At 68.0% G+C, this 57,101-nt stretch carries 54 protein-coding genes and 7 pseudogenes (2 of these 61 cut by a window edge); 34 read left to right on the top strand and 27 right to left on the bottom strand.

Annotation, left to right across the window (positions count from 1 at the left end; translation table 11 throughout):
* The 3 genes in view from ACZ6SD_RS17670 to ACZ6SD_RS17660 are tightly spaced (at most 8 nt apart) and all read right to left on the bottom strand, a layout consistent with a single transcriptional unit that may run on beyond the window.
* Positions 1-1,427, bottom strand: the 5' portion of a protein-coding gene (locus ACZ6SD_RS17670) for a WXG100-like domain-containing protein (protein WP_465318000.1). The gene continues 3,631 nt to the left of window position 1, outside the view; 1,427 of the gene's 5,058 nt are visible here — the first part of the coding sequence; its start codon is at positions 1,425-1,427; its stop codon lies off the left edge, out of view.
* 8 nt (positions 1,428-1,435) lie between these two features.
* Complete coding sequence (locus ACZ6SD_RS17665) at positions 1,436-1,753, bottom strand: WXG100 family type VII secretion target (protein WP_465317999.1); 318 nt, start codon at positions 1,751-1,753, stop codon at positions 1,436-1,438.
* The gene (locus tag ACZ6SD_RS17660; protein WP_465317998.1) at positions 1,750-2,247 is read right to left on the bottom strand and encodes a YbaB/EbfC family nucleoid-associated protein; all 498 of its coding nucleotides are present in this window, start codon (positions 2,245-2,247) and stop codon (positions 1,750-1,752) included. The genes ACZ6SD_RS17665 and ACZ6SD_RS17660 overlap by 4 nt, the downstream gene beginning before the upstream one ends.
* Positions 2,248-2,944: 697 nt before the next feature.
* On the opposite strand from ACZ6SD_RS17660, the gene ACZ6SD_RS17655 reads away from it, so the two are divergent.
* The gene (locus ACZ6SD_RS17655) at positions 2,945-3,196 is read left to right on the top strand and encodes a transposase family protein (RefSeq protein ID WP_465317997.1); all 252 of its coding nucleotides are present in this window, start codon (positions 2,945-2,947) and stop codon (positions 3,194-3,196) included.
* Between the two features lie 2 nt (positions 3,197-3,198).
* Positions 3,199-3,672, top strand: a complete 474-nt coding sequence (locus ACZ6SD_RS17650) for a transposase family protein (protein ID WP_465317996.1) — start codon at positions 3,199-3,201, stop codon at positions 3,670-3,672.
* Between the two features lie 371 nt (positions 3,673-4,043).
* Here ACZ6SD_RS17650 and ACZ6SD_RS17645 read toward each other — a convergent pair whose 3' ends face one another.
* Entirely contained in the window at positions 4,044-4,166 is a 123-nt protein-coding gene (locus ACZ6SD_RS17645; protein ID WP_465317995.1) for a hypothetical protein, read from the bottom strand.
* A 630-nt stretch (positions 4,167-4,796) separates the two neighbouring features.
* Here ACZ6SD_RS17645 and ACZ6SD_RS17640 point away from each other — a divergent pair.
* Complete coding sequence (locus ACZ6SD_RS17640; RefSeq protein ID WP_465317994.1) at positions 4,797-5,084, top strand: hypothetical protein; 288 nt, start codon at positions 4,797-4,799, stop codon at positions 5,082-5,084.
* A 146-nt stretch (positions 5,085-5,230) separates the two neighbouring features.
* Here ACZ6SD_RS17640 and ACZ6SD_RS17635 read toward each other — a convergent pair whose 3' ends face one another.
* Positions 5,231-5,560, bottom strand: coding sequence for a hypothetical protein (locus ACZ6SD_RS17635; protein WP_465317993.1), 330 nt, complete (start codon positions 5,558-5,560; stop codon positions 5,231-5,233).
* Positions 5,561-5,563: 3 nt separating this feature from the next.
* Between ACZ6SD_RS17635 and ACZ6SD_RS17630 the strand changes: the two genes are divergently transcribed.
* From ACZ6SD_RS17630 to ACZ6SD_RS17615, 4 genes are all read left to right on the top strand, one after another.
* Positions 5,564-6,235, top strand: a complete 672-nt coding sequence (locus tag ACZ6SD_RS17630; RefSeq protein ID WP_465317992.1) for a hypothetical protein — start codon at positions 5,564-5,566, stop codon at positions 6,233-6,235.
* Positions 6,228-6,773, top strand: a complete 546-nt coding sequence (locus ACZ6SD_RS17625; protein WP_465317991.1) for a hypothetical protein — start codon at positions 6,228-6,230, stop codon at positions 6,771-6,773. Before ACZ6SD_RS17630 ends, ACZ6SD_RS17625 begins: the two co-directional genes overlap by 8 nt.
* A gap of 108 nt (positions 6,774-6,881) precedes the next feature.
* On the top strand, positions 6,882-7,148 hold the full coding sequence (locus ACZ6SD_RS17620; protein WP_465317990.1) for a hypothetical protein: 267 nt from the start codon (positions 6,882-6,884) through the stop codon (positions 7,146-7,148).
* Positions 7,097-8,563 (top strand): CHAT domain-containing protein, encoded by a 1,467-nt coding sequence (locus ACZ6SD_RS17615; RefSeq protein WP_465317989.1) that lies wholly within the window; start codon positions 7,097-7,099, stop codon positions 8,561-8,563. The genes ACZ6SD_RS17620 and ACZ6SD_RS17615 overlap by 52 nt, the downstream gene beginning before the upstream one ends.
* A gap of 3 nt (positions 8,564-8,566) precedes the next feature.
* Here ACZ6SD_RS17615 and ACZ6SD_RS17610 read toward each other — a convergent pair whose 3' ends face one another.
* Positions 8,567-10,600 carry a hypothetical protein gene (locus ACZ6SD_RS17610; protein ID WP_465317988.1) on the bottom strand — a complete coding sequence of 678 codons (2,034 nt, stop codon included), beginning with the start codon at positions 10,598-10,600 and terminating at the stop codon, positions 8,567-8,569.
* A gap of 852 nt (positions 10,601-11,452) precedes the next feature.
* On the opposite strand from ACZ6SD_RS17610, the gene ACZ6SD_RS17605 reads away from it, so the two are divergent.
* The 3 genes from ACZ6SD_RS17605 to ACZ6SD_RS17595 all read left to right on the top strand — a co-directional run bounded on the left by ACZ6SD_RS17605 (position 11,453) and on the right by ACZ6SD_RS17595 (position 13,448).
* Positions 11,453-12,229 (top strand): hypothetical protein, encoded by a 777-nt coding sequence (locus ACZ6SD_RS17605; RefSeq protein WP_465317987.1) that lies wholly within the window; start codon positions 11,453-11,455, stop codon positions 12,227-12,229.
* Between the two features lie 217 nt (positions 12,230-12,446).
* Complete coding sequence (locus tag ACZ6SD_RS17600) at positions 12,447-13,016, top strand: tetratricopeptide repeat protein (protein ID WP_465317986.1); 570 nt, start codon at positions 12,447-12,449, stop codon at positions 13,014-13,016.
* A gap of 42 nt (positions 13,017-13,058) precedes the next feature.
* The gene (locus ACZ6SD_RS17595; RefSeq protein ID WP_465317985.1) at positions 13,059-13,448 is read left to right on the top strand and encodes a hypothetical protein; all 390 of its coding nucleotides are present in this window, start codon (positions 13,059-13,061) and stop codon (positions 13,446-13,448) included.
* A 703-nt stretch (positions 13,449-14,151) separates the two neighbouring features.
* On the opposite strand, the pseudogene ACZ6SD_RS17590 reads toward ACZ6SD_RS17595, so the two are convergent.
* From ACZ6SD_RS17590 to ACZ6SD_RS17570, 5 genes and pseudogenes are all read right to left on the bottom strand, one after another.
* Positions 14,152-14,463, bottom strand: a pseudogene (locus ACZ6SD_RS17590) (C40 family peptidase); the annotation flags it as partial.
* A gap of 352 nt (positions 14,464-14,815) precedes the next feature.
* A complete protein-coding gene (locus ACZ6SD_RS17585) occupies positions 14,816-15,256 on the bottom strand; it encodes a hypothetical protein (protein WP_465317984.1) in 441 nt (146 codons plus the stop codon).
* 62 nt (positions 15,257-15,318) lie between these two features.
* The gene (locus ACZ6SD_RS17580; RefSeq protein WP_465317983.1) at positions 15,319-16,326 is read right to left on the bottom strand and encodes an IS30 family transposase; all 1,008 of its coding nucleotides are present in this window, start codon (positions 16,324-16,326) and stop codon (positions 15,319-15,321) included.
* A gap of 28 nt (positions 16,327-16,354) precedes the next feature.
* Complete coding sequence (locus ACZ6SD_RS17575; RefSeq protein WP_465317982.1) at positions 16,355-16,975, bottom strand: hypothetical protein; 621 nt, start codon at positions 16,973-16,975, stop codon at positions 16,355-16,357.
* A 237-nt stretch (positions 16,976-17,212) separates the two neighbouring features.
* A pseudogene (locus ACZ6SD_RS17570) lies at positions 17,213-17,373 on the bottom strand (C40 family peptidase); the annotation flags it as partial.
* A gap of 670 nt (positions 17,374-18,043) precedes the next feature.
* Between ACZ6SD_RS17570 and ACZ6SD_RS17565 the strand changes: the two are divergent.
* The 4 genes and pseudogenes from ACZ6SD_RS17565 to ACZ6SD_RS17550 all read left to right on the top strand — a co-directional run bounded on the left by ACZ6SD_RS17565 (position 18,044) and on the right by ACZ6SD_RS17550 (position 21,501).
* Positions 18,044-18,649, top strand: a complete 606-nt coding sequence (locus tag ACZ6SD_RS17565; RefSeq protein WP_465317981.1) for a DUF1345 domain-containing protein — start codon at positions 18,044-18,046, stop codon at positions 18,647-18,649.
* 52 nt (positions 18,650-18,701) lie between these two features.
* Positions 18,702-20,336, top strand: coding sequence for an alpha/beta fold hydrolase (locus ACZ6SD_RS17560; RefSeq protein WP_465317980.1), 1,635 nt, complete (start codon positions 18,702-18,704; stop codon positions 20,334-20,336).
* A gap of 524 nt (positions 20,337-20,860) precedes the next feature.
* Positions 20,861-21,181, top strand: a pseudogene (locus tag ACZ6SD_RS17555) (cytochrome P450); the annotation flags it as partial.
* Positions 21,182-21,210: 29 nt separating this feature from the next.
* Positions 21,211-21,501, top strand: a complete 291-nt coding sequence (locus ACZ6SD_RS17550; protein WP_465317979.1) for a cytochrome P450 — start codon at positions 21,211-21,213, stop codon at positions 21,499-21,501.
* Between the two features lie 57 nt (positions 21,502-21,558).
* Here ACZ6SD_RS17550 and ACZ6SD_RS17545 read toward each other — a convergent pair whose 3' ends face one another.
* Complete coding sequence (locus ACZ6SD_RS17545) at positions 21,559-22,665, bottom strand: DUF4436 family protein (protein ID WP_465317978.1); 1,107 nt, start codon at positions 22,663-22,665, stop codon at positions 21,559-21,561.
* A 578-nt stretch (positions 22,666-23,243) separates the two neighbouring features.
* Here ACZ6SD_RS17545 and ACZ6SD_RS17540 point away from each other — a divergent pair.
* From ACZ6SD_RS17540 to ACZ6SD_RS17505, 8 genes are all read left to right on the top strand, one after another.
* Positions 23,244-24,461 (top strand): hypothetical protein, encoded by a 1,218-nt coding sequence (locus tag ACZ6SD_RS17540; RefSeq protein WP_465317977.1) that lies wholly within the window; start codon positions 23,244-23,246, stop codon positions 24,459-24,461.
* Positions 24,461-24,955 (top strand): poly-gamma-glutamate biosynthesis protein PgsC/CapC, encoded by a 495-nt coding sequence (locus ACZ6SD_RS17535; RefSeq protein WP_465317976.1) that lies wholly within the window; start codon positions 24,461-24,463, stop codon positions 24,953-24,955. Before ACZ6SD_RS17540 ends, ACZ6SD_RS17535 begins: the two co-directional genes overlap by 1 nt.
* 11 nt (positions 24,956-24,966) lie before the next feature.
* Positions 24,967-25,980, top strand: coding sequence for an NlpC/P60 family protein (locus ACZ6SD_RS17530; protein ID WP_465317975.1), 1,014 nt, complete (start codon positions 24,967-24,969; stop codon positions 25,978-25,980).
* A 51-nt stretch (positions 25,981-26,031) separates the two neighbouring features.
* Positions 26,032-27,195, top strand: coding sequence for a sensor histidine kinase (locus ACZ6SD_RS17525; RefSeq protein WP_465317974.1), 1,164 nt, complete (start codon positions 26,032-26,034; stop codon positions 27,193-27,195).
* Complete coding sequence (locus ACZ6SD_RS17520; RefSeq protein ID WP_465317973.1) at positions 27,195-27,857, top strand: response regulator; 663 nt, start codon at positions 27,195-27,197, stop codon at positions 27,855-27,857. The genes ACZ6SD_RS17525 and ACZ6SD_RS17520 overlap by 1 nt, the downstream gene beginning before the upstream one ends.
* A 471-nt stretch (positions 27,858-28,328) precedes the next feature.
* Entirely contained in the window at positions 28,329-28,679 is a 351-nt protein-coding gene (locus ACZ6SD_RS17515; RefSeq protein ID WP_465317972.1) for a hypothetical protein, read from the top strand.
* A gap of 70 nt (positions 28,680-28,749) precedes the next feature.
* On the top strand, positions 28,750-28,914 hold the full coding sequence (locus ACZ6SD_RS17510; protein WP_465317971.1) for a hypothetical protein: 165 nt from the start codon (positions 28,750-28,752) through the stop codon (positions 28,912-28,914).
* Positions 28,915-29,002: 88 nt separating this feature from the next.
* Positions 29,003-29,425, top strand: coding sequence for an acyl-CoA carboxylase biotin carboxyl carrier protein subunit (locus ACZ6SD_RS17505; protein WP_465317970.1), 423 nt, complete (start codon positions 29,003-29,005; stop codon positions 29,423-29,425).
* A 219-nt stretch (positions 29,426-29,644) separates the two neighbouring features.
* On the opposite strand, the gene ACZ6SD_RS17500 is transcribed toward ACZ6SD_RS17505, so the two are convergent.
* Both ACZ6SD_RS17500 and ACZ6SD_RS17495 read right to left on the bottom strand, forming a co-directional pair.
* Positions 29,645-30,526 (bottom strand): NAD(P)-dependent oxidoreductase, encoded by an 882-nt coding sequence (locus ACZ6SD_RS17500; protein WP_465317969.1) that lies wholly within the window; start codon positions 30,524-30,526, stop codon positions 29,645-29,647.
* 400 nt (positions 30,527-30,926) lie between these two features.
* The gene (locus ACZ6SD_RS17495) at positions 30,927-31,247 is read right to left on the bottom strand and encodes a hypothetical protein (RefSeq protein ID WP_465317968.1); all 321 of its coding nucleotides are present in this window, start codon (positions 31,245-31,247) and stop codon (positions 30,927-30,929) included.
* Between the two features lie 199 nt (positions 31,248-31,446).
* On the opposite strand from ACZ6SD_RS17495, the gene ACZ6SD_RS17490 reads away from it, so the two are divergent.
* The 5 genes from ACZ6SD_RS17490 (at position 31,447) to ACZ6SD_RS17470 (ending at position 35,144) form a co-directional block, all read left to right on the top strand.
* The gene (locus ACZ6SD_RS17490) at positions 31,447-32,082 is read left to right on the top strand and encodes a hypothetical protein (RefSeq protein ID WP_465317967.1); all 636 of its coding nucleotides are present in this window, start codon (positions 31,447-31,449) and stop codon (positions 32,080-32,082) included.
* Positions 32,079-33,344, top strand: coding sequence for a nucleotidyl cyclase domain-containing protein (locus ACZ6SD_RS17485; RefSeq protein ID WP_465317966.1), 1,266 nt, complete (start codon positions 32,079-32,081; stop codon positions 33,342-33,344). The genes ACZ6SD_RS17490 and ACZ6SD_RS17485 overlap by 4 nt, the downstream gene beginning before the upstream one ends.
* A gap of 100 nt (positions 33,345-33,444) precedes the next feature.
* Positions 33,445-34,104, top strand: coding sequence for a Crp/Fnr family transcriptional regulator (locus tag ACZ6SD_RS17480; RefSeq protein WP_465317965.1), 660 nt, complete (start codon positions 33,445-33,447; stop codon positions 34,102-34,104).
* Between the two features lie 116 nt (positions 34,105-34,220).
* Complete coding sequence (locus ACZ6SD_RS17475; protein ID WP_465317964.1) at positions 34,221-34,526, top strand: hypothetical protein; 306 nt, start codon at positions 34,221-34,223, stop codon at positions 34,524-34,526.
* Positions 34,527-34,913: 387 nt separating this feature from the next.
* Positions 34,914-35,144 (top strand): hypothetical protein, encoded by a 231-nt coding sequence (locus ACZ6SD_RS17470; RefSeq protein ID WP_465317963.1) that lies wholly within the window; start codon positions 34,914-34,916, stop codon positions 35,142-35,144.
* A gap of 251 nt (positions 35,145-35,395) precedes the next feature.
* Here ACZ6SD_RS17470 and ACZ6SD_RS17465 read toward each other — a convergent pair whose 3' ends face one another.
* The 5 genes and pseudogenes from ACZ6SD_RS17465 to ACZ6SD_RS17445 form a co-directional block, all read right to left on the bottom strand.
* Positions 35,396-35,911 carry an ASCH domain-containing protein gene (locus tag ACZ6SD_RS17465; protein WP_465317962.1) on the bottom strand — a complete coding sequence of 172 codons (516 nt, stop codon included), beginning with the start codon at positions 35,909-35,911 and terminating at the stop codon, positions 35,396-35,398.
* Positions 35,912-35,980: 69 nt separating this feature from the next.
* Positions 35,981-38,035: a GNAT family N-acetyltransferase gene (locus ACZ6SD_RS17460; protein ID WP_465317961.1), complete on the bottom strand. Its 2,055-nt coding sequence runs from the start codon at positions 38,033-38,035 to the stop codon at positions 35,981-35,983.
* A gap of 541 nt (positions 38,036-38,576) precedes the next feature.
* The gene (locus ACZ6SD_RS17455; RefSeq protein ID WP_465317960.1) at positions 38,577-39,005 is read right to left on the bottom strand and encodes a hypothetical protein; all 429 of its coding nucleotides are present in this window, start codon (positions 39,003-39,005) and stop codon (positions 38,577-38,579) included.
* Positions 39,006-39,108: 103 nt separating this feature from the next.
* Positions 39,109-39,255, bottom strand: a pseudogene (locus ACZ6SD_RS17450) (integrase); the annotation flags it as partial.
* Between the two features lie 235 nt (positions 39,256-39,490).
* Positions 39,491-39,982 carry a phage integrase N-terminal SAM-like domain-containing protein gene (locus tag ACZ6SD_RS17445; protein WP_465317959.1) on the bottom strand — a complete coding sequence of 164 codons (492 nt, stop codon included), beginning with the start codon at positions 39,980-39,982 and terminating at the stop codon, positions 39,491-39,493.
* A gap of 407 nt (positions 39,983-40,389) precedes the next feature.
* On the opposite strand from ACZ6SD_RS17445, the gene ACZ6SD_RS17440 reads away from it, so the two are divergent.
* The 3 genes and pseudogenes from ACZ6SD_RS17440 to ACZ6SD_RS17430 form a co-directional block, all read left to right on the top strand.
* Entirely contained in the window at positions 40,390-40,914 is a 525-nt protein-coding gene (locus tag ACZ6SD_RS17440; RefSeq protein ID WP_465317958.1) for a hypothetical protein, read from the top strand.
* Positions 40,915-40,985: 71 nt separating this feature from the next.
* Entirely contained in the window at positions 40,986-41,165 is a 180-nt protein-coding gene (locus tag ACZ6SD_RS17435; protein ID WP_465317957.1) for a hypothetical protein, read from the top strand.
* Between the two features lie 28 nt (positions 41,166-41,193).
* Positions 41,194-41,691, top strand: a pseudogene (locus ACZ6SD_RS17430) (ADP-ribosylglycohydrolase family protein); the annotation flags it as partial.
* Between the two features lie 1,531 nt (positions 41,692-43,222).
* Here the strand turns inward: ACZ6SD_RS17430 and ACZ6SD_RS17425 are convergent.
* Both ACZ6SD_RS17425 and ACZ6SD_RS17420 read right to left on the bottom strand, forming a co-directional pair.
* Positions 43,223-45,229, bottom strand: coding sequence for a hypothetical protein (locus tag ACZ6SD_RS17425; protein WP_465317956.1), 2,007 nt, complete (start codon positions 45,227-45,229; stop codon positions 43,223-43,225).
* Between the two features lie 1,230 nt (positions 45,230-46,459).
* Positions 46,460-47,011, bottom strand: coding sequence for a hypothetical protein (locus ACZ6SD_RS17420; protein ID WP_465318010.1), 552 nt, complete (start codon positions 47,009-47,011; stop codon positions 46,460-46,462).
* Positions 47,012-47,191: 180 nt separating this feature from the next.
* On the opposite strand from ACZ6SD_RS17420, the pseudogene ACZ6SD_RS17415 reads away from it, so the two are divergent.
* A pseudogene (locus tag ACZ6SD_RS17415) lies at positions 47,192-47,649 on the top strand (IS5 family transposase); the annotation flags it as partial.
* A gap of 56 nt (positions 47,650-47,705) precedes the next feature.
* On the opposite strand, the gene ACZ6SD_RS17410 reads toward ACZ6SD_RS17415, so the two are convergent.
* Positions 47,706-50,432, bottom strand: coding sequence for an AfsR/SARP family transcriptional regulator (locus ACZ6SD_RS17410; protein ID WP_465317955.1), 2,727 nt, complete (start codon positions 50,430-50,432; stop codon positions 47,706-47,708).
* A 263-nt stretch (positions 50,433-50,695) separates the two neighbouring features.
* Between ACZ6SD_RS17410 and ACZ6SD_RS17405 the strand changes: the two genes are divergently transcribed.
* The 3 genes and pseudogenes from ACZ6SD_RS17405 to ACZ6SD_RS17395 all read left to right on the top strand — a co-directional run.
* On the top strand, positions 50,696-51,778 hold the full coding sequence (locus tag ACZ6SD_RS17405) for a tryptophan dimethylallyltransferase family protein (RefSeq protein ID WP_465317954.1): 1,083 nt from the start codon (positions 50,696-50,698) through the stop codon (positions 51,776-51,778).
* An 8-nt stretch (positions 51,779-51,786) separates the two neighbouring features.
* A complete protein-coding gene (locus ACZ6SD_RS17400; RefSeq protein WP_465317953.1) occupies positions 51,787-53,172 on the top strand; it encodes a tryptophanase in 1,386 nt (461 codons plus the stop codon).
* Between the two features lie 99 nt (positions 53,173-53,271).
* A pseudogene (locus ACZ6SD_RS17395) lies at positions 53,272-54,190 on the top strand (ISL3 family transposase); the annotation flags it as partial.
* 19 nt (positions 54,191-54,209) lie between these two features.
* Here the strand turns inward: ACZ6SD_RS17395 and ACZ6SD_RS17390 are convergent.
* The 5 genes from ACZ6SD_RS17390 to ACZ6SD_RS17370 form a co-directional block, all read right to left on the bottom strand.
* A complete protein-coding gene (locus ACZ6SD_RS17390; protein ID WP_465317952.1) occupies positions 54,210-54,830 on the bottom strand; it encodes a transposase in 621 nt (206 codons plus the stop codon).
* Positions 54,794-55,207 carry a winged helix-turn-helix domain-containing protein gene (locus ACZ6SD_RS17385; RefSeq protein ID WP_465317951.1) on the bottom strand — a complete coding sequence of 138 codons (414 nt, stop codon included), beginning with the start codon at positions 55,205-55,207 and terminating at the stop codon, positions 54,794-54,796. Before ACZ6SD_RS17385 ends, ACZ6SD_RS17390 begins: the two co-directional genes overlap by 37 nt.
* 92 nt (positions 55,208-55,299) lie before the next feature.
* A complete protein-coding gene (locus ACZ6SD_RS17380) occupies positions 55,300-55,548 on the bottom strand; it encodes a hypothetical protein (protein ID WP_465317950.1) in 249 nt (82 codons plus the stop codon).
* 3 nt (positions 55,549-55,551) lie between these two features.
* Positions 55,552-55,728, bottom strand: a complete 177-nt coding sequence (locus ACZ6SD_RS17375) for a hypothetical protein (protein WP_465317949.1) — start codon at positions 55,726-55,728, stop codon at positions 55,552-55,554.
* A 431-nt stretch (positions 55,729-56,159) separates the two neighbouring features.
* Positions 56,160-57,101, bottom strand: the end of a protein-coding gene (locus ACZ6SD_RS17370) for a tetratricopeptide repeat protein (RefSeq protein WP_465317948.1). Its footprint extends 1,908 nt past the window's final position; 942 of the gene's 2,850 nt are visible here — the last part of the coding sequence; the start codon falls outside the window, past its right edge — the gene reads right to left on this strand; the stop codon is at positions 56,160-56,162.

Raw genomic sequence — 57,101 nt, 5'->3', positions numbered from 1 at the left:
GTGTTCTGGGGGTTTCCGACAGGCCCCGGTCCGCCGGTGCCTGTCGTGCCAGGACCGCCTGAGCCAGGAGACCCGCCGCCTGCCCAGTTGGATGATCCTCCGGCGCCGCCAAGGCCAGGGGATCCCGTGCCGCTGGTGCTCGGGCCGCCTGCCGGAGCATGCCTGCCCACGTCTGCCTGCGCGGAACCCGTCGGACCGAACCCGGATGGGCGCGAACCGCCGCCGGGCGCGCTTGCGGACGGGCCGCCACCCGACGGCGCGCCACCCGAAGGCGGGCTTCCGGCGGGCGGGCGTCCACCTGGCGAGCCGCCCGAAGACCCGCCGCCGCTGGGCGCGCCCGCGAACGGCATGGCGCCGCTGGAGGGCGAGGCGCCCGACCCTGGCGATGACAACGGCGGTGCGCTCGGCGTCGGTGGGGCGGTGGTCACTCCGCTGGCCCGAGTGTCCCCGCCCTCGCCCACGGTGGGGATCGTCGGCGTCCTGGACGGCGCCGCCCCCGCCGGAGGCCCGCCGGACGGACCACCCGATGGGGCGCCGGACGGCGGGGACGGCAGGGAGCCGGGACCGTCACCGAGGTTCGGCGACGTCGGGGTGTTGTAGTGCGAGGTCGCCCCGCCGACACCACCGGACACCGCGCCGGAGGAACCGCCCCGGAGGATGTCGCCCGCGGTGATGTCCTCGCCGGTCACCGCCGCGTTCAGCACCGTGGAGGCCGCGCCCTCGGTGGCGCCGCGGACGGCGCCCTCGACGGTGCTGCCGCCGAGGCCGGTGGCCCTGGTCGGGATGAAGTCCATACCGCCGCTGACCAGACCCGAGATAGCGCCGGAGAGGGCGGCGCCGCCCGTCTTGCTCCAGTCCCAGCTCTTGCGGTCGCCCTTGGCGAACTGGATGCCCTGGATGGCCGCGTCGATGGCGACCTCGGTGAGCACCTCGCGCAGGATCGCCGTGATGAGCTTGCGGAAGATCATCTGCACCGTGACGCGGGTGGCCGCCTGGGCGATCGGGATGCCCGCCGTGGACGCGCCGAAGGTGCCGAACGCCGCCGCGACCAGGGCCGCGATCTCGATCGCGAGCATGATCAGCGCGGCGATGATGGCGTACTTGGCGTACTCCACCTCCAGCGCGCAGTTGTCGCACGAGTCGGCGAGACCGTCACAGGATTTCTTCAGCGTGACCAGGTAGGCGTCCGCGCCCTCGACGAACTTGCCCCAGTACTCCTGGAACGCCTGTGCCGCATCGCCTTCCATGCCGCCGAGCGCCTGCGTGGCCGCGTTCCCGGCCTGGGTGATCACTTCATCGATGTCGGCGGACGCCACCCGCCACGCCTCGCCGAGCGCGCGTAACTTGTCCTCGTCACCTTCGGGCCAGCTCTCACCGACGACGATCGGGAACAGCCAGGTGATCTCCGGTGGGATCGTGATCGACACGGCGCCCCTCAGCCCTGCATGGCGGTGAAGCCGCCGCCGCTGTTCTGGTCGGTGTCCTGCTGGCTGGCGGCGGTCTCGTCCAGCGCGGTCTTGATCGCCTGGAGGGCCTCGCTCAACTTGGCGAACGCCGCCACCGTGCTGTCCGCGGCGGGCACGTAATCCTTGGAGAACGTCTGCCCGGACTCGTCGCCGCCCCAGCAGGCGCCTTGCGCGGAAAGCGCGCTGGAGAGCGTGCCGCCCGCCTCGCTGAGCATGTCCCCGGCCACACCGAACCCACCGGCGCCGGAACGCACCTGGTCGAGCCGGATCTGGAAACCGCCGGTCACCGCGAGCCGTCCTCGAACACGCCGCCGAAGCCCTCGTCGTCATCCTCGGCCACGTGCCTGGCCCGCCGAGGCCCCTCGGCACTCGGCGCCGGAGGCGGTCGCAGCAGATCGCTGAACGACGGGGCGCCCTCGACCAGGTCGGCCAAGTCCGTCTGGCCCTGCAGCGGCGCGAGCACACCCTCGACCTGCTCCCGCGCGGACCGGGCAGCGGCCTGCGCGGTCTCGACCACCAGACGAGCCAACTTCTCCGGCGTCGACCGCTGGAACGCCGAAGGGGAGAACCGAACGTCCGTCACCACCCCGGCCGGATTGACCTCGACCTGGACCACCCCATCCGACGAGGTCGCCAACCCGGCCACCGCGGCGGCACGAGCCTGGGCCTCGGCCAAGTCCGCGGTCCGGCGACGCAAATCGGCCATGAGATTCTCGACGTTCTCCCGCATGGCCGCGTTGCGTGCCTCCAACTGCGCCTTGCGCTCAGCAGCGTCGCTCACATGTCCCCCTCCCGGATCGACTGAAGGACACCCCTCCGACGCCCCCAGCCCCGATCCGGATCCCGAAAGTTGCCTCAAATCTAGTACCTGATCATCCGACCGGGTGAAAGGGCCGGATCGACAAGACCGCCCCACACACCGAGACCACGCGCGGCGGCCACAGGCCTCGCAGGCAACCACGAGCAACCTGTTGGGGAGCCTGCCGTATTGAACGGGCTACCGAGCCGACCTGCACCTGCCGTCCGAGTAACGCTCTGACCAGAGGAAACAGAGAATCCCTTGCGTGTGTCGGTGCGGTTGGTGCCGTCGGGCACACTTGGCGTCCGGTCAAGTAAGCACAACTCGCCAGTTTCGCTCCTGCGAGGCGCTGGCAGCTCGTGGCCATCGGGCGTTCAGCTCACGCAGCAGTGCTCTGGCCTCGTCGAGGCAGAGCTCGCTCAACTGGGCGAGCGCTCTGGCGGCCTTGAACCGGATATGAAGGGGGCAGTCCACCCGCCGACGCCACGCCCCCCGTGGCATCACGCCCAAACCGGTCTGCGCCTGCACACACGGAGGGTTATTCAGAAGTCGATCATGCCCTTGAGCAGGGCAACAGCCCCGCCGGTAGGGTCGTGTCCTTCCACAGAAACGATCTTTGGCGGGGCTGTTGCGGTATCAAAGTACTACCGGTCTTGATCACGATCAGATCAGGGATCTGGTGGCCCGGGTTCATGACCGGTTGGGGCCCGGCCCGGTGCGGGGGCGGAAGCCGGTGTTGGGGTTGTTCCGGTCGGTGGTGGCGGTGTTGGTGTTGTTGCGGTCGAACATGTCCCAGACGCTGGCCGGTGATCTGTTGGGAGTCTCGCAGCCCACGGTCTCGCGGGTGTTCCGCCGTCTGGCCCCGGTGATCCGCGCCGTGCTCGATGAGCATGTGCCGGACCTGGGGAGGTGGTGGCGGGCAGGGTGGTGATCGTGGACGGCACCCAGGTGCCCACGTGGGAATGGGCCGCCCAGCAGGGCAACTACTCCGGCAAGCACCACCGCACGGGACTGTCGGTGCAGGTCCTGTCGGACCTGCGGGGAGGGCTGCTCGCGGTCTCGGCCCCGTTGCCGGGGCGCACTCATGACCTGACCGCGTTCGCCGAGACCGGGTGGGATCACGCCCTGGCCGGGGTCGACGTGCTCGGTGACAAGGCCTATCACGCCCCCCACGTGGTGACCCCCGTCCGTAAGGAACGCGGGCGACCGTGGAACCCGGTGCAACGCGAGGCCAACAAGTCCCACTCCCGACTCCGGGTACCGGTGGAACGCTGTATCGCGCACCTGAAGAACTGGAAGATCCTGGCCACCGGCTACCGAGGTCGCCTCGTCGAGCTCCCCGAGGTGATCGCCACCATCACCGCCCTGGAGTTCTACCGCCTGGGCTGGACACCACGTTGTGAATAACCCAAACGGTCTGGAAGAGCACGACCGCGACAGCCAGGAATGCCACGGCCTGATCCTGCACAAGAACGTGCGGTCCGCGAGCGGCTTCCGGCATAGGTGAGCACTGTCGGCGCAGGCATCTTCCGCGATAGTTGTGCATCGGCCCTGGTTCCTCTGGTGCTTGTTGTGGCGAGGTGTTATGGGTTTCGGGTGTGTCGAGTGCTTGGAGCAATGCGGTGCCGCGGTCGGTTGCCGCAGGGGCTGAGCGACGGTCGCGCGGTGATAGAGGGCCTCGCAGAGGTCGGTTTCGAGGCGCCGGAGCTGGGCGCACGATCGTGGCCTGTTGACGCCGAGCTGGTCCGCTGCGGCGTCGATCGTTGGCCAGCGAGCCGTCAGCGAGTACCGCCCGTTCCGCCGATTTCCCGGCGCGCCTCGTCGATCAGCCAGCTCGCCTCGATGTCGTGGCCGAACGACACCATCTCGTCCAGTTTACGCCAGTCGGCGTCCAGGAACACCCGAAGCGAACAGCGGCGCGGGTCGTAGAGCAGGACGCGGAGGGTCTCGCACGGCCGCGACGCGGCTGGCCACCACTGGGGACGGTGCCACCACGTGATAAGCGTTCAACGCTTCCAGCACGTGCAGTGGGTGTTCATCGTGGCCTCGGCCAGGTGCGCGCCGCCTAGATAGGCGTTGGGCCTGGGCACCCAGGCCTGGTCGAACTGCTCTCGGTACGTATCCCTGGCAGGGCGAACCCAACACCGGTCACGACATCGTGCACCTCCGCCGCCCTGGCCGGGCCCCGGTGGCGCGGTGGTACTCGTTGAACGCTTAGAGCGCGAATGCCTGGGCGTAGACGTGCTTGTCGGTGGTAAATGGTTTCCGTTGCCGTCAGCCGAAGTACTCGTCACGCTCGTGAAAGTCGATCGGATAGCCTTCTGCGGTGAGGAAGCTGAAGCTCTGCGGCGAACACCTCTCTCGCCCCACAGACCTCCAGCCACGTGGTCATCGACGCCGAACCACCACAGCCGAACCGGCATTGCCTGATTTGCAACAGTGCAGTCCCGGTCCGCCGAAAAGGCGCACCGCCTACCTTGCCAGTGGACTATCATGGAGCGGTTTCCGGGAGGTGGCCGTTGCTCCAGAACATGCTCGCGGTCGGGGTCTTCGTCGTCGGTGTGGTTATCGGCGGCGTGACGAACGTGTTGACCGGCCGGTGGAACTGGTGGCTGTTCGCGCTCGGGCTGGTCTTGGTGCTGCTTGGTGTGGTGCTGGTGTGGCGGCAGGCGTCCGGTGGACGTGCGGGCGTCCGGCAGCGGGCGTCCGGCAGCGGGCGCATCGCGCGCAGCCCGATCCGCGTCCCGCGCGGCGCGGACGTCGAGCAGTCTGCGCGCGGCAAGTCCGTGATCGACTCCAGCGGTATCACTATCGAATGAGACGCGCGCCGGGCATCGCGTCCCTGCTCGACCGGTTTGACGGCGGTAGCGGCCGTCGGCGATCCCGTGCTGCTGCTCGACCCCGTGCTCTACACCGACGTCGTCCACACGGTGCGCAAGGCCAAAACCCGTGAATCGGCCGTGCGTTACGCGCGTGACCACTGGGACGACGGCCGCCACGTGTTGATCTCGGTGGACCCGGCCGCGTTCGTCGCGGGAATGCGATCCAACCCACCGGGGTTCACCCGTTGGGTCGCCGTGCCCGGTCCGACGTCCGCGCCAGCCGACCCGGCGCTCGCCGCGTTGCACTTCGCGGGCTGGCTGTCGTGGTACCGGTTCCTCGCGCTGCGCGGGGAAACCCGTCTGCCCGACTTGGACTCGGCGTTGACTGCGTTGCGCCCGTTGCCGCCAGCGGCGGCGCCCCGAGCCAGCTGCGACACCTGCTCGCGGGCGCCGACCGATCCGCGCTGCTGCACGAGGTGGACGCTGGCGCCTTCGACGGTGACCCGCCGATCGTCGTCCAGCACGGCGACGGAATGCCGGAGGAGGCCAAGCTCGCCTTGGCGATCTCGCTGTCGCAGCAGGCGTTCGTGCTGATGAACCGCTACAAGCTCGCACACGACCCGGCCGAGCGCGACGAGGCCCAGCGGCTGCTGCGCTCCGCCGAGCGGTTCTTCCCACCCGACGACCACGGGCTGGCGATCGTACTGCTCAACAGCTCGCTGCTCGCCCTCACCGAGAGCCGGTCGACCGGGCGTCCGCTCCGCCCCACGGCCGTGCGCGACCGGGCCGCGCTGGTCCTCGGCTTGGTCCTGGCGGAGGTCGCCGCGTGGGCGGGTGATGTCGACCAAGGCCGCGAGGCGGTCGCGCTGCTGCGGTCGGTGCGGCCGTCGGCGGCAGTCGAGCCGCTGCTGCCCTCGGTCGCCGCCGCCTTGGCGGACCTGCGCGGGCTGCTTAGGGACGAGGCAAGCCCCGACACCGCGTGGATCGAAGGGGCGGACCGGGAGGTCGAGCGGCCCCATCGGGTGCGCGAGGCGGTGTCGGCCTACGGGTTGGCGCTGCGCGAGCACACCGCCGAACGGGTCACCGCGGCCGTCGCCGCGCTCCGGGTCGGCGCTCCTCGACCCGGGTCCGGACTGGGAAATGCGTGAGGAGCTGGAGCGGATGCTGGCCGATGCCCTCATATACCGCCACCGGCTGACCTCGGACCTGGACGCGCTGTACGAGTCCGTGGCGTTGCGCCGCTCCCGCGTGCTCGCCCGCGGCCCTAGTGTGGACGAGGTGCTGCGCGCGGTCGAGCTCGCCCAGGGCTTGGCCATCCTGCACGACGCGACGGGTGACCCGGCCCCGCTGGACGAGGCCATCGACCTCATGCGCGAGAGCGCCGACCAAGCCCTCGGACCGCGGGAACACGCGTTGTGGCGCCTCGACCTGGGAATGGCGCTGACCACGCGGGCCGAGCGCACCGCCGACCTCGCCGAGTTGACTGAGGCAGTGGACCTGCTGCGCGAGGCGGCCGCGGCCGTCGCTCCGCGCGCACCCGTGGCGCCCTGGCCGAGGCGTTGGGCAAGCGGTACCTGCTCGACCACGACACCGATGCGCTCGACGCCGCTCTCGCCGCGGCCCGGGCGGCGCTCGACGCCGCCGACCCGACCGACGCCGAGTACCCGACGTACGAGAGCGACCTAGGCGTGCTGCTGGTGTGGCGCGCCCGCGCAGGCGGGTCGACCACACTCGCCGCGGAGGCAGTCCGGTTGCACCGCGGCCGTCGCCGCCACCCCACCCGGACACCGGGCGTTGACGCGCAGGCTCTACCACCTGGTGGACGCGCTGGACCTGACCGGTGGGCCCGGCATCGTCGAGACCGCCCGACGGGCGGTGGCCGCTGGCACGCCGGGCGACCCGGCGTGGGCGGCCGCGGTGCTGCACCTCGGTGAGCACCATGCCACCCGCGCGAGATCTACCGGCGGGCGCTGCGCGACCTGGATCCCGACGACCCGAATCGCGCCGCAGTGTTGGTCCGACTGGCCGAGGCCGAGCCGGGACACGCCGTCGAACTCCTGAGCGAGGCCGTCGCCCTGCCCGGTGCACCAGCGGCCAACCGCACGTTGGCAGCGAGCAGGCTGGGCGCGGCGGCCGCAGCCGCGGGCGACACCGTTCGTGCCCTGGACGCGTTCGCCGCCGCGCTGGACGCCGTGCCGCCTTCGCGTGCTCGCTCCTGGCGAGACTCCCTGGTCACCTCGCGGGCGCTGGCGGCCATCCCGGCCGATGCGGCCGCATGCGCACTCGCAGCGGGCAGGCCGCAGACCGCCGTGGAGTTCTTGGAGCACGGCCGGAACCTGGTGCTGGGTCGGGAGCTGGAGTCCGCTGCGGACACCGCGCTGATCGAGCAGCACGACCCGGACCTGGCCACCCGGTTCACCACGACGAGCGCCGAGCTCGGCCGCCTCCGCGGCCCCGGCGGCGACCCGGCCCGCCGGGCGCGGCTAGCCTTCGAGGTCGACCGGCTGGTGGCACGCGTGCGCACCGAAGTTCCGGGGTTGGAGAGCTTCCTCGAACCACCGCGCTTCCCCGACATCGCCGCGCAAGCGGCGGAAGGGCCGCTGGTGTACCTGACCGCGAACGCCGACCGGTGCGCCGCCATCGCCGTCACCACCGCAGGCACCGAGGTCATCCCGCTGTCCACGGACGAGCCCGAGGTAGTGGGTCGGGCGTCGTCGAGCGACGTCGGCGCGGTCCTAGACTGGCTGTGGGACACGGTGGTGAGCCCGGTGCTCGACGGCCCGGCCCGGGTGTGGTGGCTGCCCGGCGGCGACTTCGCGCGCCTGCCGCTGCACGCGGCGGGCCCCGCCCTCGACCTGGTGGTGTCGTCCTACGCGACCACCGCGCGCACCTTGGCCACCGCCCGCCGCACGCGCCCCACCGCCGATCCGCGCATGCTCCTGGTCGCCTTGCCGCGCACCCGTACGCGACGGACCTGCCGGGTGCGGCGCGCGATGTCGAGCACTTTGCCCGCAGACCGGGCACCCGCACGCTGGCCGGTGCCGCCGCGACCCGGGCCGCTGTGCTGGCCGCTGGCCGATGTCGATCAGGTGCACTTCTCGTGCCACGGCGAGGTCGGCGCGCTCGACCCGGCCGACAGCAGGTTGCTGCTGCACGACCGGCCGCTGACCGTCGCCGACATCGCCGGGGCCAAGCCGCCGACGGCGCACCTAGCCTACGTCGCCGCCTGCTGGTCCGCCGCCCGCGCCGACGAGGCCACCCTGACGGTGGCGTTCCATATGGCAGGTTACGCCCATGTGATCGGTGCTCTGTGGCCGGTCGACGACCCCACCGCCAGCGACCTCGCCGGCGACTTCCACGACGCGGTGCGGTTCGTGGGACCGGCACAGGCGCTACACGACGCGGTGAACGGGCTGCGGGTCGCGTACCCGGACCAACCGCGCTTGTGGGCGGGGTACGTGCACGCCGGCCCGTGAACGTCAGAGACGGGCGAGGTCCAGCACGGCCGATCTGGAGATCACGCCCGGTCGCGCGCCCAGTTCGGTCTGGAGATCGCCCGCCACGCGCAGCAGATGGTCGCTCTCGGCGCGGTCGCCCGACCGCAGCGCCCACCCGAGCAGCGCCGACGCGCGCATCCGCGCCCAGCTGCTGTGGGAGCGCGCCGCGTCGTAGGCGGCCCACAGGACGCCAGGGTCGCCACCGTCGAGCACCTCCATGGTGGCCTGGATGAGCCGCACGGCCACGGCTTCGACGGCGTCGGTCGCGGCGAGGACCGCTTCGGCGATCCGTGCCTGGCCCTGCGCTCGCCGGCCGGTGAGGAACTCCGCGCGGGCCAGCACGGCCACCGTGTCCACGCTCCACCGCAGCTCCAGCGCCGCCGCCGCGTCGCGTGCCGCGTCCTCCGGCGCGGAAGCCAGCCTGCTCCGGGCGCGCTGGTTCAGCGCCCTCGCTTCCCCGTCCACGTCGCCGGCCGCACGGAACAGCTCCAGCGCGCGGGTCAACGCCGACTCCGCAGTGGCTGTCGGGAGTCGTTCCCCCGGATTACGGTTGGTTGCCACCTGGGCGTGATCATGTGCCTGCCACAGGACGAGGTTGGCTTCCGCCTCGCGTGTCCGGTCGCTGAGGCGGGCGAACGCCTTCGCCGCCGCCTGCGCCTGGGCGAGCGCGTGCTCCGCCTGCCCCCGCTCGAGGGTGATGCGAGCGCTCAGGAGACGGGCGCGGGCCACGACCGCGGGCGCGGGGCCCGCCGCCGGCTCGTCCTCCACCGCATCCAGGGCGACGTCCAGCCACGTGTCCGGGTCCTCGGCCACCGCCGCCGCCCACCCCACCTCCGCCTCGGTGTCACGCAGCCGCAGCCGGTGGTAAGCGACCTCGGTCTTCCGATCCACCGCCGCGAAGTACGACGCCGCCCGCTCGTGCAGGTCCCGCAGCCGAAGCGGTCGGTGAACCGCGAGGTGGGCCAACAGCGCCGATCGCACCGTCGGGTGCACGCTCAGCGATCCGTCGTCGTCCTCGCGCAGGAACGAGTACCCGCGCACCGCGGCCAGGTCCGCCTCCGCGAGGTGCGCCAGTAGCTCTTCGGTGACGCGCCGCGGCACGGCGGCGGCCGTCACCGCGGCGACGCGGTCGGCAGGCAGCCTGCTCAGGAACTCCCTCGGCAGCCACCGCCGGATGGAGGTCGTGCCGTCACCGGGCCGGCCTCCGCCCGCACCGAGCACGTGGGCCAGCATCGCCGTCCACAGTGGAACGCCGTGGCACCGCCGGTGCACCGCGCCCGCATGCGCGCGGTCGACCCCGCACGAGGCCAGGTAGTCCGAGGTGTCCTGCGGCGACCACTCGACCAGCTCCACGGCGAACCAGGCCCCCACGGGGCGTTCGCGGCCCGCCAACACCACTCGCAGCCCCGGCGCGGCGGCCAGCAGCCGGGGCAGCACCCGGCCTGTGAACCACGGCAGCAGTGCGCCCGGCCGCAGGCCCAGCCCGGGCAGCGCGGCCACCGCGTCGTCGAGCAGCCTCAGCAGCTCGCAGGTGTCCAGCAGCAGCAGTCCTGCGGGCACCCGTCCCACCAGGTCCACGAGCGCGGCTACCGCGGTGTCCCGCCGGTCCGTGCCGACGCCGTTCACGGTCACCGGGGCGTTCGACACAGTCGCGCCCAGGGAGGCCGACACCCTCACCGAGACGGCCGCAGGCGGGGCCCCTGCGGCGTGGAACCCGGCGAGCAGCCGGTTCCGCTCGTCAGACGGCGCCCATGACGCGAACGCCTCGGCAAGCGCGTCGAGCAACGCGGCGGCGACATCGTCGGCGCTCCGGCCCGCAGCGGCGTCGGCGGCCGAGACCAAGTCGGCCACGTCGACCAGCTTCGGGTTGCCGGGGAAGGTGTCGCGGACATGCCGCAGCAGGCTGCTCTTGCCCTGTCCTGCCATGCCCCACACGGTCAGCACCCGCTCAGGCGGGGTGGCGGACAGCAGCGACCGGACGGCGTCCTGGGCCGCCTGCCGGTCGGTGAACCGCACGGGACCTCCCTGGTGGCGCACGTTCAGCCTAGCGACAGCGCCGAACTGCGCCGATACGTGGCGAGGTGATCTCGTCCGAGCTCGCTGCCCCCGCCGAGAACGCCGCCGATGTGCTGCTGGCGCTCGACCCGGCCGTGGGCGCGCTGGTAGTGCGGAGGTTGTAGCCTGACGGGGGCGGTCCCAGACCGCGCCCCGAGGACCGCCCCGAGGTGTGGTCTGAACGCTTCGAACGCCTGCTCGCCGCTGGCGACGCGACCGCCGTGGACCTGCGCCGGGAACTGGCCGCCGCCCGCTCTGCCCCCATCCCGCCGGTAGCGCACGTAATCAGCCGCCTGGTCGGCAGGCACGACGAGATCGACCGGCTCGCGCGGGCACTGTTCGCAGGTGGTCGCGTCACGGCCTCGGGACCACCGGGCACCGGTAAGACCGCACTGCTCGACGCGGTCGTCGCCGCCATCGGCCCGGCATTCCCGGGCGGCTGCCTGACCGCTCGCGTGCCCGGCCCGGCCGACCGCGGCGCCAGGCCGGTCACCGACGTCGTCCTTGACCAGTTCGGGTGGACTCCGCGTCCGCCTCGACCGCTGCCGACCGCACGCTGCTCGTGGTCGACGACGCCGGCCCGGCGGAGCTGGCACCGGTGCTGCCCGACGGCCACCCGGTGCTGCTGGCGGGCCCCGGGTGGCGACGGGCTGCCCGTGCTGCGCCCGGCCGACGTCACAACCGTCCTCGTCGACGCGATGGGCCAAGCCGATCCGCGCCGGCCGCGCCGCGAGGCGGCTGACGAACTCGCTGCTCTGGCCCGCGCGTGCGCGTATGTGCCGGGCGCGTTGCGGATCGTCGGGACCGTCCTCGGTGCGCGTCCCGACCTGTCCGTCCCGGACGCGACCGCGGCGGTGGTCGCGGAACGACACCCGAGGACCCCGCATCGGCGCGCTGCGCTCGGCGTCCACCTTGGCTTACCGCACCCTGTCCGCGGAGGACGCGCGACTGGTGCGCGTGCTTGCCACAGCCCCGGACCTCACGGTCAACGCGGACATGCTCGCGGCACTGGCCGACCGCCCGCACGGACAGGTCGCCGACGCCATCGCGCGCCTGGCCGGGTTCGGCCTGCTCACCGCCCGCACGTCCGGTCCTCCTGGCCACCGCCTCGCGCCACCGGTACGCGACCGGGTCGTCCCGACCGACGAGGACCGCGCCACCTCCAGCCCCGCAGCCTTGGTCGCGCTCTACGACGCGGTCGTGGACCACGCTGCGGGCCTGGTCACGGGCAGCGCCGAGCCCGGCCTGTTCGAGGACGCCCCGACCGCCCTGCGTTGGCTGCGCGGCGAGGAGGTGACGCTGGTCCGGGGCGCGGAGCTGGCCGAGCAGGTGGACGCGGATGCCGCTGTGCGCCTGGTCCTCACCGCGCGGAGCCTGGTCACGGCCCCGACCGAACTCGCGCTGGCCCAGGTTGCCGCCCGCGCGGGCGCGCGGTCCACGGACGTCGAGATCCGCTGCCTGGCCCAGTACGCGCTCGGTATGGCCCTCTGGGGGCCAAGGACCTCACCCGCGCGAACGAGGTGTTCCGCGCTACCCGGGACACGGCGGCCGAGCACGGCGCGTCGTCCTCAGTGGTGGCGACCCTCGTGAACTCGCACGGGCTGGTACTGCTGCGCGACCTCGGCAGGCACGACAAGGCGGTCGCCCTGCACCTCGACCCGGGCGAGCGGACCGACAGTGCCGTGGCCACCGACAACGCGGGCATCGCCCAGCGTGTGTCGGGCGACGCGGTGGAGGCGGCCCACGCGCACGAACGCGCCGCTCGCCATTCCGCGCCGACAGTGACCGTGCGGGAGAGGGGCAGGCGTTGGCCAACCTCTCAGTCGCCCTGCGCCACCAGGGCCGCCTTGACAAGGCGCTGCGGGCGGCGGACGAGGCCGTGGCCCTGCTGCGCGCCGTCCCTGGCGAGCCGCAACTGGCACTGGCACTGATGAACCGCGGTCTGGCGTTGATCGAACTCGGCCAACCCGACCTAGCTCTCGCCGCTCTGGACGAGGCCACCGCCCACGCAGCGGACGAGGGCCAGGAGCAGTGGCGGGGCATGGCGGCGAGCAACGCGGGCGTCGCCCTGGTACGGGCGGGCATGCACGCCGACGCCATGGACCGCTATCGGATCGCCTTGCGCGCCCTGGTCCACTTTGGTACCGCGGACCCCCTGCCCGAGGTCGTCGCGGCATGGGCCGCGTCCTGCGTGAGTGGATGTACACCGCGCCGACGGCCGAGATTGCTCGGACGCGACCCGCGCCACCCCCACCTGCGAGGGCCGTTGGGCCGAGGTGCGCGACATCAGCCACACGATCGGGCTGATGTCGCAGAGTCGTCGCCCGAGGAGTCGGTCCGCACGCTGCTCACCGTCTTGGAGCTGGATCGCGCCTGAGATGAGCAGCAGTACGAGCGGCAGACCCTGGCGCTGCTGGGCGTGGTGGTCGGCAAGGCGGGCGACCTCGACGGGTCCCGGGAACTGTCCGGCTGGGCGATCGCCCTGGCGGTCGAGGCGGGTGACCAGTTGGTCGAGGCCAGAGCCCGCCAGAACCTGGCGACAGCCGATGCCGTCGCCGGGGATCCCACCGCCGCGGCAGCGGGTTTCGAGACGGCGGCAAAGCTGTTCGAGCAGTTAGAGGAGCACCACTCGGCGGCGGTGTGCCGCTTCGAGTCCGCGTACCTGCACGGTGACCTCGGAGAGGTGAGCACGGCGATCGCGGCGGCAACGGCTTCGGCGGCCAACTTCCGCAAGGCGGGGAACGAGGACGGCGTCCGCTCGGCGATGAAGGCACTGGCTCGTTCGTTCCCGTTCTCGAAGTTGGGATAGCACGCCTGCAAACTGGCACGAACCGTGGCGGGAAGCTGAACGGCACCGTCCAGTCCGCCAGGCGCCCGTTGCACGACCCACGAGATCGCCGACCGGCATCAGCAGGCCACCGGCTGGCGCAGTCCACAGTGGATAACCATTGACGAGCAATTGATGTTCGTCCTCCACGAGAGCGCGGTCTCGACGACCGACAGGTAGCCGACCCACCCTGCCCGGATACAGTCTGAATGCACGATCCGCGCCAAAGGTCGACTCCGGCCTGACGCAGCGGGTTCATAAAATATTACCGATGCTTTCGGCACGACCACAGATGTCGACCCGCACGACATCGAGCGCGTTCCGAACACCTCGGCTCGCTCGACGCCGGAACGAGGTCGACAAGCCATACCTCGCTGCGGCCCCAGCGGTAGCGATCCGTTACAGGGTTCACGAGGACCGCTCTGATCGCACACCAACCCGATGCTCGCTACGAGAGCGGCTCGCTGCGCTGAGAGTTCGCCAAACGTCCGCTCATCGGCATGAGAGTGTGTGGGTTCCCTGTCGACCGGGTGGCAATGGTTCGGCTGCGTGTTGGCACTGGGCATTCCCGTGCCGACGCCAGCTGCTCAGCCTGCGGCGCGGGACGACGTCCGTCGAACCTGAGCAAATGCTAGTTCGGTGCTCAAGCCACACGGAAATACTCATCTTGCTGCGGAAGCTACACTTACTCGCGAGTCGTCGGGCGGGTCGCTCCGGCGTAGCCGTCGCCGGTGTGCCGGTAGTTGTCGATTTGCACTGGTTGGCCAAAGGTCGGGTCGTTGATCATGAGTTCTGCTCCTAGGTAGAGGCCGACGTGGTGGATTGTGGTGTTCGGGTCGCCGTAGAAGACGAGGTCTCCGGGCAGCGGGGGGTTGTCCTGGGGTGACCTGGGTCCGGCATGGTATTGGGTGTGGGCAGTGCGGAGGACGGTGATTCCGGCGGCGTAGGCGGCGGTGGTGAGTCCTGAGCAGTCGAAGCCGCCGTCTTGTTCGCCGTTGACTGGCGGAGGGGACTTATTCCGAGGGTGCTCCATTCCTCCGCTCGGTTTCATGCTGCTGTCCCTTGTGGTGGCTTTGTTGCGGCGAAGTAGTGTCCGATGGGTTGATCACCAAGCTGGGGAGCTGGCTGGCAAACTCCGCGACAAATGCGGAAGTCATATGCCGCTTGCCTCAGTGGGCACGCCGAATGAACCGAGGCCATATGCCGTTTGCGACGACTCGCGGCCTCCGTCCGTCTTTCTGCCGTTCGACGGAGCGGTAGAGGTACGTCAGCATCACGGCACTCCCATGTCATGCCGGGTGGAGCTAGCCCCTGCATGGCTGTCGGAGTCACTCGCCCAGGCTTTATCCTTAAGAGGGCGGGACTTCCCCGTGGCGTAACAGCCTGTAGCCCGACGACAGGAGGAGATGTACTTCACGCGCCGTAATGGGAATGCTATCCTCGCCGCGGCGACGCACAACGGAGAAGAAGACTCCCTCATTCTTGCAGGCAACGATCTGGCCGTGAACAAGGAAGGGCTTGTCGAGTAGTCGCTGTGCGGGAATGATGATAGCAAGCAGAAAGGATTCGATGCCGACAGCGAATTTCTCGATCGTGAGCCCTCGAACTGGAGGGTAGACTCGCGTGTCGAGAATCTTTTGATAACGATCTGCGTCACAAAATCGGCGAGGCAGTGGCGTGATTCGGTCGGCTACATCTCTCCCGCCACGTTTTTCGGTGCGAATACCAACAATAATGACTGCAGTGGATTCGGAATTCGCAAATCGTGCGACATCCTGAGCCAGTTCCACCTTTCCATCCGCGGACTCTAGATCCACGAAAGACTTGAACTCCAAAGTAGCGTCCCTTGGTCTCAGGTGGTGGGTGCGACACCGTGGTTGATCAGGAGTTCGTTGAGTTTTTCGGTGGGGGTGGCCCAGTTCAGGGTCATGCGGGGGCGCCCGTTGAGCTCGCGGGCGACCTCGTCGAGATGGGCCTGGGAGTGCACCGACAGATCGGTGCCTTTCGGGAAGTACTGGCGCAGAAGCCCGTTCGTGTTCTCGTTCGACCCGCGCTGCCACGGTGAATGCGGGTCACAGAAGTACACGGGCATCCCGGTCGCCATGGTGAATCTGGCGTGTTCGCCCATCTCGGTTCCCCGATCCCAGGTGAGGCTGTTTTTGAGGAACCCCGGGAGAGTGCGCATCTTCAGGGTCAGCAGGGTGGCGACCCGGTCCGCGGAGCGGTCGTGCGGGACGCGGATCAGCATCACGAACCGGGTCCGACGCTCCACCAACGTCAAAATCTGCGACTTGCACGCCGACCCGAGGATGAGGTCGCCTTCCCAGAACCCGGGCACCGCCCGATCCTCGGCCTCCTTCGGGCGCTCGCTGATCGAGACCATCCCCGCGATCCGATCATGCGCCGGAACCCTTTTCGCAGGTGAGACCCGCTTCGCCCGCCCCGACCGCAACGCCCGGTACAGCAGGGCGCGCAGCTCGCCCCGGCCCTGGACGAACAAGGTCTGGTAGATCGTCTCGTGCGAGATACGCATCTCCCCATCATCCGGGTGATCGGCCCGTAGGCGGGTCGCGATCTGCCCCGGCGACCACCTGGCCCGCAACCCCGCAACCACGTAGTCGCGGACCCGCCCCGGTCGCTCCAGTTTTCGTTCCTTCGGCCGAGCCCGCATCGCCCTGGCCCGCTTCCCGGCGGCGGTCGCCCGATATCTCTGGTTCCCGCCGTTGCGAGCGACCTCCCGGGAGATCACCGAGTGATGCCTGCCCAACAACAACCCGATCTTCCGGTGAGAGCGGCCAACGGCCAGCTCCCGGGAAATCGTCTCCCGCTCGTCCGAGGACAACGGCACGTTCAACGCCACCAGGCGACACCCCGATCAGTCCCCAAGATCATCCCACAGTGTCGCACCGACCGGTTGAGGCCAAGTCCTCATACATTCCGATTATGTCTTGCGGTCGTGCCGCACGCAGCCTGCGCATGGCTCCGCCGAATGAGTCTAAGTCACCATCCCGCTCATTGATGGTGACCTGAAGGCTGGCGGCGTCGACATAGTTCAAGAGTTGACCGACAGTCAACTCTGTATCGATAACCGAAATTCTCCCAGACCACATTGCGCCATCACCGTCGCTGTCGAGTCCGGCCTCGTCGACAACGCCCACACCCCGAAGGGCGGCATCAAAAATAATTTTGAACTGCCTCTCACTGTAAGGTATGGCGTACCAGTACAGGAATCCGACAAAACAACGTCCGTCGTCCAGAAAGTCCATATGCCAGAACGGCGGGCGACTTTCATCCGACAATCTCCCAATGAATCGGAACGAGACTTCGTGGTCGAGGCAGGCCCTCTCGGCGAGTTCGCAAAAATGCTGCACAGGAGTTTCCTTGAAATCAGAGAGATCAACATCGATCTCGCCCGTTAAGTATTCGTCCGACAGTTGCCCTAAAGTATTCTGTAGACTCAGATTAGATCGACGGATAGCGTTCATCAGTTCGTCACGTATTCTTGACATCAGATCAGTCTACACGGCCAACACCTGCGCGGTCGATTTTCTTATATTCAACTTCCGGTTCGACGTACACCAACTTCTCGGTGTCTATAGCGCCAACTTATGTCCGCCCTGCGGTGAAGGCGCTCGGCGGCAGGTCGTTTCAGAGGTACTCGTTGTGGCCCCGAGTGGTCCCGGCGAACCTCTGAGCTGCGGAAGCCTCGACCGGCGTCCCGTCTACTTTGCGCAAGCGCAAAGTAGACGCGGCAGGGTGATGCTGGCGGTGGCGTAGGCGCGGTGGTGAGCCCGGAGCAGTCGAAGCCTGAGTCATCACTGTCGGGGCCGTTGCCGCCCCAGACGTAGGGGAGCCCGATTTGGGCGTGGGCGTAGGTGATCGCCCGTGTCGCGGCGTCACTCGGCGCAGCGGGCGCGAACCGACCCACCACTAACGCGAACATGTCCGCGAACTCGCCCGCCACCGCGCCAGGCCGACCGTCTCCAGCCGCCACGGATGGCGACTGCGCGTCCTGCTCCAGACTCAACACGCCCCGAAGTCGATCACGCCATGACCGGTCCGCGACCATGACACGACGACCGTGATCACACCGTGCGGCTGTCGTATTAGGGCGATAGGAACAATCGTAATCACCGCGCTACCCATGGTCGGGGTGCGGATCTGTGGGACAAGTTGTCCGTTCGGTGTCCTTGAGGATGAATCCCGGCGCGTCGGAGTTCAGCGCGGCAGGGGAAGTACTCGTCGGCGTCGAATGCGTCGGGGGACGGTACGCAGGATTAGTTTGGATCGAGAACGGATCAACGACTCGTCGTCCATGGCAATCACGTGGACCGGTTCAGTGGCACTCGCGCCCAGCTTGTAAGATCCACGGCCCAGCCGCCTCGCCCCACTCGGCGGAAATTACCAGCCACTAGGCTGGTCTTGCCACCTCCCCAAGGGGAATTTTCCCGCTGGTCGGTGGCTACCCGACCGGACCGGAAATGGGCAGGCTCTTCGAGTGAACCGGGCGGGGCGCCGCGTACAGCGTCAATCTCGTGACTCGGTCGCGTCAAGGGCCGATCAGGGGGGGAACCGGAGTGGTTATCAAGGCGTCGTTCGTGCTGTCCAGGGTCATCGAGGGTGCGCTCATACTGGTCGGAATGATCATGGTGAGCCCGATCGATATCGGTGTGAGCCAACCGGATCTGCTCGCCGGATGGGATTTGCTGGCGGTGTGTTACGTGGGCGTGTGGATCACACGGGTGATTCGCGGCAAACGACGCGGCGACACTGATCGGCAGGAATGGGTGTCGACCGTGCTCGCTGGTCGCCGTGGTCTGCTGTTCACGCTGTTCAGCAGCCTGGCCGGTATCACGGCGGGGCTGATGATCGTGCTGAGCAAGGAGCTGAGCGGGGACGACGCGATTCAGGCGAAGATCGTCGCGGTTCCGGCCGTGTTGCTGGCCTGGGCCATCCTGCATTTCGGCTACGCCGACCGGTACGCCGAGGCGTATTACGCGGCGCTGCCGGACGAGATCCTGAGCTTCCCGAACACCCGCGCCCGGTGTGCCTGGGCTTCGCTTACTTCGCGTTCACCCTCGGCACCTCATTCGCGGTATCCGATGTGGAACCCGGAATTCGGTTATCCGTGGCAAGATCATCGCGCACAGCGTGCGCGGTTTAACGTGCTCACCGCGAACTGAGTCGCGGTGAGCTCAAGAAATTCATTGTAATAATTCCAGTCGGGAGAAAGTTGTGTTTCGCAAGAAACTGGTCGCGGCCCTTGCCGTGACCGCTGCCGCGGCGGCGACCACCATCACGGTCGCGGTGACGAGTGGCACGGCGCAGACCGCAGCGCTGACCTGGGCGACGTGCGACGGGGGTGTGCCCTCGGTGCTGGAGTGCGCGTCCATCGCGGTGCCGATGGACTACGGCGACCCGGGCGGCAAGCAGATCACCATCGCCGTCAGCAGGCTGAAAGCCGCCGACCCCGCCCGGCGGCGGGGTGTGCTGCTGACCAATCCGGGCGGCCCCGGCGGTGCGGGCCGCGACATGCCGATGGCCTACCAGGACCAGCCGATTGCCAAGGTGTACGACATCATCGGCGTCGACGTCCGTGGTCTCGGCGGTTCCACCCGGCTGGCCTGCGATCCCGCCGACGAGACAGGTCTGCCGGAGGATCGCGGGACCGCGGGCAGCAGCCGCCCGCTGGACTCCGACTTCCCGCTGCTCGCGGAGATCGCGCGCCGCGAGGAGGCCGGATGCGTCTCCGGCGGGGGTGAGTTCCGCAGGCATGTCACCACCATGAACACCGCGCGCGACATGGACATGATCCGTGTGGCGCTCGGCGAAGCCAAGATCAACTATCTGGGCGTGTCGTACGGCACCTGGCTGGGCGCGGTGTACGGCCAGATGTTTCCGGACCGGCTGGACCGCAGCGTGCTGGACTCGTCGTTGGATCCCAACAAGACCTGGCACGACCAGAACTACGACACCGCCGCGTCGACGGCCGCCAATTTCGAGGCCTGGGCCGACTGGACCGCGGACCGGGACGGCACCTTCCACCTCGGGAACGATCCACGGAAGGTGCGGGCCGCCATCGACAGGATCGCCGCGGCCGTGGCCACGAAACCGCTGGCCGGGTTCGCCAACCAGACCGAGTTCGACACGGCGGTCGGCGAGTCCACCCGGTACCGGCCCACCTGGGCAGGTTTCGCCAAGAACATGGGCGCCACCCTCGCCGAGCTGAACGGAAAGCCCGCCGACCCGCGGCTGGCGGAAAGCAATCGGCGCGCCGCGACGGCCGCGGTCCAACTCGCGAAGGAGGAGGACGGTGGCATGTCCACCTCCGTGTATGCCTCGGTGCTGTGCGACTGGGACTGGTCGGCTGATCTCGGGCTCTACTCGCGCGATATGCGTTGGTGGCGCGACCATTTCCCCTACGGCGGCACCGTGAACAGCATGGCTCCTTCCAACTGCGTCTTCCACCAGGGCGACCGTGAGCCGCTGGTCCAGGTCGGGCGCGCCGGGTACGGCAAGGGCTTGGTTCTCGGCTCGGAAGGCGACACCCAGACCACGCTGTCCAACAGCACCGCGATGGCCCGCACCCTGGGCAGCGCGCTGATTCGTGTGCACAACGACGGCCGCCACGGCGTCTACGCCGCCGGTGACGACACCACGAAGGCCAACCCCTGCGTGGACGACAAGGTCAACGCGTACCTGATCGACGGTGCACTGCCCGCCCGGAACATCACGGACTGCGACACGACCAACCCGCCCGCCGCGGTGCCCGCCGACTCGCACGGCCCGGCCCAGCCCGTCGAGATCCCCGATCTCGGCCAGCTCATCGAGGACATCCTCGCTGGCGTGCTGCCTCACGGTCGCCGCTAATCCCGGTTCCCGGTCCCCGCTCGCCCACACTGCGAGCGGGGACCGCCCCTTTGATCGGCGAACCGGGTGTGACCGCGCCACCTGGGGTCGAGCCAGACCGCATGCCGATCTGTTCTGTCCAGGCCATACCTGGCCGGCGCAAGGGAGCGCGAAGCCCGGAACCTGCGGGCGCCGGGTTTGTCGGGTGGCGGGTGAACGGGGCGTGCAGGTTCCAGCGCCCCTTCGCGGTCGGCGGTATCCGGCGCGGCTATTTCCGGGAGGAGGTCGAGGGCAGGCTGGGCGAACTGGTCGAGATCACGGCCGGAGCCTCGACCGCGACTGGGCGCCGGAGACTAGGGTGCGGGTGGTCGGGGTGATGCGGCGGCTGGTCACGGACCAGTTGGGCACTCTGCTGACCGGGCGGGCGCCACTGGAATACGTCGACGACATCCGGACCGCGACCCGGTACATCCTCAACGTGCTGGTGACTCGGCAGCGGCCCCGGGTCATGCTGCTGGACCCGGTACCAGCGGGCCAAGGGGCGGATGGTCGAACTCGCCAGGCAGATGGTCTCCGAGGACGGCATCTGCGGCCCTGCCTACCTGGTGCGCGATGTCCTGGCCGCGCATCGCGCCGACGCCGGGGCGATGCCCGCCGCGGACCTGGTGCTGAGCCTCACTGGGCCCTATGTGGCCGGTCTGGACACGGTCGCCAACAGCGCGGTCTACGCGGTGCTCAAGCACCCGGACCTGCTGGCCAGGGTGCGGCGGGAGATGGACGCCGTGTTCGCCGAACGGGGCGCCGACCTCGGCGACGGGGACCTCAAGTGGCTGCCGGTCGTCCGCGGTGTGGTCATGGAGGCCATACGGCTTATCCGATCGCCGTCGCATCCGGGGTGGGCGAGACGGTGTACCTCGGGACGAGCGTGCCGCACTTCCAGGCCAGGTACTTCCCGGACCCGGACCGGTTCGACCCGGACCGCTACGGCAAGGCGCGCGCCGAGCACCTTCAGCCCGGCGCGTACACCCCCTACGGGCGCGGCCCGCACACCTGCCTCGGCAAGAGCCTCGCCGACCTGCAGATGGTGGTCACCGCGGCACGGTTGTTCCACCGGCTCGATTTTGCGACTCAACCACCCGGCTGCACCCTGGCCACCAGGTCCGTGCCCACTCCGGGCCCGCGATGAGCTTCCGGGTCGCGGGTCGCCGCCGCTGAGCCGCCGCGCGATCGGCTCCCGGTGACGTCAGGGGCGGGTGCGGCGTCTGGTCGGATCGCTGTCGGCGCCGCTTCGGTCCGCGGCGGCGACGCGGATCGGCTCGGTGAGGGCGTTGTGGTTCAGGCTGGCCGGTGGCGGGGTGGGCCGGGAAGCCGCGGGGCGGGGGTGCGCGTCCGGTCGCGGCTCCGGGCCCTCGTCTGCCGGTGGGCCGGGGGTGGGCTCCGGCTCGGCTCGGGCGGCGGCGGCCTCGGTGCGGCGCTCCTCGATGAAGCCGGTGATGACGGTGGTGATCAGCGAGGCCGAGATAAGGGTCTCGACCAGGAAGAAGGCGCAGAAGTCGACCAACGACCCGATCGGCGGGCCGCCGGGGAGGGCGTTGCGCAGCGGCACGAGAGCGAACAGCAGCGCCGCCATGAAGCTCATCGACGGCCACAGCAAGCCCTTGCGCCTGCCGACGACGAACCAGGCCGCGACGACGGCGGCCACGGCCAGACCCCACATGAAGACCATGACGAACAGGGCGAAGGCGAACGTGGCCGTGGACCGTTCGACCTCGGTGTTGAGCAGGGTGACGCCCGCTTCCGTGGTGCTCGGGCTCTCGGTCAGCTGGAAGAAGCTGTCCGCGTTGATCGCGGTGAGGTGGACGGGCACGCTGCTGTCGTCGTCGGGGGTGTAGGCACCGAACAGCAGGGGCATCGAGTAGCTGTCCCAGGGGTAGTCGGTGACCACTCCGTCTTCCAGGGCGAAGGTGACGTCGGTCAGCGCCGCGCTCTTGCCCTGTTTGAACGTGACGATGTCGCCGCGGAAGGCGCTGGAGAAGACGACGAGGTCCCGGGTGGGCTGGCCTGTGTCGTCGGCGAGCTTGCCGGTCGGCTCGACCCGGTACTGCGCCGACACCTGCCGGGTCGCCGCGTCGATGCGCTGCACGTGCAGCGTGATATTCACGCGGGTCTCCTCGGCGGCCCGGCCCGCTTCCAGGGTGTTCTGCGACTTGCCGCGTTCGGCGAGGTAAACAGAAAGGCTGCTCGCGCCGACCACGACGACGGCGAGGATGGCGCCTGCGGTCTTTGCCCAGGCGGGCAGCCGCCGCTGCCTGCCGGATCGGTCGGAAACAGGTGGGGTGGACTTTCGCACGCGGCATTAAACCACCGTGTTCGCGGCGATCCGGTTGTTCTCGGGCGGTCCCGGCCGACTGGGGGAGCTGCCCAGCCACCTGGCTGTCGATCGTCGGGACCTGTTCGGCGCCTCGGATGGTTGGCCTGTGTAGCGCGGATCAGGGGCGGGGCGGGGAATCTCTCGCGGCGCGGAGTGCCACTGTCCGGTGTAGATCGAAATCGGCGAGCGAGGTGGTTCCGAGGTTTTCCCGTCGGGTGGTTGGAACCTTCAGCCGACTGACGGCAATGAGTGGACGCCTGCCGGAGAATTGGTGGGATGTTCGCTGTGCGTGGTTAACGCGCCATGGTCAGGGCGGTGACGACGGCCGCGCGTTTCTCACGGGAATCGCGGACGGTGCGGCTCATTTCGGCATGGCGGAACAGGGAGTCGGCTTCGACGGCCAGGATGCCCTGCTTGTTTCGGGTGCCGGACGATAGCCGACCCTTCTGGGTGAATAGGTGACGCCGTGTTCTAAGGTTTCGGTCGGCTGTGCGGCTGGATCGCCCCGTTCGGGGAGCGTGACCCCATCTAGGTGTTGCTCATGTGACTGAGCGTCGATGTTGTGGAGACAGGGTGACCAGGAGAGTCCGGGGGAAATCCGGGTTGGGGAAAACGTTGGCGGAACAGTTGCCGGAAACTGGATTTCCCGCCGGTGCGCGGTCCTGCTCGACGCGAAGACGCGCAAACTCATCGGCTCGACCGGCGAGCAGGTGCCACTGGAGGTGCTGCCGCCGGTGGTCACGGACACGGCTGTCGGGCCGGTTCCCGGCCGTGACGGGGCGTTGCGGATCGTGACCGCGGTGGCCCTTCCCGATGGCAGGTTGCTGGCGGCGGTGAGCACCACGTCGTTGTCGGACGCGGTGGTCGGTGGTGGGCAGGGGTTGCTGCTCGTCACGGCGGGCGGGCAGGTTCTCGACGCGCACGGGGTGGTTCCCGCTCCGGACGACCAGGCGACGGCGGCGCTGATCGCTCGGGCCGCTGCGGCGGGCGCGGCGGGGGAGCCGGGCGTGCTCGACGGCCCGGCGGCGGACTCCGCGCCGGATCGGCCGGTGGTCGCTTACGCTCCGGTCGCCGCGGCGGGGCTCGGTCCGGTCGGGCTCGCGGTGGTCGGTGTGGTGCGTGTGCCGGCGCATCCCGCGGGCGGGGACGGTGATGGCGTGTTGCCCGCGGTGGCGCTGCTCGTGGTGGCGGTCGGCGGGTTTTTGCTGGTCCGGGGTGCGGTGGTGACGCCGGTGCTGCGGTTGCGGGCGGATGCTCTCGTTGTCGCCGGTGGCGATCTCGACCATGTTGTCTGGCGGCCGCGTGGTCGGGAGCCGCGCCGGATCGCCGCCGCGATCGAGCATTGCGCGCGGACGATCCGGGCTGCGGCGTCCGCGCCGCGCGTGGGCAAGGACTGGCTCGGGGTGGACCGGGCGGCGAGCACGTATCGGATGAAGGTGAACGCCTCTGTCGGGGAAGGGGCGGAGTCGTCGGCGGACCAAGAGCCAGAGGTGGGCGGGCGCGAACGGGGTGGCCGCCTGGCCCGGCGCGGGCTGCCGGTGGGAGTGGTGGTCGGGGTCGCCGCCGTGGGGATTCTCGGGTGGTCGGCCGGAGTGGTGGTGACCATCGCCAGCCGCGAGGCCGCGGCGCCTGAGTCGGTCGTCGCCGGGGTCGACGGGGAGGTCTCGGTCGTAGCCATCGGGAACATCCATGGCCAAGGCGAGCTTCTGCTCGATGAGTTCGACACGTTGCCCGTGGTCGGGCCGGTCGATCTGCCTGAGCGGCGGAGTGCCTGATGGGGACCGGGATCGGCGGCGAGTTGCTGCCTCAGCACGCCACGCTCGGCCTCGCGATCGGCCTGGTGTTCTCGCTGCTGTGCTATCTGACCACGAACCTGTCTCCGGGCGGGATGATCACTCCGGGGTGGTTGGCGTTGACCCTGGTGGAGGATTACGCCAAGGCCGGGATCGTGGTGGGGATGACGGCGGTGACCTTCGGCGCGGTCGTGTTGTTGCAGCGCTTCGTGATCCTCTACGGCAAGCGTCAGTTCGCTGCTGTGGTGCTGACCGGGGTGGTGTTGCAGACGACCATGATCGTGGTGATCCAGCAGGACTACCCGGTGCTGTTCGCCCATCAGGCGCTCGGGTTCGTCGTCCCGGGGCTGATCGCCTACCAGTTGGTGCGGCAGCCGAGGGTGGCGACGTTGGTGGCGACCGGCACGGTCAGTTTCGCCTGTTACGGGGTGATCGTCAGTGGTGTGCTTGTCGGTCTCGTGCCCACGGTGCTGTGAGGAGGAACCGGGTGCAGGCGCTCAAGATCGCCCGTGGGGCGGCGTTCGCGGTGACCATCGGCCTGGCGGCGTGGGGTGTGGTGCATTTCGCCACGCATGTGGGTGGTCCGGGCGCGCCCGCCGCGATCGTGGTGGACGACCGCGCGCTCGCCGCGGACAGCGGCTCGGTGAGCTACGAGCGGCTGACCGGGCCGGACCGCACGGTGGCCCGGACGACGGCGGGGGCGGTGGTGGCCACGTTCACCGACGGCGCGCGGACGGCGGTGGTGACCTGGCCGCGGCGGGTGTTCGCCGAGCCGGAGTTCACCTCGGCGCAGGTCGCCACGACCGCGTGGGTGCGGTTGCTGCCCGGCCCGTGGCGGGCGGGCGACGAGCGCGCCGAGTGGTTCGCGTCCTGGCTGGCGCGGGACCCGGCCAAGCCCGACATCCTGGGCATCATGACCGAGTACCAGCACGGCGCGCCCGCCGAACGCGACCGGCGTGGGGTGCGGTTTCGCGGTGACGCCGCGTTCGGGCCGGTCGCGGCGTCCGGGGCGGGCAGGCTGGAGCAGTCCGACTTCATCGACTACCTCGGGGTGCCCTGGAAGTTCGCCGACGGGGTCACCCGCAAGCCGAAACCGCGCCACTACGGGGCCACCGACTGCTCCGGGTTCATCCGCCTGGTCTTCGGCTACCGCTCCGGCTACCCCCTGCTCTCGGGCAACACCCCCGGCCCTGGCCTGCCGCGCCGCGCCTACGCCATCGCCGAGTCCGGCCCCGGCGTCGCGCTGATCCCCGACACCGGGGACCGGGTCACCGACTACGCCGCCCCGCAACCCGGCGACCTGCTGTTCTTCCAGTTGGAGGGCGACGAGCAGATCGACCACGTCGCCCTCTACCTCGGCATCGACACCACCGGACACCACCGATTCATCTCCAGCCGCGAACGCGCCAACGGCCCCACCATGGGCGACCTCGGCGGCACCTCACTGCTCGACGACGACGGCAACTACTCCCGCGCCTGGCGAGCCGCACGACGGGTGTGACCCATCGTGGACAATCCTCCGGGCATGACGAGAGGGAAAGGGGCAATGCGGGTGACCGAGGCCAGACGGCGCGTCTTGGTGGACGTGCTTCTCGTGGGCGGCGCGGCGCTGGACGCGTTGTTCTCCAGGGCGCCCGAAGACCCGATCGCCTTGACGCTGGTGGCCGTGCTCGGCTGCGGGGTGCTCCTGTTCCGGCGGCGGGCGCCGCACCTGGTGTTCGCGGTCACGTTGCCGGGAATGCTGTACGGAATCATGTCGCTGGCGTTGCTGATCGCCCTGTACACGGTGGCGGCGTGCGCGCGCGACCGCCGGTGGCTGGCGGTGTGCGTCGCGGCCGCCGCGGTCACTAGCACCGTGCCCTCGCCGCTCGAACCGCAGTGGCCGGGGATGGCCGACCTGGTGATCTCCGCTGGGTACAGCCTGGCGATGGTCGCCGCGACGGTGTTCCTTGGACTGCTCGTCCAGGCCCGACAGGACCTGTCCGCGCGGCTGGTCGAGATCGAGGAGGGGCGCGAGCACGAGCGTGCGCTGGTGGCGCAGACGCTGCTGGCCAAGGAACGCGCCCAGCTGGCGAGGGAGATGCACGACGTGGTCTCGGGGCAGGTGAGCCTGATCGCGGTCCGCGCGGGCGCGCTGCAGATGAGCACCAGCGACCCGGACGCGCGGGAAGCGGCAACGACGATCCGGCGGCTGGGCGTCAGCACGCTGGAGGAACTGCGGCACATGGTCACGGTGCTGCGGGCGTCGGGCACGGTGCCGCCCGACCTCACGCCGCAGCCGACCATCGCCGAGGTGGGGAAGCTGGTGGCCAACAGCGGCGTCGCCACCCGGCTGACCGGCACGCTGCCCGATGATCTCGCCATCCCGGTGCGGCGCGCGGTGTACCGCACGGTGCAAGAGGCCCTGACGAACGTGCGCAAGCACGCCCCCGGCGCGAGCGCGGTCATCGAGCTGTGGCACGACGAGGCGGAGATCGGCGTCACCGTCACCAACTCCGCGCCCGCGCTGCCCGCCATCGCGCTGCCCAGCGCCCAGCACGGCCTGGTTGGCCTGCGGGAGCGCGCGGAACTGCTCGGCGGCAAGATCGAGTGCGGCCCGACACCCGAGGGCGGCTTCCAGATCCGGCTGCGGCTGCCCCGCGACCGGGCCCCGATGTTCGGGACCGCGGTGCGCAGGCTCGCCGCGGCGGACAAGCGCGCCGAGACGGGCACGTGATGGGCGGCCCGATCCGGGTGGTCGTGGTGGACGACGAGGCGCTGATCCGCTCCGGTTTCGAGCTGATCCTGGCCACGGCCGACGACATCGACGTCGTGGCCACCGCGACGGGCAAGGACGCGCTGGCGGTCATCGACGCGCACACCCCCGACGTGGTGCTGCTCGACATCCGAATGCCCGAAGTGGACGGCCTCACCATCCTGCGGCAGCTCCGCGGCCGGGCGAACCCGCCGGTGGTGGCGATGCTGACCACATTCGACTCCGACGAGTACGTCGACGCCGCGCTGCGCGCGGGCGCGGTGGGCTTCATCCTCAAGGACACCGACCCACACCAGCTCGTGAACCTGGTGCGCGCGTTGGCGGGCGGCGGCGTCGTGCTGTCCCCCAAGGTCAGCCAGGTCGTCGTCGGCGGCTACCTCGGCGGAGCCGGCACCCCGGATGGCGCGGCCGCGAGCCGGATCGCGCGGCTGACCCAGCGGGAGCGCGAGGCCCTGATCCTGATCGCCGAGGGAAAGTCCAATGTGGATATCGCGGCCCAGTTGTACCTGAGCGTGGGCACGGTCAAGGACGTCGTGAGCGCCATCCTGGCCAAACTCGGCGTCCCCAACCGGGTCCGCGCCGCCTTGCTCGCCCAGCGGGCCGGACTGGCCGACCCCGAGTAGCGAATCAGCCGGTCGGCTGAGTGGCGGCAGCCAGTAGACCGATGCGCCGTCGGGTGGGCGGTGACACCCTTGCCGAGTGCGCGGATCGGTTGCCCGCGCACGAAGGGCGCCGCCGGACCTCGTCTCCACCCCGACGAGACCGGCGGCGCCTCGGCATCGGCGGCCGGATTTCCCCGGCATCGCTCGCGGATGGCTTGTATCCCATCGAATAACCGGGCGCCTGAAAGGGCCCGGGCGTTCCGATACGGAGCCTCTTCCGGGCGTGTGCTGGTGACGACGTGGCGCCCGTGACGCTGCCCCTGCGCGGCAGCGGTAGGCGGTTGATCGACGTCGGCCTGTTCATGCCCGGCGAGTCGCTGGTCTACCTGACCGGCAAGCCGGCCAACCGGCCGCGCTCGGCCGAGTGTCGACCTATGAGGAGTTGGTGGAGGTCAACATCCGGGAGCGCGGTCCCGGCCACCCGGCCCCCTGATGGCCCGCTCCGATTGGGCGCACCGGCGGGCTCAACTCTGCGAGGTGGGCGCGGCTGTCACGGAGTTCGAGGCGCTGCTGGAGGACTGCCTGCGAGCTTTCGGTGCCGACGACCCCATCACCCTCGGCATCCGAAACAACCTCGCGTACTGGCGGGGTGCCGTGGGTGACCCGGCTCGGGCGGCCTGGGAGTTCGGCGACCTCGTCCACGACCGCCTGCGCGTCAGCGGGCCGGACCACCCTGCCACCCCGACCGCCCGCCACAACCTGATCCCTGATCCGCTGGCGCGGCGAGGCAGGCGACCCCCAGGGCACTGGCCGACCTGCGTTCGCTGTTGGCCGACCAGGTGAGGGTCTTCGGCCCGGTCCACCCAGACGCGGCGAGGACCCGGGCTGCGGGTTCCTGCCCGCCCCGGGCACAGTGACGGTGTTCGAGCTGCCGCTGGGCCCGGGGGCGCGCGTGGACTTCGGTGTGGTCGCCGGGTCGGTCATTGGGCCGGAGTGGGACTCCATGCTGGCCAAGCTGGTCGTCACCGGCGCCACCTGGGAGCAGGCCCTGCGCCGCGCCGCCCGGGCCCTGGCGTAGTTCACCGTGGACGGCGTGGCCACGATGCTGCGGTGGTGGCCGACGCGGCCTTCGTACCCGAGCAGACCGGGTCGGAGAGCCGTTCACCGTGCACACGCGTTGGGGGGAGACCGAGTTCGACAACGACATCGCGCCGTTCGACGGTGCCTGGGCCGAGTCAGGCGCAGGCAGCCGCGAGCGCGTCGTGGTCGAGGTCGGCGGCAGGCGCATCGAGGTCACCGTGTCGGTGTCCTTCGGCGGCGGGGTCACCCGTAAGGCGCCGCCGCGGCGCTTGCGACCGGTGGTGGGGTCGCGGGGCGACACGGTGACCGGGCCCATGCAGGGCACGGTGGTGAAGCTGCTGGTGTCCGACGGCGACCCGGTCGAGGCCGGAGACCTGGTGGCGGTGGTCGAGGCGATGAAGATGGAGCAGCCCATCACCGCCCACCAGGCGGGCGTGGTTCACAAGGTCACGGTCTCGGTCGGGGAGACGGTCGGCGCGGGCGCGCCCATCTGCGAGATCAAGGCGTAGGCCGAACGTCATCCACTGGCAGGTCTGCACACTGTCAGGCTCTCGGTTCCACAGCCTGTAGTCCTCAGTGGAGCGTGTTCTGGCAGACGTGTTGCCCGCACCCTCGGCTCCATCGGCCGGGAGTGCGGGCAACACGAGCCGGTCGTGCACCGGTGCCCGACCGGCGCGCGACATGGGGTCACGAGTGGGGAAGACTCGGTCGCCCGCGCCGCGATGCCATCAGGGTTTGCGGATGACCTCGAACATGCTGGATAGGGCGTCCTCGCCGTGGCCGTCCGCGACCCGCTTCTCCAGGAACTCCTTGATTGGCACCATCAGGTCGGGGCGGATGCCCGCGTCCTTGCTGGCCTGGACCATCTTCGCCAGGCCCACCGCGTTGAGCGCCGTGGTCGACACCGTGGTCGCGTACTCGCCCGCGTCCACGGCCGCGGCCGCGCCCTTGATGCTGGGCAGCACCACGTGGGTGATCCACTGCTCGGCGTACGGCGCGAGCGCCGCGGCCGGGATCTTCTCGCTGGCGACCAGCGCGTAGGCGTGCAAGGCGCCTGCCAGCGACGTCCACAGGATGGCCAGCAGGCCCAGGTCGTACAGCGCGGCGATGCCCGGGTCGGAGCCCAGGTGCACGCTGTTGCCGCCGAGCACCTTGAGGGTGTCCTCGTGCTTGGCGAAGACATCCGCCTCACCCGCGTAGAACAGCAGGGTCTGCGGCAGGCCGACGGCGGGCGGCACCGTCATGATGTAGCCGTCCAGGTACTCCGCCCCAAGCCCGCGGGCCCACTCGGCAGCCTTGCGGCCGTCCTCGGGGACACCGGAGGTCAGGTTGACCAGGACCTTCCCGGCCAGCGAGTCCTTCACCGGCTCCAGGATGGAGTAGCTGGCCTCGTAGTCGTGGACGCACACGACGAGGACGTCGGTCGCCGCGACGGCGGCGGCGATGTCGTCGGCGCGCGTGGCCCCTTTCGCCACGAGCTGGTCGGCCTTGCTCGCCGACCGGTTCCACACCGTGACCTGGTGCCCGGCCTTCAGGTAGGCGCCCGCAAGCGCGGCGCCCATCAGACCCAGGCCGATCACGGACACGGGCGCGGGACGTGCTTCGGTCACCTCAACCACTCCTTCACGAATTCACCAGATTGAGCCCACCTGGACAGTTCCGCGCACGGCGAATCCACTGTCCTGGTAGGGGCTTGTTGCGGTTCATTGTCTACCGCGACGAGTCGACGATAACGGTGTCCGACCGCGACCTTCAAGTACTTACTTCAAAGTGCGTTAATTCGCGGCGGCGGCCCGACCGCGCCCGTCACCCGTTCGGAACGGTGCGCCCGGTGTCGGCGAATCCCTTGTGCCACTGGTCTGCGCACCCATCCGTGCACGTAAGGCCAATGCAAGCGCTGTTCTTGGAACGCATTTTCCTGGTCGATTCTGGGCATACCACGACAGGTAGGGATGCGCAGTTTCCGTTATGGTTGATCAACTACGTTTGGCGTCAGCCCAAGATCTTCACTTAGGGTAGTTGCATGTCCTCAACGGGCTCAAGACGTTCTGTGTCCACAGCGCGAGGGCGGCTGCTGCGGAGCGCCAAGCCGCTGAGGCCCGACGCCAGAACGAGGTTACCGGGCAGCAGCTTCAGCTCACCCGGGAGCAACTCGACGCGCAGCAGCGTCTTCACCAGCAGGAACAGGTTGCAACGCATATCGCCGCTGTGCGCGATGTCGTCCTCGTCGACGAGGCGTTTCGCGATAAACTCCGCCAAGACGCTGCGGCTGTCATTCTGTGGTGGGAAGGCGTCGGGGGTGTGCTGGCGCCAAGTGGTGAGGTTCTGCACCTGTGAGTGGTTCGTGACCTTGCCGACGTCGCGCAGGTGGTCCTGTCGGGTTCTGCCCAGACTGGGTGGAGTCGCGGTCGACCGGCTGGCCGGTAACGAAACGGACCGTTGTGCGCCGGGTGACGCAGACGGGTTCGCCCTGTTGCCAGGGCCGCGTGTTTCATCGCTGTCAATCGGACGTAAGGGGGCTCGACAGGCCATGAGCGACGACGAGAACCGGCCGTTTTTCAACGTGGGCGGCGATTTTTCCATGCGGGACGGCAATGTCGCGGGCCGTGACCAGCACATCGGCGACACCGTCGGCGGGGACAAAGTAGGCGGGAACAAGAACACGAACGTCCGGCTGGGGTTCGGCGCCCTCGTGCTGGCGCTGGTGATCGGTGGGGGATTCGTGGTCAAGGAGATCACGGCCTCGCCCACCGACGTGGTGTTCCAGGAAGGTGTGGACGGGGCCGTGGCCACCGTCGACGCGCTGCGCCAAGCCGAGGTGGACGGGGATGCGGCGCGGTGGTGCGAACTGGCGTCGGTGAACGTGACCGACTTCTGTCGCACCATCATGACCTCCTCGTTCGCGGGCAGCCCGCGGCTGCGCGCGCAGCTAGCGGAGGTCTCGGTCGGCTCCGGGACTGGCAGCGGCAATTCCGCCGCGGTAGATGTGTCCTTTCGTGGGAAGAAAGTGGGCGTGGTGCCGATGCTGTGGGACGGGACGCGGTGGTCGGTGGAGCCCACCATCTACTTTCTCGGCGTTAACAACGGTGGGTTCGCCATGACAGCCGTGCTGAACGCCAACGGCTGCGGCTCCGGGCTCGGCACCGCGGTGGGGTGCGACGAATGAGCGGCTACCCGACGCCTGCGACCGTCCTCGTCATCGACCTGCGGTCGTTCAGCTCGCTGACCAACCCCGACCAGGTCGCCGCACGCAAGCAGTTCTATAGCCTGCTCGCCGACGCGTTCACCGACGGCGGGATCGAGTGGGACACCTGCGCGCACGAGGACCGCGGTGACGGCGCCTTGGTTGTCGTGCCCGCCGAGGCGTCCAAGGTGGTGCTGCTGGACTCGGTGCTCACCCGGATCGCCGCGAGCGTCGAGGCGGCCCCCCGGCTCGCGTCGGGGTGGCAGTGCGAGGCTCGGGTCGCGCTGCACACCGGCGAGGTGCACGAGGACGAGAACGGATTCGCGGGCTCCGACGTGACGCACGCCTTCCGCCTCGCCGACTCGGCGGTGCTGCGCGCCGCGCTCGCGGAGTCCCAACGGCGCTGCGTGGTGCTGGTGTCGGACGTTCTCTACCAGTCGATCGTGCGCCACGGCTACGGCAAGATCACTCCCAGTGCCTTCCACCGAACGGTGGTGCGCGCCAAGGACATGACGGCGACAGGCTGGCTGTCGGTCCCCGGCGACGACACCACCGCCCGGCGGGTCGCCGAGCGGGAGCGCACCTCGCAGGCGCGGGATGCGTGGCTGTCGGTCGGCGGGGACATGACTCTCACCGGCTCAAACATCGCCGGGCGGGACCAGCACATCGGCGACACCGTGCACGGCCACCAGGTCGGCGGCGACCTCGTGCAGAACAAGATCATCCAGCGGATGCGGGACAACAAGGTCGCGGTCGTCGTGGTCGTGTTCCTGCTGCTCGCCGTGCTCGGCGGCGGGGCATACCTGACGTTCGGGCCGAACGGCGATGCCGGGGTGCCCTCGACGAACGACACGTACTTCGACACGGTGTCGCCCACCACCGCGGCGGCGCCGACGAACTCGGCGGGGCCCACCTCGCCGAAAGCCGCCGCGGCAGGCCAAGCGGTGCAGGACCCCAGCCTCATCGCGGGCAACTGGACAGCATCGGACGGCACCGGGGTGAAGACGTTCACCGGCAACAGCGGTCCCTGCGACGGCTTCTTCTACGCGGGCGGCAAGCCCTTGGACATCGGCGGTCCGATGTCCTGCGTGATCTCCACCCGGTCGGACAATTCCGGCCGATACACCCTTCAGGTCACCCAGAGCCCCAATCAGGCTAGTTACAAGATCAGTTTCGATTCCACCGACCGGGCAACGGTTTACGAGCCTGACGGCACCGAGCTGTACAGGCTGAGCCGGTTCTAACAGTCCCGTCGTTACGTTCGATCCCGTGTCCACGATGCAGACAGCGACTTGGCCACCACACGGGACGGACCGCATGACCGCTGTCACCTCCTTCACCGCCGTGACCCGGGCGCACCGGATCGGCAGCTTCTGGCACCGCCTCGACGACGCGGGCCGCGCCGCCCTCGCGGGCCTCGCGCGCCCGCGTCGCTTCCACCGCGGCGACACGATCATCCGCGTCGGCGCGGTGGAGAACTGGGTCGCCATCCTCTATCTCGGCCGGGTCCGCCTGCTGAGCGCCGACGGCAAGCCCTTCGCGCTGCGTTGGGCGGGCGATATCGTCGGTGAGCAGGCGGTGCTTGACCATGGTGCCCGCTCGGCGACCGTCCAGGCCGAGACGGCGGTGCAGGCCCTGATCATCGACGGCCCGCCGTTCAACCAGACCCTGAACCGGCGCCCGGAGATCCTGCGCGTTCTGTCGGCGGTGATCTCCGAGCGCCTGCGTGAATCCGACCGACACTTCTCGGGCCAGGGCGACGACGCGTTCAGCAAGATCGTCGAACTTCTGGTGCGCTACCTAGATGAGGTCAGCGGCGACGATGTCCATGCTCGCTTCGGTATCGGCTCGCAGCAGGCGTTCGGTGAATTCCTTGGCCTGTCTAGGGAATCGGTCGTGCGGGCGCTCAAGCGCCTGCGCGAGGAGAACGTCATCGCCACCGACCGCGGTGTGGTAACCGTTCTGGACACCGCCGGGCTGCGGCGCTACGCCGAGGGCAGGTAACGAAACGGCCCGTACTGCCGCACGTGGCGCACGCGGAGGTGACTGGGTGAGCGTCGCGGTGGTCTCATCAGGGGAGTCGGTCCTCCACAGTGGATCGATCTGGTGGAAGGGGAGACATGCGCAGGAACCTGATGGTCGTCACCGCGGCCGCGCTGGTTTTCGGCACGGGCGCTTGTGGGCTGCTGGAGACCAAGCACAAGGTCGGTGAGTGCGTTCGCACGACCGTCGGACTCGGCGGCACCGACATCACCAGCGCCGAGTGCCGCGGCACCGGCAACGTCATGGACAACCTCGGCGATCCGGTCTACGTCATCACCGCCGTAATGGCGTATGAGGATCACTGCCCGGAGGATGGCCAGCCCGGCATCGAGCTCCAGCACGAGCCCGACGACGCGGTGTACTGCCTGAACCTGGAGAGCTGACCGGCAGGCGTCGGCGGCGGTGGCCGACTCCCGAGGAGGGACACTGCCCGCTCGACACCAGGGCCTGGCGATGCAAAGCGATAGGTCATGGGGATTAGAGATGGACCTTGGTGAATATGGGGCTGAGCCCGGGTGTCGGGTGCTCGTCGAGGGCAAAGATCTACCGGACGCCCCTGCTCGACCAGAACGACCAGGACATCGCGCTCACGATCTACCACGGGCTCGGCGAACTCGGTGTGCGGCTGTGGGACCAGGAAATCCGCGTCCTGCAGAGGATCGGCAGCCTCGGGCACCCGAGCCTCCCCAGCCTAGAGGGGGTGGTTACGTCCGACCCGATGCGATCACCGGGAACAGTGACGGGGTCAGGGTCGACGCTTCCTCGCCTACGTGCCGCCGGAACGCAGCGAGTTCCTCATGGGGCTTGGTGGGGGCGCGTGCGACTTCAAGGGCGACGTGTTCAGCCTAGGGATGATCGGTGCGGAGTGGCTGCTCGGAACGCGACTGCTCGACGGCCACCCGGACCTCGGGCCTGGGCTGCACGACTTCCAGAAGGAGGTGCGGCGCCGGGTCGCCGTCGCTCCCGGTTTCCGCGACCCGCGCGGGCGTCGACCATGGTGAACGTCATGGACATGTTGAGCCGCAACCACAACGCCATCGTGGGGAGTTTCGCTGAGGAGGGTGAAAGCGGCCGTCCGTATCTCGTCACTTACATGCGGGAGGAGAGTGACAGGACTTTTCGCGTGGAAGCGCATCACCGAGTCCGCTCAGACCGACGAGGGGCGCGATCAACTCGTCACCCTGATCGAAGGAGATCTGCGCGACGCAAAGGTGCGAACCACCGGAGTGAGTTCAACAGCCTGTTCGTTCGCCTAATGTACCCCGATGACGATGAGACCGCCGTGCGTGTTCGCCATCGACGCCACGTCCTGGGCGAGGTCCTTGAGCGGGGTTGGGTCGGTGGGTGCGATGTACCGGTAGCTCTGCGGTGGCTGGAATGCGGAGTGGGTTCGCAGCCAGGCGAGGGTGAACGGGTCGGACAGTGCTTTGGGGTGGACGATGGTGAGTGCGGTGGCTTGTTCAGCTCCGGTGAGGTAATCGGTGAACTCGGCTCGGGAGAGGCCGAGGTTTCCGCGGTGTCGTCGCCAGATGGTGTTCGGCTTGGCGGTGTGCCGATCGGCAAGGATGGCGGTACCGACCACGGCCATGGTCGGGGAGCTGGCGTAGAGGATGAGACGCGTCCCGGGGGGTGCCGCCACCCGTGTTCGACGCAGTTCGACGGTCTTGGTGCCGTCAAGGATGGCTTTGGCGAACCGGGGGCGTAGCGACAGCAGCAAGGGCCGTGGTGTTGCGTCGCGTTCGCCCTCGGGGACTGGTGTCGCAGTCATGACGAGGACCCTATCCACAGGCGACGACAAACACCTGTTCGACGCGGCCTACCTTGGTTGTGACGGGGGCTACATCGTCCCTGTCCGGTAGAGGGCGGCGAACAGCTCCGAGCTCACGCGATGAGGTCCGTAGAAGGTCTTCGGGCCGCCGAGTTGGTCTCTGAGCTGGTTGTAGGTGCTGGTGGAGATGGGCTTGTCGAACAGCTCGGTGTCGGAAAATCGCAGTGCCTGCATGGTCTGTTTGCCGTCGGCGCGCTTCTCCAGGAGGTTGAGGTCAAGCACCCCATAGTGCTTGAAGGCCGCGTGCAGACGTGCGGGGGTGTCGACGTCGATGGCGTCGAGTATCGAGGTTCCAACGATCTCGGCAGAGTTGCGCGGCCCTTGGCTCACTCGCCACAGGATGCGGGCGGGCGGGGTCAGCAGGGCGTCAGCGGTCCGGTAATAAACCTGCTCACGACCGAGAGAAAGCTCGATGGGGCGCGTTGTCAACTGGATCGGGTAGCCGAGCAGTTCACTGCTCCACCTGGGTTGGATGGGGATGATGTAGTGCGGCAGCGCGCTGTCGGTGAGCTTGGCGGGCCAGAGCGTCCGCTCGATCTCCGCGGCGGCACGAGCAGTGAGGTCGGGCCGCAGGAGTGGTCCCGGGCCCATGTCGACGAGCTGCCGCGCCTTGTTGGCCGCATGGCTGACCTCGTGGCTAGTTCCGCAGACCGGAACGACCCACGCGTACCAATGGCCGCCGTGAGGATGGAAGGAGTCGGAGATCATCGCGCGGCCGAGGCCGTCGCCCGCGTGTTGGTCGGAGACGTCGATGACGCGCCCACCGTGATCGCAAGCGTCGCGACGCAGCAGCCAGAGGAGTTGACGAGCCATGGTGTCGGACAGTTGGTGCTCGGCGATCCGCAGAAGCGGCACCCGAAGAACCTCCCCGTCGAGGTGCGCCGCGTAGCAGGCGATGGCAGGCTCGTCGCCCGTGCGGATCAGCCAGCGCGGCACTTCTTCTCGAGCCAACCTGCGCAAGGTGTCCCGTAGCTCACCGCGGCGCTCACCCGACGGCTTGTTCAGGAACTCCAAGAGGTCACGCTCGTCATCTGCGCCCGCGCGGACCTGGTCATAGTCGCTACCTTGCAATCGTGCGGGTTGATAGGCCCACACCCTGGCGAGCTCGTCCAAGTGTGTGACGAGGTGGTCCGGATCGAGAACCCGGAACGAGCCGAGGGCGGGAACCACCCCTCGCAAGCTGTCGAAACGCCTGCGAAGGCCATCATCCCAAGTCAGCAATACTCCAACACCGGAGGCCACCGCCTCGGCGATCTGCCAGAGGTCGCCATTGTCCTGAACGCTGAGATTGTGCTGTGCCGACGCGGCGGCGAGCTGGGCGAAGACTTCCTCGGCTTTGCCTGCCTGCCCGGTCCGCCGGGCATAGTGGTTCGCGGCCCGCTCGATCGGTGCTCGTTGCGCATCCGAGTGACGAGCCAGGTCCCGATCGACACCGTTGGTCACGACTAGACGTAGGCGTCCTTCGAGGTGGTCGGCGACCAGCACCTGGGAACGCAATGCTGCCTGCTTGTCCGGCCGGATGTGAAGATCCATGAGGATGTTGAGGTCGAGAGCAGCCTCCAGCAGATCCGGTTCGTCATCCAGAAGTTCTGGCTCTGCCAGGAAACTGAACAGATCCGGATGACCATGGTCCAGCCACCACACTGTCATCGGACGGTGGTCGATGCCGCGGCCGACGGCGGAGCTTCGTGCGTGAAAGCCCAGCGTCTCCCACATGGAGTTCAGCTCGTAGTCGTCCCTGCACTTGGCCCGGATTCCCAGCCGCGCCGAATGTCTGGTCCGGATCAGCTCCACCAATGCGCGGGCGACCCCCGACCCGCGCGCCTCCGCGGCGACACACAGATGCGACAGCACCACCTGGTTGTTCCGGGGCAATCGGAACAAGGCGAAGCCCACCGGCCGCTCACCAATCCACGCGGCCAGCAGAGTGCCCCGGTATGCGGCCTCCCGAAACAAGCCACCCGGCATCATCCCCAGCGTCCGGCTGTACCGCTTGCCCAGCTTGATCAGCTCATCGACCGCCGGATCGCCCGGCCCAACCTCATCAACCCTGAGTCCACTCATCGCCTGATCACCATAGCGCCCGCACCCGACTGCGTAGCCGGGCCGACGCCGACGGCACTCGCCGACGCCTCGACCTGTTGTCTTTATGAGGTGTCAGCGGATGCCGCAACCTCTTGCGTTGCGCACCAGCGCCCCATGACAGAACGACCTGTCGTTGTCGCACTAAGCGGAGCGGGCACATGGTGATGGGGCGTGCGGCCTTCTGCGGACGGGCGGCACATGGGCGGCGCAGCCATCTACTGGACGTGCTCGAACCCTTTCCCTTCTGACTCGTAGTGAGACCCAGTAGTTGACCGCGCTGTGGAGGTCGCGGGTCTCGCACGACCGGAATGTGGCCTCAACCAAGGTGTGGGAGAGGCCCGACGCCTGCGCGAAGGAACGGATGACCGAGTCCAAGTTGTGGCAGTCCAAGTAGATCACGGTTGAAGCGCCCGTTCAGCAGGATTCTCATTGCTGGTCGACCGCGAACGATACCTGGCGACTCGCGTCGTCCAGGAACAGACGGGGGCTGCGAGGCCGCAGCGTGTGGTCTCACGCCGATTCACGCAAGCGAGTCCACCCACTTGCGTGCGAGGTCGCGGATGAACGACTGACCCTCTTCAAGAGACATGGTTCTTGAAGACCGAGGACCGGAAGGCCGACGAGCGTGACGGGCACCGCGCCCGCTGATGCTCGGCTGGTTGGCCGCGTCGCCGAACGCGACGAGGTCGTCGCCGACCCAGCCGGTGGCGAGCAGGCCGGGCTTGTTGCCGCAGTTCACCTTGATGATCTCCAAGGCCTTGCCCAAGGTTGCCCAGTCGAGGTCGCGGTTCCAGCCGATCACGGCGAACAGCTCGTCGACGTCGGGATGCAGGACGGCCGTGTCGAGCCGTTGTCGCCCTTCCGACTTCGCAGGGGGACCGGAGACTGCGCCGACAGCGGCACCCGTGCCTGACGCAGAGAGAGCCAGGCGGGCCTTGCCCTCGGCCACCACGACGATCGTCGCGGCCTCGTGAAGACGTCCGCCATCGGAGACCGCGAGGTGAACGTTCCCGTCTCCGGTCAGCAGGTCGCGTGGTGCGGGTGGCCCAGCCGCAGATCTGCATGAGGCCGTTTTCGGAGCCGCCGTTGAGCAGCCAGTTGTGGGCGAAGGTGTGGCGGAACATGTGTGGGTAGAGGCTGGGCACGCCTGCGGCCTCGCCGAGGCGGTGGATCATGTTTTTGACTCCGGCGATGTTCAGGGGTTTGCGGCCGGTTTCGTCGAGCCAGAAGTACGGCAGGCCGGCTCCGGGCTTCTTGGAGCGGGCCCGGTCGTACTTTGGACAGCGACCTCCCGGTGTGGTCGCCGAAGGTCACGATGCGTTCCTTGGCGCCTTTGCGGTGGATTTCGATGCGGTCCAGGCGTAGGTCGACTTCCTCGGTGGTGAGCCGTCGTCATCTCGGCGCAGCGCAGGGCGGTGTCGAGGAAGCTCTCGATCAGGGCCCGGTTGCGCAGGGATCGGAAGTCCTTGCCCGCGCATTTGGCGAGCACGGCCTCGATCTGGTCGTCGGTGAGGACGGGGTGAGTTCGATCTCGCCGTCTTCGAGGAATCGGAAGAACTGTTTGGTGACTTTGAACTTGTTCATCGCGGTGGAGGGCGACCGGGTGGAGATCATCCAGTAGATGTACTCCTGGATGTGTTCCTTGGTCACCGCGCACGGGTCCTCCGCCGCGGCGTCGATGTCGATGTCGGTGAATCGCGATTCCCGGTCCTCGGCCCATTCGCGGTGGGCTTCGCCCGCGTGCTCGTCGAGCGGGGCGCCCTGGGCCAGCCAGTGGTAGAAGTTCGCCAGCTGCACGACACCGAGTGCGTAGTTGTAGCGAGTGGACTTGGGCTTGTTGTCGCTGCGCAGCGACCGATCCCAGGCGATCACGTACCGTGACCACGTCGGGTTGATGGGCAGTGGGGGCTCGGGCTCGTAGGACATGTGCTCACCCTCAAGGTCAAGGTGTCACCGAGCGCTGTGCTCGGTGTGGAAGCACGGCCCAAGCACAGAAAAGAGGAGCCTCCACAGGCTCTCACCTGCGAAGACTCCTCTGACCGTCGGGCTGACAGGATTTGAACCTGCGACCCCTTGACCCCCAGTGCCGCCCGAATAACGCGCTGACCAGCGGAAACAGAGGATTCCCTGCGTGTGCTGGTGCGGTTGACGCCCGTTGGGCGCACTTGGTGGCGGGTCAAGTAGGCGCCGCGCTCCAGTTTCGCTCCTGCTCCAGTGTGCGTTCGTGTCCCCGGCAGGAGCGCCAAAGTGTGATTCCGGCATCGCGTGAGGTTGTAACGTGCGGTTCCGCCAAGGAGCAGGCCATGTCCTGTGACATGTGATAGTTGTTGATCATGGCAGGTGAGTTGTGGACGCCGATCGCGTCGATGGTCGGAGTGCTCGTGGGTGGCGGTTTGACGTTCCTCACGCAACGGACGACGCAACGGGCGATCGAGCGGGCCGAGGAACGCAAGCGGCAGGCGGCCCTGGTTGAATCCCGGCGGACCGAACAGATCCAGGCCCTGACGGACTTCATCAGATTCGCCTATGAGGCGGAAGGCGTCGCGCATTCACGCCCAGCGAACTGGGGTATCGACGATGAATGGCTTCGATCAGCGAGACCTGCCATGGACGGTCTCCGTGTCGCCGAGACGAGTGTCGGACTTCTGTGTCACCCGTCCTTGAAGGAACCGACAACAGCTTATGCGCGCGCGCTCAACCAGGCGGTGTGGCGGGACCGCGAGGAGATACCGCTTGCCGAACGTCTTGAACCGTTCAAGTCGGTCTTCCTCACTACCGCCCGCCTCAGCCTCGGCTCAAGTGCGCCAGAGGCCAATGCACCGAGCACCGCAGACAGTATGGCTCTCCGCGAGCAGTAGCCTGCGTCGTACCACGAATTGTGACCTCCAGGAGTTGATGGGGCATCTCTTTGTTCGTCACGATGCTGTGCTTGCTTTTCGATGACGGCCAGGCCAGGGATCTGCTCCGCAACCAGGCCGAGCTGTATGGTGACGTCGTTGACTGGCTCGCCATCGAGTTCAACGCTCCACTGAGAAGGCGAGGAAAAGCCAAGAGCAGTACTTCTTCGCTGGCGGAAATGGTGTCGCGATGCGGACCGCGCCGCATGTGATCGCTGGCGCCGCCGGTCCAGGCGCGACCTCGTAGCCCGAGTCATCCGGGATGGAGTTACCACTCACGGGCATCCGCGGGCGCTTGTTGGTGCGGCTGTGTACGCCGCTGCACTTCACATCCTCCTCACCGCAACGGGAACCCTCGAGTACGGTGAACTTCTAGCGCGTGTCGAGGCCGACGACTCGTGGCAGATGCCTGAGATCGTGCTCAACGCGCTACCCAACGGATGGTTCGATGTCGCCACCCAGCTGCAGCCCAACCTGATCTCCTGGTGGGAGGATGTGGTCAACGAGACCAAGGAGCTGCTGCGTCGTACCGCGACTGGTATGAGGTCTGGCATCCTCGGCAACGACCTTGACGTTCTTGAGGCTCTCGGTTGCTTCGACAGGCGCGTCAACGGCGCGGGTACCATCACTGCTGTCAGCGCCATATACCTGGCCTCACGAAACGCGCCTCGCCCGCAGGGCGGGCTAGTCCGAGCAGCGTTCTTGAATCACGCCGACACTGACCCGTGGCGTCGATGACCGCTGGCCTTCTGGGGGCCCTACACGGGCCAGATTGGCTCGAACCCCTCAGCTCTCAGGTCCAGGACCGAACACTACATCGCGCACCTGGCCGACCAATGCGCCAGTCTTGCTCTCGGTGAGAAGCGCACTGCTGGCAGCCCTGTGAAGCAGGTTCGTGAAGACGACCTCCGATCCTTTCGCGAACAACTCGAGACGGCAGGCCGCCCACCCACGTCTGCACCGGACGGCCGGTTGGTCGAGTCGGCCCAAAAGACGTCGCTCGAATCCCGGACCAAGGCAAAGGCAGCCCGATGGCTGCTCAAGGTCGAAGGCCAGACGATGGTCGTCGACTTGGTCCGACGGAACGTGTCTCGCCGATCCGACGTGCAACCAACCCTGGATAGCGAAGCGAAACCGGAGGCTTCGGCGACGGTACGACGGATCTCTATCTTGGTGTCCGATCCAGACGCCATAGAGGCGTTTTATGGACCAAATTGACTCGGCCTTTTCGTCGCGCGGCTTAACGCAAGTGCAGTGCTCGTTGATGGAATGTACTGCTTCGCGAGACCAAGTACCTCCACCTCAATGGCTATGAGTAGCGTCTATCTCGAGATCGAGATCGAGATCGAGGTCGATGACGTCGAGACCGCCTTGAAAAGGGTGGGGGTGGCCCGCAACGTCACCTCTTCGGTCGCCAGGATTAAGGATCCCGCAGGTAACGTCGGCGTTTCCCAACGAAGGTCTCAGAATGTGTAGTTCTTTTGTGTGTCGGCGACCTTGGGGACCTGAGTAGACCGCGATTGCTGCGCGCGTCGAAGACAGTGCCGCCCGCGACCAGCTCCGAATGAGATCGAAGTAGAGCTGCTCGTATAGCTCAGCCGGTTGTGCGGGTGTCGTTGCGGGCAGCCGTCAGAAGCGATCGGCAGTGTCGGTCGCACAGACCGGTCGCCACAGAGTCCAACGAGCGCTTCTGACCAACTACTGGAAAGCCGCCTGCGCTCGGCGTCCAGCGGTAGGACGGCGAGCGCAGGCCAGGCAACCGAACCAGGTCAAGACCGGTGAAACTCCGGGATCAGCTCCCTGATCAGCCGGATTCAGGCGTATGGGTGCCGAGCGGGAAATCGTGCCGCCGGACCGTGTACCCGTCGTACGGGCAAACCGTCGGAGGCCAGCGGCGGCGGCGTTCCCCTCTTGGCGGTAGGTGATCTCGGTACGTGCCGCCGCCCTGGCCGGACCTCGGGCAGGAGCGCCAAAGGATGGGAACAGGGCTGACCAGCGGATTCGTACCGGCAGCCTGGTAGTCGAGGCGCGACTCGTGCTGTGACATGGCGCAGACCGGCGTGCCATTGGGGGTGGCAGTGGGCAGGTTCTGAGGTCGTATGACGGACGAGGTCATCTCTGGTGGCCTGGTCCGTCGTGCCCCGAACATCCGCTACTGTTGTCGCTGACACCGTGCCCGGCGGGTTGAGACTGCGCGTTTGTGGACGCAGTTCACGGTCGGCGTGTCCTGCCGGAGACGGTGCTGGTTGGCGACGTTTACACCGTGGTCCTACAGGTGCGGTCCGGGTCGCCCATGATCAAGAGCCAGTTGGACGCGGGGAGCGGGCGGTTCGAGATCGTCGGCTTGCACGGTGATGATCAATCGGTCGGAGACGGCGAGACCAGACAGGGCTCGTCGCGAGAGTTTGCGTCCCCGTCGTGACACCCGCTGCCCGGACAGCTGGTTGATCGCCTTCTCCACGGGACGCCAGCGGGAAGACGGCACGGCCAAGGCCGCAGATGCGAGGTTGTGCCACGAATCGGGATCTGCGAGTTGGATCTCGTCCAGCGTTCTGAGGACTTCACCAGGAACACCCGTGGTTGGACGTTCAGGCCGGTTGTTGGCGGCGTACGCGTAGTAGTCGTTCATGAGGCTGGACGTGGTGTCGAGCAAGATCAGCTCGCTGGCCCTGGGAGTTTTGGGTGCGATCCGGTGCTTACACCAGGCTCCCAGTGCGTCGGCTTCCACGAAGATGCGCGGCCCGCCGGCCTTGTTGATCCGGGCACGGGTGTCGGCGTAGGCGTAGAACTCAGCGGGATGCCTGAGGATGTCCGCGATCATGAGCACGTCGGCGAGGTTGACGAACCAGGTGCCCTCGTCGGGTACGCTTGCTCGCTTGCCGCTGTCGGGTAGCACCGATGCGAACGGATCCACGCGCTCAAGGGTGACGATGACCGAGACGATGTGGGTCCTGTTGATGGTGCCGTGCCACTTCTTCCCGTTCTGCTGGAAGTTCGACGATCCGGAGCGGAGGTACTCGATTGTCCGGGCGTTCTGGTCCAGCGCTTTGTCGACGAACTCGGCTGCCTTCTTCCGGATCCGATCAGGAGCGCCTCGCCTCGCCGGATCGGTCAGCCGGCCGCCCTTGGCCTCGAGGATGAGAGTGGCGCCGGGTAGCGCTACGAGAACGTCGATGTCGGGACGTTGCCCGTCCCAGGGGTAGGTCACGGTGGCGTGGACGTTGTCGGCTCCGAAGACCTGCGATAGCACCTCGCAGGTCAGTTCTTCGCAGGTGTCCTGCCGACGCTTGTCGAACGTTTCGAGCAGTCGAGGGTCTCGTTGGCACGCTTCGGCGGCCCAGTCCAGCGCGCAGTGGATGAAGTCCCCGGGGACAGCCCAGAGATGACGGCCGCCGGGCACCGCGACGATCGGGCGGCGCCGCAACGTGTTGGTCGCGTGGAGGCTGTCGAGTTCGGGTTGGCTGCCCAGGGCCGTGGTGAGGGCGCCGAGCAGGGCTTCCAGCTGATCTCGCGGGATCGAAGTGCGTTGTGCCAGCAGAGAAGCGAGGTCGTCCTCGAGGGGAGCCGAACCGAACGTCGCCATCCCGGCGGCGTGCGCGGCCGCGTACTGGACCATGGTGGCGCGGTCCGCCCGAGGGGGGATTTGATCCAGGACAACCTGAAACTCTTGTTGCACCTCGTGGAGACGTTCGCACTGCACGTCGAAGTAGGCATCTGCGACGGTGAGAGCATCGCCGAGCGCGAAACCGAGCGACGTCCGGGACCTGTCGGCGAGTGGTGCCACGATCGTCTTGAAGATGGCGCGCAGTTGTTCGGGATAGCCGAGCATGCGGTCGAAGCGTTGCTCGAACTCGAGGAGATTCCTGACGCTGGTGAGCGAGTCTCGGGGACTGACGCGAAGGGCCTTGGCCTCGTGTACCCGGTTCTCGGCGATCGCGTACTCACGGAGAAGTCGGTCCAAGTCGTACAGGACCTGCGGATGATAATCGGTGCCAAGTCGAGACAGGACATCGTCGACCGGCATGCCGGTGACCAATCCTCCGTAGAACTCGAGGACGGCGTCGCTGCCGAAGTTGGCAGGGCCAGGATGGGCTCGACGCATGCTGGTCAGAACAGTCAAGCTGCTGTAAGTCAGGAGCGGGTCCGCGGCTGCTGCGGTGGCCCGGATCTCCTCCAGCAGAAGCGGGAGCTGTCGCTCGGCAGCTTCAGCCTGGTGAAGAGTGTTCCGCTGAATCGCGTGGAGTTCGGCCCCGTATGGTCGCACGATCTGCCGCACGCCGTTAGCAGTGCGTCCACCGGCGGAGATCGCGGATGAGCCCAAGTACGGAGACATGGGGTTCTGGCGACGTTGTGCGTCCCGACCCGGTCGTGAAGTCAATGATCACCACCCAATACGTCGTTTGTCCAGAGCAGACGATACGCCTGCAGATGGACGAGTTGAGGCTGCTGGAAAGCGTGTCATGAGGATCGCGCCGCCTGTGCGAGGCCCACACGGAGAGCAAACAACCTTGATGGCCCAGTGACGGTGGACCCGATTCGCTACGGGCACACAACGCAGCTGGCAGCGGTTCACCCGCCGCAGGCTTTGTCGAGTGACAACCGTAGCTTCACCTCGCGGAAGTGCGCAAACTCGGCATAGTGGCTGGGTCCACATAAGACGATCTATCTCGACTTCGGTACGAGTCGTCACCCTTCCAGCGCGTGATCGGGCTGTTGATCACGACACCCGACTACCTCGCGTCGGTCGCTGCCCGCACGCGGTGGATGAGGTCGCCGTAGGGTTGGTCGTCCAGCTCGGCACGGTCGGGGCTGGCGTGGCTGCTGGTCAACCGCCAGCTCGCGTCGACTATGGGCGTCGCTGCGCAGGCGGGGCGGTCCACGCAGACCTCGCCCCCGGCAAGGATAGCTCTGCTGACTCCTGGGACGACGATGTGTCGTCCGCCTTTGCAGGTGGCGGGAAGGACTGCGACCGTCGTGCCGGTCTGATCGACTCGGTAGCGCAGTGCGCCGTCCGGCGCGGGGGTCGCAGGCGGCAGAGTCGCCTCGGCAAACTACCACCAGCCTCGCACATATGTTCGGCTCGCCTGAGATCTGGCGGCTCACTACGGTGCGTGTGCACTGTGCGCGCCTGGCTATCTTCGTCGGTCACGCCGGAGGTAAAAGCACTCGGACCGGGCGTGTCCGGAACGAACCGGCGGAGACTGTCGTGATGGGTGTAGGACTTAGATCGACGAGCGGACCGGTCACGCCTCGGCTTGACCTCCCGCCAGTTCCTCGGACCCGACCGGGCGAGGAGCGCAGCTCGTGAGATGCCGTTGCCGCGCCATCCGACGGAGGTCGAGGCTTATCGGAGGCCAGTGGCGGCGGCATCGCCTCCTGTCGGTTGGTGATCTCGGTACGTGCCGCCGCCCTGGCCGGACCTCGGGCAGGACACGCAAAACATGGGCAACATCATCATCTGAAGTCGTGGTGGGCTGCGCGCGGCTTGCTGGTTTGTTTGGGCTGGCTATGGCGATGGCGGTGGCCGCTTGTTCGATGGCGGGGAGGGGTTTCGGCGCGCGGGGTGACGTGGATGGTGACGTGGCGGATGCCGTGGTCGTAGTAGATCTTGATGCCGCAGGCTTCGTAGAGGGCGCGCTGGAGTGGGTCGGGGGCGGTGGGGCAGAACAACCGCCAGGGTGGGAAATAGGTCCAGCAGTTCGGGTTGTTGGGGTTGCTCGCATTCGGCGATGGCGCGGAGTTCGTCGAGTTCGTTCTGCTTGGCTCGGCGCTGGTTCTCCAGGTCGGCGAAACGAGCGCATAGGCGTTCGGCCCAGGCGCGGCCGATCTCGTCACCGTCATCGAGGGTGCGAGTCTCGCGTTCGTCCATCAGGTTGTTCTGGCGTCGGGTCAGTTCGGCGATGGCCTTCTCGATCGCGGCGATGCGGTGTTGATGATCATGTCGCTTGCTGGTGCCCTGCTTGGTCAGTTGGTGGCGCAGGTGCACGGCGCGGTCGGGACCGAGGACTCGCTGGGAAAGAAGGTTGGACGCAGTCGAGGAGGCGATCTTCGCGGACATAGACGGAACGGGGGTGATCGGCGTAGTCCTGCGGGTTGCCGACGCGATCGAGTTGGGGTTGGCACGTGTAGTAGGCGTTTTCGTGGCGGGCTTTGCCAAACATGCGCTTATCGCATTGGGCATGGTGAACGTAGTGACGCAGCACGTAGGTGCGGCGGGTGGCGGGGTGTCTGGGCGGGCGAAAAGGAGGGCTCTCTGACCGCCCCGAGTCCGGTGGACCGCGGCAAGCCCGGCTCGACGATCCATGTGCTATCCGAGGCTGCCGGGCTGCCGCTTGTTGTTGGTGTCTCGGCTGTGAACACCAACGACTCCTACGCGCTCAAACCGTTGGTGAAGGCGATCCCCTCGATCCGATCCCGTCGCGGACCACGCCGCCGTAAGCCCTCCAAGCTCCACGCGGACAAGGCCTACGACCACACCGAACTCCGCGTCTGGCTGCGTCGACGCGGTATCCGGTCCGGACCGTCCGCAAGGGTATCGAGACCAGCGAGAAGCTCGGCAGGCACCGCTGGGTGATCGAACGAACTGTCTTGTGGCTCACCGGATACCGACGACTCACCATCCGCTACGAACGCAAAGCCAACCACTTCCTCGCATTCCTCGCCCTCGCCGCCGCGATCACCTGCTTCAAACGACTCCGTCAACCGGCCGTGGGTGTATCTCGTCGGCAGGCTACAGACAAAGTCTGTTGCGGTCATGGTGCGGTGATTGGTGTCTGCTCCAGTCGGGTGCGGATCGATGTGCTGTCGTGTCCCAGGCGGTCCAGGATCTCGAGCGCGCGTGTCCACGCTGTCCGTGCCTGTGGGTTGTCTCCCGCGGCGTGGTGGGCGTCGCCGATGAGGATCAGGCCTCCTGCTTCGCGGTGTTGGTCGCCCAGTGTGCGGAACAGGGTGATGGCCTTGGCGTGGTGGGTGACGGACATCGGGTGGTCGCCCAGGTGGTGGTAGGCGCAACCCATGATCTGGAAGCAGTGCGCGAGTCCGTCGCGGTCGTCCATGAGGGTTGTCGCCTCGTGGCAGTGGGCCAGGGCTGCGGTGTGGTCGCCAAGGCAGGTTGCGTACCAGCCCATCGCGGTCAGGTCGAAGCCCTGCCACGTGCGGTTTCCGGTGCGGGTGTGGAGTGCGAGCGCCTGACGGGCGTGGGCCATGGCCTGGGGCAAGTCGTGGTGCTGCTCGTATTCCGCGGCCAGTGAGAAGTGGACAATTGCCTGGTTGGTCTCGTCGTCCTGCGCCCGGTGCAGGTTGAGCGCCTGGTTGAGGTGGGTGAGCGCGGTGGTTCGTTCACCCAGTGTTGTCGCCGCGCGGCCGAGCAGGTGGTGGATCGTTGCGATGGCATCCGGGTCGTCGAGTCGCTCGGCGGCCTCCAGCGCGGTTCGTAGGGCGGCGAACTTCTCCCGCCACTGGCCCTGCCGGTGGAGGTAGGAGGTGAGGATCCAGGGCAGTTGCCATGCGTGCACGTCCCAGCCGTGGCGCACTGCGTCCTCGAGGACGGCGAGTACCGTGGCGTGTTCGGCGGCGAACCATGCCATCGCCTGGTTGTAGCCGGTGATCTCCTGGACCGCTACGCCGTCACGCGCCGCGGGGAGGGCGAGCGGCGGCCAGTGCGGGGACAGGTGGCGCTCGGCGCGGTAACCGGTGTGCAGGTAGTGGTCGGCCGAGCGGGAACGGGCCGCGGTCAGCTCCGCTTCGGTGTCGTGCGCACGGGCCAGCTCCGCGGCGTAGGCACGCAGCAGGTCGTGTGAGCTGTAGCGGTGCGGCACGCGCTCGTCGACGAGGTGCTGGCGGGTCAGCTCGGCCAGCAGCACGCGTACCCGCGGCACCGGGACACCCGCGGTGGACGCTGCCGCGTAGACGTCCACGTCCGCGCCGGGGTGGCTGCCCAGCAGGCGAAACAGCCGCGCGGCGTCGGCGTTCAGCGCCCGGTAGGAGCAGAAGAACGCGGCACGCACATCCACCATGGTGTCGAGGGCGTCGAGGCGGTCGTGCACGTCGCGCAGCTCGTCTGCCAGTGCCCGCAGGGAGAAGTTCCGGTTCATCGTGGCGCGGGCGGCCAAGACCGACAGCGCCAGCGGTAGCCGGGCGGAGCGCTCGACGAGTTCGGCGACGGCGTCGGGTTCGGCCTCGATGCGGTTCCGTCCGAGCCGTTCGGCCAGCAGCGCGACGGACTCCGGCTCGGTCAGCACGTTGACGCCGAGGTAGTCGGCGCCCTGCCCGGCGACGAGGTGGCTCATGCGGTCCCGGCTGGTCACCAGCGTCAGGCACGGCGCGCCGCCGGGCAGCAGTGGCAGCACCTGAGCGGCGTCGGCGGCGTTGTCGAGCAGGACCAGGACGCGGCGGCAGGCGAGCACGCTGCGGTACAGCGCGCCCGCCTGCTCGATGTCGGACGGCACGCCGTGCGCGGGCACCCCGAGCGCTTCCAGGAACCCGCGCAGCACGGTCTGCGGGGGTACGGGGGCAGTGGTTGGGTCGAACCCCCGCAGGTCGGCGTACAGCTGGCCGTCGGGGAAGCGCTCGACGTTGTCGTGTGCCCAGCGCAGCGCGAGTGCTGTCTTGCCTGCGCCGCCGGTCCCGACGATCACCACCAGCGCGGTGTCGTGATCGTCGAGCCTGGCCCGTTCGGCGGCGCGGCCGACGAAGTGGGCCGGTACCGCGGGTAGCTGGCGGGGTGTCGGCCGGTCGGAGGTGGGCAGTGGGTCGCCTGCGAGGATCCGCCGGTGCAGCTCGCGCAGCCGGGGACCGGGGTCGGTGCCTAGTTCCTCGGCGAGTCGGGCACGCACCACCTGGTAGTGGGCCAGCGCGTCCGCCTGCCTGCCGCAGCGGTACAACGCGAGCAGCACGTGGGCGGCCGCGCGCTCGTCGAGCGGGTATGCGGTGGCGGTCGCGACGATGTCGGCGACTCGATCTTCGTGCCTGCCGAGGCGCAGCAGCAGGTCGTTGCGGTGCAGTTCGGCGGTGACGCGCTCCTGGTCCAGCCGCCGCGCCACCTCGGAGAACCACGGCGTGTCCAGCCCTTCGAGAGCACGGCCGCGCCACAGCGCCAGCGCCTGGTCGACCGCGTCAAGTTGTTGGTCTCCCTCGCGGGAGCGTGCGCACAGTTCGCGGAACAGGTGCAGGTCGACCGCGGCTGGGTCGGCGGTCAGCAGGTAGCCGCTGGGCTGGCGAGTGAGTGTCGCACCCGCGGGCGTGACGAGGCGGCGCAGGCGGGAGAGGTAGCTGTACAGGGCGTGCTTGGCGCGGTTGGGCGGTTGCTCACCCCACACCCGGTCCACCAGTTCGTCGACCGGCACCACCCGGTTGACGTCGACAAGCAGCGCTGCGAGCACGCTGCGCTGGCGAGGGTGACCGACGTCGACCGGGTGGCCGTCGACCCGCGCCTGGACCACCCCCAGCACGCCGAAAATGGGCGCCCGTTCACCATGCACGCTTCCCACTCCAGGTTCATCGGTGCCCTCGGCTGCCGCCCTGAACCTTCGACAGGGTGACTTTGCGCAGTTGACCCCGCGCGCAGGGTTTCCGCAGGGCTCGGTCAGCACGGTGGTGACACCACGGCCCACCCGGGCCGGGAACCCAGGAAGACCGATAGCTCCGCCGTGCCCGTCGAGGGGTCGGGCACGGCGGAGCCGGTTGACCCGATACGACTCTGGAGACACCCATGTTCAACACGACCCCGTCCCGTCATGCGCCTGTGGGTTCGCTGGGCCACCTCGTGCACGGCCAGTTCGGCGCACTGATCGACGCTGTCGGGCTGTCGGGCAGGCGTGGGGAGTTCGAGCACCTGGTGGGCGCGCTGCTCGGGCCTGCCGCCACGCTTCCGGTCGGCGGGGCCGCGACGTCGTACTCGGACGTGGCCGACGACCACTCACCCGTCGAGTACTCGATCTCGTTCGAGGCGGGCAGGCCGCCGCAACTGCGCCTGCTGACCGAGCCGAACAGTGTGCCACCGGGGGTGCGGGCGAACGCGGTGGCCGGATCACAGGTCCTGTGTGGGCTGGCGGAGCGCTACGGATTCGACCTTCGGCGGCTCACCTCGGTGCAGGACCTGTTCTTGCCCCGCCTGCCACAGGGGCGGTTGGCACTGTGGTGCGCGGTCGTGCTGACCGCGAGCGGCGACCCGTCGTTCAAGGTGTACCTGGACCCGGCCGCGCGGGGCGGTGACCGTGCTCCCAAGCTGGTCGCGGAGGCATTGGCCCGCCTGGGTTTCCGGCAGGCACGACGGCCGATCCGCCGTTCGGTGGCCGACGGCGGCAGGCTGATGTACTTCGCGTTGGACCTCGGGAGCTGGCGCCGACCGCGGGTGAAGGTCTACGTCGCCCACGACGGCGGCGGTCTGGCGGACGCGACGCGGGCGTCGGTGGCCGCCCCCGGGATTCCCCGCGGAGCGGTCGAGGAGTTCTGCCACACCGTCGCCGGACCGGGCCCGTTCACGGCACGCCCCCTGGTTTCGTGCTACTCGCTGGTGGACCCCGAGTCGGAGTCGCCCGACGCGTACACCCTGCACGTCCCCGTCCGGGACTACGTCGAAAATGACCAGGAGGCACGCGCACGCGCGGCCGCTGTGATGCGCCGCCAAGGGCACGACCCAGCAGTGCTGGACCGGGCACTTGCCGCTGTGAGCCGACGGCCGCTGGACGCAGGCGTCGGGCTGATCTCCTACATCTCGCGGGTGTTCTCACCGCACGGCGAACGGCTGACCGTGTATCTCTCGGCGGAGGTGAACTTCGTCCGGCCGCCCCGCAGGCGGGCTCCGGCCGCGGTGCTCGGCCGGTGAGGCGCGACATGCCGATCATGGAACCGTTTCGCGCCAAGGTGGTGGAACCGATCCCGCTCACCACGCGCACGCAGCGCGAGCAGGCGCTGGAACGGGTGCACCACAACCTCTTCGGGCTGCGGGCCGAGGAGGTGACCATCGACCTGCTGACCGACTCGGGCACCGGCGCGCTGTCCGCCGCGCAACTGGCCGCATCGATGCTGGGCGACGAGACCTACGCAGGCGCAAGCTCGTTCCACCGGTTCCGAGCGGTGGTGGAGGAGCTGACCTCCTACCCGCACATCCTGCCGGTGCACCAAGGGCGGGCCGCTGAACGCATCCTGTTCTCGACCCTGCTGCGGCCGGAACAGATAACGCTCGGCAACACGCACTTCGACACCACCCGCGCCAACATCGAGCTGGCAGGCGCCCAGGCCCGTGACCTGCCCTGCCCGGAGGCAAGGGATCTGGACAGCCCGTACCCCTTCAAGGGCAACATCGACCTGGATGCCGTGCACGACACCCTCACCGGCTCCGACGGCCCGCGGGTGGCTGTGGTCGTCTTGACGCTCACCAGCAACGGCATGGGCGGCCAACCCGTCTCGATGGCCAACCTCACCGAGACCGCCCGGCTGTGCCGTGCCCACGGGGTGCCGCTCATCCTCGACGCCGCCCGCTTCGCGGAGAACGCCTGGCTGGTGACACAGCACGAACCCGGCTACCGCTACCACACCCCGCGCGAGGTCGCCGAGGAGGCGTTCCGGCTCGCGGACGGCTGCACGGCCAGCATGAAAAAGGACGGCCTGGTCAACACGGGCGGATTCCTCGGCCTGCGCGACCCCGAGTTGGCCCGCCGGTGTGAACTGCTGCTCATCGCCACCGAGGGCTTCCCCACCTACGGCGGCCTGGCAGGCCGCGACCTCGACATGCTCGCACAGGGACTGCTCGAGGTCACTGCCCCCGACTACCTCCGGGCGAGAGCCGCCACGACCTCCTACCTGGCCGAACTGTCCCGAGCGGCCGGCGTCGCGGTGGTGGAGCCGCCCGGTGTGCACGCGGTCTACCTCAACGCAGGCCGACTCCTCCCACACATCCCCCCACACCAGTTCCCGGGACACGCACTGGCCTGCGCCCTGTACCTCGAGGGCGGCATCCGCAGCGTGGAATGCGGCTCCCTGTACCTGGGAAAGGAGGACGAGCACGGCAATCCCGTCGTCAGCGCCCCGTGGGAACTGGTCCGTCTCGCCATCCCTCGACGGGTCTACAGCCAGGGCCACATCGAGCACGTCGGTCACACACTGGCACACATCGCACAGAACGCCGCCCAACTGACCGGCTACCGAATCACCGAACATGCCCCGCTGCTCCGGCACTTCAAGAGCAAGCTCGCACCTGTCCCCACACCCCGCACCTGAACCATCGACGAGAAGTAGCCAGAATTCCAGTAGGGACTGTTGCAAGATCGGCTCTGTCTCACTTTCGGTGGTAGCTGGGCGTGACGGCAAGATCATCTTGTGGATGAGGTTGGGGTTTCGGCTGCCTGGGTGTTCTCGGGGTTGTCGCCGCTGGTGATCGAGGGTGTTGATGTTGACGGTGAGCGTTTGGTGGTTCGAGCAAGAACGAGCGATTGGCCAGCGGTGTGTCCCGGCTGCGGGATGGGATCGGCGCGGGTGCATAGCTATCACCAGCGCAACGTTGCTGATCTTCCGCTGGATGGCCAGCCGGTGGCAGTGCTGGTTCGGGTGCGGCGATTGTTGTGCTCGACGGTCGACTGTCGCAGGAGTTTCCGTGAGCAGGTTCCCGGTGTGCTTGAGCGCTACCAGCGTCGGACCACGAGGTTGACGGGGTTGGTGCGGACGGTGGTGCGAGAGTTGGCCAGCAGGGCCAGTGTGCGGGGGTGTTGGTGGCGTTGCGGGTTGGTATGTCGCGTCATACCGCGATCCGGGTGTTACTGCGTGTCCCGCTGTCGCCGCGGTCGGTCCCCCGCGTGCTCAGCGTCGACGACTTCGCGGTGCGTCGCCGTCACACATATGCAGTGTCTTGATCGACGCGGTCACCCATGAACGTGTTAATGTGTTGTCCGACCGTAAATCCGACACCTTGGCCGAATGGCTACGAACCAATCCTGGTGTCGATATCGTCGTGCGTGATGGGTCCACCACCTATGCCGAGGCGATTCGTCGGTCGCTGGCCGATGCGCTGCAGGTGTCGGACCGGTGGCATCTGTGGCATGGCTTGGCGCGCTTCGTCGAGAAGGCAGTGGCCGCCCATAGCGGGTGCTGGGCGAAACTGGGACCGAAACGCCAGAACCTCACTCGGGAGAAGACCACACTTGAACGCTGGCAGGCCGTGCACGCCCTGCTCGACCGTGGCGTCGGGTTGCTGGACTGCTCCCGTCGGCTGGGTCTGTCCCTGAACACCGTCAAACGCTACAGATCTTGAAAGGCTGGGATTACGGCGGTTGTGGCTCCAGACTCAGTCCGATGTGGGTGACGAAGGCGTCGATCAACCCGGGCTGGTACTGGATGCGTTTGAGCCGGTTCTTCACAATGGCGGTGAGCTGGTCGATGCCGTGCACGATCAGGTTGCCCAGGTTGCGTTTGACGTGGGACCAGACGTGCTCGGTCGGGTTGAGGTCCGGGGCGTAGGGCGGGAGCTGGATCACGTGCAGCCAGTCGCGGGCCGCGACCAGTGCGCGCATCGCGTGGCTGATGTGGGTGTTGAGGTTGTCCCAGATCAACACGATCGGTGCGCCGAGTTGCTGGTGCGCGGCGTCGAGCAGGGCGGCGTAGTCGGTCTCGGTGAAGCTGCGTCGTTCGCCCTTGTGGCCGCGGTGGGTCCGGACACGGTAGATCAACCGAGGCTGGCGCCCGGGCCGGATGCAGACCAGCCCGGCGATCGACACCCGGCCCGAACCCTTGCCCGATACCGGGATCTGCGGTGTCTGGCCACGCCGGCCCCAGGTGCGGGCTTTCGGCGGGCGCAGCGTCTGCCCGGCCTCGTCCTCGAAACACAGCCAGGCGCCCTGCTGCGCCGCTACCGTTTTCCCGCCGGCCACGCCTCCCGCCGCCACGTCGCGATCGCCTGCTCGTCACGCTCGATCGCGCGATGAGCCGGAACCTGCGGCGAGAACCCCATCCGGTACAACAGATACGACACCCCACGCGGCGTGTACCGGGTATGGAGCATGCGGGCGATCAGATCGGCGACTCGGGCCAGAGTCCAGCGCTGATCCTCACCGAATCCATGCGCGGCAGGGCCTTGCTCCAAAGCCCGGGCCAGCCAATCCAGCCTCGGCTGGCCCAACCGGCAGGACGACCCGCCCGGTCCCCTCGACGCCAAGCCAGCCTCACCCTCGGCGTGCCATCGTCGTCGCCAGGTGTAGACCGCATTGATGGACACCCGTAGCCCGCGGGCGATCTCGCGACCGGCACGTCCTGATCGAACCATCGGGCCGCCTGCAACCGGACAGCTTCGCGTTTGGCCCTGCCCCGCTCGGACAGGCCGCCTCCATCCGCGTACCTCATCCATCCCTGCCTAGATCATGAATCGATCAGGATCGGGGAGGACACGCCACGCAAGGGCAAGATCAACCCTGGGCTTTTATGATCTGTAGCGTCCAACTGCGCGGCGACGAGAAGGTCGCGAGTCAGGTCGCGCTCGGTCCAGGCAGGCTCCGCCGCGAGTGCCAGAACCGCGTCCGACGACGACTGCCCGGCGCGTCGATCCAAGATCAGGCGCAGGCGTGCCGCAGCGACCTGCTCGTCGGTGATCCGTATCCGGGTCGGCATCCGTCACTCGCCCCCAGCGTCGAGCAGGCCGTCAGGGTCCTCGAACGTGATCCCGGCATCGGCGAGTTCCCGGCGCAGCGGCTCCAGGACCCGGTCGGTGAGCGCCTTCATGTGCCTGAGCTCGTCTGGGCCCGCCAACTCGGACTCGGCCAACGCCGACATCAGGTGCAGCCCCGCCACCCGTTTTGCGCGGCGACTCCTCGTTGACCATCGGCGGCGTACGCTCTGGCGATTGACAACACTGGGTCGCGCCGCCCCCTTTCCGAGAGTTGTTCCTGATATGATGAGTCAACTCGGAAGCGGGAGGGATGATCCTAGTGGGATGGCTCAGTGATTTCTTTCGACGATCCGACAAACAGTCGATCGTACCCGTCGATAATGACGATACTGACGATACTGACGAGTATCCAACAGAGTTCTTCGCTTCACATCTGAGCGTTCTTTGGATGCTCCCAGAGGGTGAGCGAGAGGAGTTTCAGTCTGCCTGGCAGCGGTTCTGTAGTAGTTATCCGCCTGATCCCGAGGATTCCCGGATCGTGATGCGCGTGATGGCGGCAACAAGGGCGCAGCAAAAGAATTTGAGCGAAAGGCGAAAGGATCGTTGACGCCTGTCATTGCACCTTTGGTGGCTGCCGACGCTTTTGTCGGCGTCTCGCCACCACTCTCGCTCGAACCTTCGTGAGCAGGTGTCTGAATGACGTGGTTAAATGTCTTGCAGGGGCTTGTTTGATGTGGTACTCCGCTGCGCGTTTCGATTCTGCTCTCTGCGCTGCTGCGGTTTCGTGGAACCACGTGGCCTGTCGGGCAATAAGCGACGGCGGTTTGCGGCCAATATGTGTGAAGAGTGCGTGATAAATTTCCAGCGCCTCGTCTATGACAGGCTCGATCTCACCCCACCGTTCCAACTTACTCAGTAGGGCCGCAACGGCATAAAGTGCCTGGAAAAGCGTAGACCAGTGTCGATGGGGGTAGAGCGCTGCCCACACTCGTTGCATTCGCACGCTCTCTCGTGCCGCTTCCAGTGCCAACTCGAGGCGATTCGTGGCAAACATCACGGTGGAGAGTTCGTAAAGCGAAGCGGCCAGTTGAGGCTGATATTTGGCCGGATTAAGTCTCGATTTCCTTTGTGTAATCGCCACGCGTTCTTCGGCTGCTTCCAGGGCGTTCTCTTGTCGACCGAGAACGAACAGCAGGTGGATCAGATCTTGCAGGGTTTCGAGGAAGGAGTCCTCATGGGCGATTGGGCTGGCCTTGGCCAAGGTGCGGTATAGCTGGGCGGCTTCCTGGATCGAAAGGAGGGCCTCTTTGAAACGTCTCAATCTACTCAGGCGAATGGCGAGATTTCGTACCGTCATTGCAAGCAATGGCGCCTGAAAAGTTTCCTCAGTCGCCGTGAGTCCCCGAGACATGCGGACGGCTTGTTCGGAGACGGATAGGGCCTCGTCGTGGCGCCCTAGTGCGGCCAGGGGATTGCCGAGATTGCTGAGTGCCAGCGCGAGCAGTGGTGGCGCCTGATCATGATCAGGTATCTGTCGGAGCAGGTCCACAGCTTC

It is taken from the genome of Actinokineospora sp. NPDC051303 (assembly GCF_055586285.1).
Note: the sequence above shows the minus strand (reverse complement) of the source record. Positions and strands in the feature narration are given on the sequence as shown.

Coding starts and splice junctions, on each gene's coding strand:
- ACZ6SD_RS17540 (WP_465317977.1), top strand. CDS start 23,244: ATGTTGTGGAGACAGGGTGACCAGGAGAGTCCGGGGGAAATCCGGGTT.
- ACZ6SD_RS17535 (WP_465317976.1), top strand. CDS start 24,461: ATGGGGACCGGGATCGGCGGCGAGTTGCTGCCTCAGCACGCCACGCTC.
- ACZ6SD_RS17385 (WP_465317951.1), bottom strand. CDS start 55,207: ATGGTTCGATCAGGACGTGCCGGTCGCGAGATCGCCCGCGGGCTACGG.
- ACZ6SD_RS17400 (WP_465317953.1), top strand. CDS start 51,787: ATGCCGATCATGGAACCGTTTCGCGCCAAGGTGGTGGAACCGATCCCG.
- ACZ6SD_RS17440 (WP_465317958.1), top strand. CDS start 40,390: ATGGCAGGTGAGTTGTGGACGCCGATCGCGTCGATGGTCGGAGTGCTC.
- ACZ6SD_RS17445 (WP_465317959.1), bottom strand. CDS start 39,982: ATGTCCTACGAGCCCGAGCCCCCACTGCCCATCAACCCGACGTGGTCA.
- ACZ6SD_RS17485 (WP_465317966.1), top strand. CDS start 32,079: ATGAGCGGCTACCCGACGCCTGCGACCGTCCTCGTCATCGACCTGCGG.
- ACZ6SD_RS17575 (WP_465317982.1), bottom strand. CDS start 16,975: ATGTCAAGAATACGTGACGAACTGATGAACGCTATCCGTCGATCTAAT.
- ACZ6SD_RS17640 (WP_465317994.1), top strand. CDS start 4,797: ATGCTCGCGGTCGGGGTCTTCGTCGTCGGTGTGGTTATCGGCGGCGTG.
- ACZ6SD_RS17465 (WP_465317962.1), bottom strand. CDS start 35,911: ATGACTGCGACACCAGTCCCCGAGGGCGAACGCGACGCAACACCACGG.
- ACZ6SD_RS17420 (WP_465318010.1), bottom strand. CDS start 47,011: ATGTCCGCGAAGATCGCCTCCTCGACTGCGTCCAACCTTCTTTCCCAG.
- ACZ6SD_RS17520 (WP_465317973.1), top strand. CDS start 27,195: ATGGGCGGCCCGATCCGGGTGGTCGTGGTGGACGACGAGGCGCTGATC.
- ACZ6SD_RS17515 (WP_465317972.1), top strand. CDS start 28,329: ATGGCCCGCTCCGATTGGGCGCACCGGCGGGCTCAACTCTGCGAGGTG.
- ACZ6SD_RS17490 (WP_465317967.1), top strand. CDS start 31,447: ATGAGCGACGACGAGAACCGGCCGTTTTTCAACGTGGGCGGCGATTTT.
- ACZ6SD_RS17625 (WP_465317991.1), top strand. CDS start 6,228: ATGCGTGAGGAGCTGGAGCGGATGCTGGCCGATGCCCTCATATACCGC.
- ACZ6SD_RS17380 (WP_465317950.1), bottom strand. CDS start 55,548: ATGCCGACCCGGATACGGATCACCGACGAGCAGGTCGCTGCGGCACGC.
- ACZ6SD_RS17460 (WP_465317961.1), bottom strand. CDS start 38,035: ATGAGTGGACTCAGGGTTGATGAGGTTGGGCCGGGCGATCCGGCGGTC.
- ACZ6SD_RS17475 (WP_465317964.1), top strand. CDS start 34,221: ATGCGCAGGAACCTGATGGTCGTCACCGCGGCCGCGCTGGTTTTCGGC.